The organism is Allosphingosinicella deserti, from assembly GCF_003012735.1.
In the GTDB taxonomy this organism is placed as follows: domain Bacteria; phylum Pseudomonadota; class Alphaproteobacteria; order Sphingomonadales; family Sphingomonadaceae; genus Allosphingosinicella; species Allosphingosinicella deserti.
Map to the genome: position 1 here is coordinate 285,969 of NZ_PXYI01000006.1, position 57,671 is coordinate 343,639.

Consider the following 57,671-nt stretch of genomic DNA (forward strand, 5'->3'; position numbering starts at 1 on the left):
GGCTGCGATGCGCATCGTAGGCGAATCGCCTGCAACGACGAGCTCGGTCGCACGCGGCAGGAGGCGCGTCTGTACGGCCGACGCGAGAGGACGGTAGCGCAGCCAGAGGTCGTATCCGTCTTCCACAGGCTGCGCGGCGAGCTGGCCTGCACAAAGGAGCGCGAGCAAGGCGCCAAGGGCCAGGCGAAGTCCATGCGTGAGGCGCATCTGCGAAACTCTCCTCTCCTGAGCCGCGGTTACGGCCTAAGCCGCTCCGCAATCTCGATTCTCTGGTGCCGTCGCTGGTGCCAGCGACGTTGACAAGGTCGTATTCTCTACTTCATGTTACCGGTAACACAAGCCGAGCCTCCAGCAAGAGGCCAAAAAGCCGCGACTGACGGGAGAGATGATTTGAGACGAAGATCGCGTCCGCTCGCCTTGGCGGCGGCGCTCGCCGGAGCGGTCGCCGGCACGATGCTGGTGCCATTCGCGGCCGGAATGCTGCATGCCAGGGCCGCCGACACTCCCACTCTGACGATCGAGAACTGACCGTGTCCAAGATCCGCTCCGCCCGTGTCATCGTCACCTGCCCGGGCCGTAATTTCGTGACCCTGAAGATCGAGACCGAGGACGGCGTCACCGGCCTTGGCGACGCGACGTTGAACGGCCGCGAGCTTGCCGTCGCCTCCTATCTCACCGATCATGTCATCCCGTGCCTGATCGGACGCGACGCGCACCGGATCGAGGATATCTGGCAATATCTCTATCGCGGCGCCTATTGGCGGCGCGGGCCGGTGACGATGTCGGCCATCGCGGCCGTCGACATGGCGCTGTGGGACATCAAGGGGAAGGTGGCGGGCCTGCCGCTCTACCAATTGCTGGGCGGCGCCAGCCGCGACGCGGTGATGGTTTACGGCCATGCCAACGGCGAAAGCATCGATGACACGATCGCGGCGGCGCTCGAGTACAAGCAGCAGGGCTACAAGGCGATCCGGCTGCAATCGGGCGTGCCTGGCCTGTCCTCCACCTACGGCGTTTCCAAGGACAAATTGTTTTACGAGCCGGCCGACTCCGATCTGCCCACCGAGAATCTGTGGTCGACCGAGCGCTACATGCGGGTGGTGCCGGACTTGTTCGCGGCGGCGCGCGAGGCGCTCGGCCCCGACGTGCACCTGCTGCACGATGTCCATCACCGCCTGACCCCGATCGAGGCGGGGCGGCTCGGCAAGGATCTCGAGCCGTATCGTCCGTTCTGGATGGAGGATGCGGTCGTCGCCGACAATCAGGACAGCTTCCGCCTGATCCGCCAGCACACGACGACACGGCTTGCCGTGGGCGAGATCTTCAACTCGGTGTGGGACGCCAAGCAGCTGATCCAGGAGCAATTGATCGACTATATTCGCGCCACCGTGGTCCATGCCGGCGGCATAACCCACCTGCGCCGGATCGCGTCGTTCGCCGACATGTACAACGTCCGCACCGGCTGTCACGGCGCCACCGATCTGTCGCCGGTGACGATGGCGGCGGCGCTCCATTTCGATCTGTCGGTGCCCAATTTCGGCATCCAGGAATATATGCGCCATACCGACGAGACCGACGCGGTGTTTCCGCATGCCTACAGCTTCAAGGATGGAAGCCTCCATCCCGGCGAGGCGCCGGGCCTGGGCGTCGACATCGACGAGGAGCGGGCCGCGCGTCATCCCTATAGCCGCGCCTATCTGCCGGTGAACCGTCTCGAAGACGGCTCGATGTTCAATTGGTAAGGAAGGCATCCAGCATGCAGCTCACCCGCCGCGAGGGTATCGCCTCCGCTCTGGCGCTCGCCGCCACTGCCTGTGCTCCCGCAGGCCTTGCCAGCGCCGGAGCCGAACCGGCGGGCGCGTCCTCGCTCAAGGCGCTGGCCGCCAGGAGCGGCCGGCGCTTCGGATCGGCCTTGGCGTGGGGCAATCCCGGGGAGGATCGCGGCAGCTTCGCCAACCCGGCATACGCCGCTCTGCTCGAGCGCGAATGCGCGGTCCTCGTGCCGGAAAACGAGCTGAAATGGGCGTGGACGCGCCCTTCGGCGCGCGAATACGATTTCCGGCAGTTCGATGCGATCGTCGATTATGCGACATCGAAGGGCTTCGCCTTGCGCGGGCATACTCTGTTCTGGGCACCCGAAAAGTGGTTTCCGAAATGGCTGGTCGGTCATGATTTCGGCGCCCGGCCGGCCATGACGGCGGAGGCGATGCTGGTCGAGCACGTCCGTACGGTCTGTCGCCGCTACGGGACCAAGATCGGATCCTACGACGTCGTCAACGAAGCCGTCGAGCCCGAGACGGGTGCGATCCGCGACACCGTGATGACCCGCGCGATGGGCGGCGAGGCGATGCTGGACGTGATGTTCCGCACCGCCCGAGCCGAGGCGCCCCACGCACAGCTCATCTACAACGATTATATGAGTTGGGAGCGGGGCACCGAGGACGAAACCCATATCACCGGTGTGCTGAAGCTGCTCGAAGGCTTCCGCAAGCGCGGCACCCCCGTCGATGCGCTGGGGATCCAGTCGCACATCCGGCTGCTCAAGAAGGCGCCGGTGGCCGAGATCGTCCGCGAGTCCGAGGGCCCGTGGCGCCGCTTCCTCGATGCGGTGGTCGGCATGGGGTTCGATCTCGTCATCACCGAGCTCGACGTCAACGACCAGCAGGCGCCGGACGACATCGCCGTGCGCGATCGCATGGTCGCGGATTATGCCCGAGCCTATCTCGATGTCATGCTGAGCTATCGGCAAATGGGCGACGTCCTCGCCTGGGGCATGGTCGACAAATATAACTGGCTGACCGGCTTCGATCCGCGCGCCGACAAGTCGATCAAGCGCGGCACGCCCTATGACAGTGCGTTCCGGGCGAAGCCACTCCGCGAGGCCATCGCGGCGGCGTTTGAAAACGCTTCCAGCCGCCACGGCTGATCGCTTGTGGCGCCCGGCAGGCCCATGTAGGTTACGGAAATCGGGGGATAAAGGGAGATCAGAATGCGCCTTCCCCTGCTGTTCTCGACATCATTTGCTCCGCTTGGCTGCACTGCCGCGCAGCCGGAGAGCGCGTCCGCCGACGGCGCCTCGGCCGCAAGCCTGCAGCCCGGGCAGTTGCGCTGCATCGACGCGAGCCGGGTCGCGGGGCGGCGGGCGGAGAGCAACATCGCGCTCATCTTCGAGCTGGACGACGGCCGCATCGTTCGCAACGACCTTCCGCAGGCGTGCCCGGGCGTCGCCCGCGCGTCCAGCTTCGGAACGCTTGCGATCGAGCCGCGCGAGAACCGCATATGCCAGGGCGATTTCGTGCGGATCTACGATCCTGCCGATCTGCCGAGGGGTGGAATCCAGTCACTGCCGCGCTGCCGGCTCGGCGCCTACACGCCCGCTCCGCGATAGGCTTGCGAGGTTGGGGGCTTTCCTGCAGGAAACGATGACAGCGCTGTCCAAAACGAGACGGCGCCCGTGAACGAGAACAAGAATTCGGGGAGATCGAGGGATGAAGCTGAAGGTAGTGCTCGCCTTGTTGTGTTCGGCGGCGATGTGGGATGGCGCCGCCTCGGCGCAGGCGCTGAAGCTCAACGACAAGGGCTATTTCGCAACCCAGGGCCTTAACGTGATGGTCTTCTCGGATTATTATCCGGATGGCCATCAGACCGGCGTGACCATCGTCCAGCACGGCACACGGGTTGCCGCCAACGGCGATCTCCGGCTCGAAGCGTCTCCGGGTCAATGGTCGCCGATCCCGGCCGTGGGCGAGCGGGTGGTCGATCCCGAGACGCAGACCGTGACCCAGAGCTTGTCCTACCCGGATCCGTCGAAGGACCGGAAGGGCTTCAACCCGATTTTCTATCCGGACATTCAACTCGGCTACAAGGTTCGGGTCACGCCACTCGAAGGCAATAGCTTCCGAATCCAGGTCGACCTCGACCGGCCGGTTCCACCCGAATGGGTCGGCAAGGTCGGCTTCAATCTGGAGCTCTTCCCCACCGATCTGTTCGGCAAGAGCTTCCTGATGGACGGGCAGAGCGGCATCTTCCCGCGCCAGGCCAACGGCCCGGTGGTGCGCAGCGGCGGCGGGATCGTGCCGGTGCCCATTCCGATTCAGGCGAACGGCCCCGTCCCCTCGTTGAACGGCGAGCCGCTGGCCGCGCCGCTTGCGACCGGCCGCAAGCTCGTCGTCGCGCCGGAGCAGGATCTGCAGCGCCTGACGATCGAGAGCCGGAGCGGCACGCTCGAACTGCTCGACGGCCGTCTCAATCATAACAATGCCTGGTTCATCGTCCGCGGGACCATTCCGGCCGGCGCCACCACCAACGCACTCGAATGGGTGGTAACGCCCCATGTCGAGCAGGGCTGGCGGTATCAGCCGGTGATCCAGGTCAGCCAGGTCGGCTATGCGCCCGATCAGCCCAAACGGGCGGTGATCGAGCTCGATCCCGGAGATCGCGACATTAAGCGCGTCCGTCTGTTCCGGCTCACCGACGACGGCCGCAAGGAGATCGCAGCGGGAAGCCCGGAGCGGTGGGGCGAGTTCCTCCGCTATGATTACCGCGTGTTCGATTTCTCGAAGGTCCGCGATCCCGGCATGTACGTGGTCGCCTATGGCGATCAGGTCTCGAGCCCGTTCAAGATCGGGAGCGACGTCTATTCGCGCCATGTCTGGCAGCCGACGCTCGAATATTTCCTGCCGATCCAGATGTGCCACATGCGGGTCAACGAGAAATACCGGGTGTGGCACGGCCTCGATCACCAGGACGACGCGCTGATGGCGCCGACCGCGCTCAACCATTTCGACGGCTATGTGCAGGGTCCGGCGACGATGACCCGGTACAAGCCCGGCGACGTCGTTCCCGGTCTCAATGCCGGCGGCTGGCACGATGCCGGTGATTTCGATCTTCGCGTCGAAAGCCAGATCGGGACGGTGTGGCTGCTCGCGAAGATGGTCGAGGAATTCGGGCTCGATTACGATGCCACGACGGTCGACCAAAGCAAGAAGATGGTCGAGATCCACGCACCCGACGGGCGCAACGACGCCGTTCAGCAGATCGAGCACGGGCTGTTGAGCGTGCTTGGCGGCTATCGCGCGCTGGGCCGGCTGTATCGCGGCATCATCGCCCCGAGCCTTCGCCAATATGCGATGCTCGGCGACGCCGCGAACCACACCGACGGCGTGTTCAGGAAGCCGGTCGAAGGGCTTGGCCGCAACAACAACGGCGATCCGATCAAGGCCGACGATCGCTGGGTGTTCACCGAGGACAATCCCGATCGCGAACTCTACGTTGCCGCCGGCCTCGCGGCCGCGGCGCGGGTGATGAAGGCCACCAATCCGAAGCTCGCTGCCGAGGCACTCGCGGCATCTCAGGCGGTTGCGAAAGCGGCTCTGCCCAAGGCGAAGAGCGTCGCCAACAAGGCGTTCGTGCTGTCGGAGCTGATCCAATCGACCGGCAACCAGGCCTATGTCGTGCAATTGCTCGGCATGGAAAAGGACATTCTCGCCCATGTCGAGGACGCCGCCTGGCGGCTCGCGCCCGCGCTGCCGCTGATCAACGATGCCGGCTTCAAGCTCCGCCTCGCCGATGCCGTCTCCGCCTATCAGGCGACGGTGAAGGAGAGCGCCCGCACCGATTCGCCCTATGGCGTTCCCTACAAGCCCGATATCTGGGGCGCCGGCTGGACGATCCAGGAACGCGGCGTCCGCCAATATTTCTTTGCCAAGGGCTGGCCGCAGGCGACCGATCCGGAGAGTTGGCTGAACGCGCTCAACTTCGTCCTCGGCGTCCACCCGGGCGAGAATACATCCTCGTTCGCGTCGGGGGTCGGCGCCAAGTCGGCGACGGTCGCATACGGCACCAACCGCGCCGAATGGTCGTACATCCCGGGCGGCGTCATTTCCGGCACCGCGCTCATCCGCCCCGATCTGCCCGAGCTGAAGATCTGGCCCTATTTCTGGCAGCAGACCGAATATGTGATGGGCGGCGGCGAGACCAATTACATGTTTCTCGCACTGGCCGCCGACCGGCGCTTCGGCCGGGAGCAGGCGCGATGAAGAATGCCTTCCTGGCTTTCGCCGTACTTGGGGCAACGCCTGGCGCTGCAGCGGCGGACGTCACGATCAAGCCTTACGGCACGACGCGGGACGGACGTGATGTTGTCCAGGTGATCTTGCGCAACGATCGCGGCATGGAAGTGCGGCTGATCAATTACGGCGCGATCGTCACCGACGTGATCGTGCCCGATTCCCGCGGCCGCAAGGCCAATGTCGCGCTCGGCTTCGGCAGTCTCGCCGACTATGAAGCCAAGAACGGCAATTACGGGTTCGGCGCAATCATGGGCCGCTATGCCGGCCGCATCGCCAACGCCCGCTTCTCGATAGACGGCAAGCCGGTTACGCTCGCCGCCAATGACGGCCCGAACACGCTGCACGGCGGGCCGGATGGGTTCGACACGAAAGTGTGGGAGGTGCGCCCGACCGGCAGCGGCGGCGATGCCGGCGCCGTGCTCCATTATGTCAGCCCGGCCGGGGAACAGAATTTCCCCGGACGGCTGGACGTCACGGTGACCTACACGCTGACCAGGAACAACGAACTGCGGCTGGATTATCAGGCGACGACGGACGCGCCGACGGCTCTCAACCTCACCAATCACAGCTATTTCAACCTCGCCGGCGCCGGCTCCGGTACCGTGCGCAGCCATGTGCTCACCATTCCCGCCGACCGGATCCTCGAGACGAGCCCGGCGGGCATTCCGACGGGCGCCACCGTCGATGTTGCCGGCACCCCGTTCGACTTCCGCCGCGGCGCCGCGATCGGAGCGATGATGGACCGTCCGCATCCGCAACTGGAAGGACGGCGCGGGATCAATCATAGCTGGGTGCTCGGCAATCGCGGTCGCCTCGCGCTTGCGGCAAGCCTCCGAGATCCGGCGTCCGGGCGCCGAATGGAGGTCCTCACCACCGAGCCGTCGCTGCTCGCCTACACCGCCGATTACTTCCCCGGCACGGACGAGGGTGCCCAAGGAAAGATCTATCGCCAGCACGATGCGCTGGCGCTGGAGGCGCAGCATTTCCCCGATGCGCCCAACCAGCCTGCTTTCCCGTCGACGATCCTGCGGGCGGGCGAAACCTATCGCGCGACGACCGTCTTCCGCTTCTCCGCCGACAAACGCTAGGGGCGCCGCCATGTTGAAGCGCCTCCTTCTCGGGCTTTGCCTCGCTTGGCTCGCGGCACCCGTTGCCGCGGAAACAGCGGTCGAGCGCCATGGCGCACTGCGAGCCGAGGGCAATCGCATCGTCGATGCCAAAGGAGAGCCTGTCGTGCTCCGCGGCATGTCGTTGTTCTGGAGCCAATGGGCGCCGCAATTCTACAATCGCGACGCGCTTCGCTGGCTCCGCGACGATTGGAACGTCAACATCGTCCGCGCCGCCATTGCCGTCCATCAGGGCGGATATATGGAGCATCCGGCATGCGAGACGAAGAAGGCTGAAGCTGCCATCGAGGCCGCGGTCGCGCTGGGCCTGTACGTGATTGTCGATTGGCACGCGCACCAGCCGGAGCCCGAGGCAGCGTCGCGCTTCTTCGAGCACATCGCCCAAAAATACGGCCATTTGCCGAACATCATCTACGAGACCTGGAACGAGCCCCTGCGCGAGCATGATTGGTCGCGTGTGATCAAGCCCTACCATTCCGCCGTGATCCCGCGCATCCGGGCGATCGATCCCGACAATCTCATCGTCGCCGGTACCCAGACCTGGTCGCAGGACGTCGACAAGGCGGCGGCCGATCCCTTGCGCTTCGCCAACCTCGCCTACACGCTCCATTTCTATGCCGGCAGCCACCGTCAGGACCTGCGCGACAAGGCCGCCGCGGCACTCGCCAGCGGCGCGGCCTTGTTCGTCACCGAATGGGGCTCGACCGATGCGAACGGCGACGGCCCCGTCTACGCCGACGAGACCCGGCGCTGGTGGGCGTTCCTGGAAGAGAACCGGCTCAGCTATCTCAACTGGTCGATATCGACGAAGAAGGAGAGCTCGGCTGCCCTTCTGCAAGGCGCGAGCCCGAGGGGCGGCTGGCGAGACGGTCAGATCTCGCCGTCCGGCAGGCTGGTGCGCGAGCAGCTTCGCAAGATGAATCCAGCCCGAGGCGTCGCATCTGCGGCGCCGTGCGCGGCAGGGACTTGCTAGAGCGCTCTCCCATGTTCATGACGCCGTCCAAATCGCCGGGGAGGGTCCGGCCCCGCGCCTTCGCAGAGGATAGATGACATGCCCTATGTTGCCGACGACAGCCGCTATTCCGGTGCGATGACCTATCGCCGCTGCGGGCGCAGCGGCCTCGATCTGCCGGCGATCTCGCTCGGCCTCTGGCAGAATTTCGGTGGCGCCGACGTCTTCGAGACCGGCCGCGCCGTGCTTCGCCGCGCCTTCGATCTCGGCGTCACCCATTTCGATCTCGCCAACAATTACGGCCCGCCCTACGGCTCGGCGGAAGAGAATTTCGGCCGCGTCATGGCGGCCGATTTTCGACCCTATCGCGACGAGATGATCCTCTCGACCAAGGCCGGCTACGATATGTGGAATGGTCCGTACGGCAATGGCGGCAGCCGCAAATATCTGCTCGCCAGTCTCGATCAGAGCCTCAAGCGGATGGCAGTCGATTATGTCGACATCTTCTATTCGCACAGGGTCGATCCGACCACGCCGCTCGAGGAGACGATGGGCGCGCTGGTTACTGCGTACCGGCAGGGCAAGGCGCTCTATGTCGGCATCTCCTCTTACTCGCCGGAACTGACCCGCGAGGCGCACGCCATCCTCAAGGCGGAAGGGGTGCCGCTGCTCATCCATCAGCCTTCTTATTCGATGCTCAACCGCTGGGTGGAAAACGGCCTTCTCGGCGCACTCGAGGAATTGGGCACCGGCTGCATCGCCTTCTCCCCGCTGGCCCAAGGCATGCTGACCAACAAATATCTCGGCGGCGTGCCCGAGGATGCGCGGGCCGCGAAGGGCGGATCGCTGTCTTCCAACTGGCTGACCGAAGAGAATCTGCAGCGCATTCGCGCGCTCAACGACATTGCCGACCGCCGCGGGCAGAGCCTGGCGCAGATGGCGATCGCCTGGGTGCTGCGCGATCCGCGCATCACCTCGGCGCTGATCGGCGCGCGCAACGTCGCCCAGCTCGAAGATTCGTTGGCGGCACTCAACACGCTCGATTTCACGAGCGAACAAATCGCTGAAATCGACCGCTATGCGGAAGAAGGCGGGATCGATATCTGGAAGCGTTCCTCTACGGTAAGCCCGGAAGAGGTCGCCTGACCCAAAGGGGGCAAAGGCGATAAGCAGTGACGAACAAGGGGGCAGGGACTTTGAGGCGTTTCGCCGGCATCGAAATGGGCGGCACCAAGATCGTGTGCACGCTGGCTACTTCTCCCGACGAGGTGCTCGACAGGCGGACCGTGCCGACCGCTGCGCCCGAGGAGACGCTCACGGCGATCGAGGCGATCCTCGCCGGCTGGTGGGCCGAGGCGCCATTCGCGGCGCTCGGCATCGCCAGCTTCGGGCCGGTCGATCTCGATCCCGCGTCGCCGACTTGGGGCTATATCACCTCGACGCCGAAGCCCGGCTGGCAGATGATCGACGTCGCACCGCGGCTCGCCCGTCCATTCGGCGTTCCAACCGCCTTTGATACCGATGTCAACGGCGCCGCGCTCGCCGAGCTGGCCTGGGGCGCGGGGCAGGGCATGGAGGATTTCGCCTACATCACCGTCGGCACCGGCGTCGGCGTCGGTCTCGTCGTCAACGGCAAGCCGACCCGCGGCTTCCAGCATTGCGAACTCGGCCATGTCCGCGTCACCCGCTTGCCCGGCGACGATTGGGGCGGAGCCTGCCCCTATCACGGTCCGTGCGTCGAAGGGCTCGTCGCCGGCGGATCGATCAAGAAGCGGCTCGGCCTCGAGGACGCCTCGGGTCTCCCCGCCGATCACTATGTCTGGAACACGGTGGCACATACGCTCGCGCAACTCTGCCACACCATCGTGTGCGCGGCAGCGCCCAAGCGGATCGTGATCGGCGGCGGCGTCGTCTCCGGCCAGCCACATCTCCTGCCGCGGATCGAGCCGCTGCTCCGCGAGAGCATCGCCGGCTATATGAGCATCCCCAACGGCGTGCCCTACGTCACCGCCCCCGGCCTTGGCGACCATGCCGGCCCGCTCGGCCCGATCGCCATGGCGATGGGCGCGGCCGAGGAAAAATGACCTTGAATCCCTCTCCCTTGACGGGAGAAGGATTACGCCAGCTTGGCAGCTTTGCTGCCTAGCGGAGGTTCGGAGAGGGTGAAGGCGCTCCAAGAGCGCCGCGAACGGGCTCTTGAAATCAAACGCCCGCCGCGGCCACCAGCAGCTTCGCACCGTCGCGCGCGGCAAGCGCCTCACCCGCGGGCACCAGCAAGCAGTCGCCTGGGCGGCCGGTCTCGCCGCCAACACTCACCTCGCCCTCGAGCGGCAGCACCCAGCGCTCCGCGTCGCTCAAGGCTTCGACGGTGCCGGACGCTTCGACATAGTCGAGCCGAAAATGCGGTCCGGGCACCAGGGTGCGCGAATCTCCCGTGGTAACATGGGTCATCAGCCCGGCGGCGTAGGGGACGCCCTGCGCGACTGCGAGGCCGTCTTCGAGATGCAGCTCGCGCGGGCGGCCGTAGTCGTAGAGGCGATAGGTGATGTCGCTCTGTTGCTGGACCTCGATCAGCGCAATGCCGGCGCCGATCGCGTGCACCGTCCCGGCGGGCACGTAGAAGAAGTCACCGGCCTTGACCGGCTTCCAGTCCATCAATTGCTCGATCGATCCGTCGAGCGCCGCCGCCCGCAGCGTGTCGGCGTTCGCCGGCGCGCGCAGGCCGAGCGCAATCGTCGAATCGGGCTCGGCAGCCAGAACGTACCAGCATTCGGTCTTGCCGTTGGCTTCGCCCTTGGCCTGCGCCTGCTCGTCATTGGGATGCACCTGGACCGACAGCCGCTCGCTGGTGAAGATATATTTGACCAGCAGCGGCAGCCGGCGGCCGCTCGCTTCCTCGAACCAGATCTCACCGATCTGGCGTCCGTCGGCCGGCGCGGCGAATTGCGGCGGCAGGTCGCTCTTTCCCCAGGGTTTCTCGACGGCGTGGGCACTGAGCTTCATCTTCTGTCCTTCTGACGCTTGCGGGATGACAGCCCTGTCATCTACCAACGGCGCCTCATAGAGCGGGGCCGCGTTCGCGGCCAGTAGAGGGGATCCGAATGGAAGACAGGCAAAAAGGCGGAATGCTGGCGGCGTTCATCACGGTGACGACGCTGTTCTTCGCCTGGGGTTTCATCACGTCGATGATCGACCCGTTGGTCGCCTCGGTGAAGGGCATTTTCGATCTCACCGATGTTCAGGCGCAGCTGAGCGCCTTCGCCTTCTTCATCGCCTACGGGATCGTTTCGCTGCCCGCCGCCGCCTTGCTCTCGCGGCTGCAATCCGCGAAGACGATCATCCTCGCTCTGATCCTGATGGTCGCGGGCTGCCTCACCATGCTGGTCGCGGCCAATCTCGCCATCTACACGCTCGTGCTGGTCGGCCTGTTCATTCTCGCCAGCGGCATCACCATTCTCCAGGTCGCCGCCAATCCGCTCGCAGCGGCGCTCGGTGATCCGAAATACAGTCACCTTCGCCTGACGCTCAGCCAGGCGTTCAACTCGTTCGGTACCTTCCTCGGCCCGGTTCTTGGCGCGCATCTCTTCCTTGAAGGTATCGAGGTGAAGGAAGGGTCCGCCGTCACCGAAGCGGCACGGGCGAATGCACTCGCCGGCATCGACGCCGCCTATTTCTGGATCTCCGGCCTGATCGCCGCGCTTGCTCTGTTCTTCTTCTTCGCACGCAAGATCGTTACCGCGGCCGCACCAGTGCCGTCGGACGAAGTTGCCCGTCGCGGAATCCTGGCGATGCTCAAGGATGCGCTCTCGTCGCGTTGGGCGATGCTCGGCGCCGGAGCGATCTTCCTCTATGTCGGCGCCGAAGTGGCGATCGGTACTCAAATGGCGTGGTTCCTCAACTCCGATGCCATCTGGGGCAATTCCGACAGTCCGTTCGGCGTCCCGTTTGTCGGCGCCCTCATGGGCAGTGACGGCGTTCCCGGCGTTTCGCTCCAGGAGGCCGGCAAGGCGGTCGCTCTCTATTGGGGTGGCGCCATGGTCGGTCGCTTGGTCGGCTCGATCCTGCTCGCGAAGGTCCGTGCCGGCCGTCTGCTCGCCGTCTTCACCGCGATCGCCGCGGCGATGTGCCTCTATATCGCGTTCGTCGGCGGCGTCGAAGCGGGCTACGTCGCGCTCTGCATCGGCCTGTTCAACTCGATCATGTTCCCGGTCATCTTCACGCTCACCTTGGAGCGTTCGACCGCCAGCGAAGAGGCGACGTCCGGCTTCCTGTGCATGGCGATCGTCGGCGGCGCATTGCTCCCGCTGCTCGTCGGCGCGGTATCGGGCGCGGTCGGCTATGGGCTGGCGCTCGTGGTCCCGGCCGCCTGTTATCTGCTGCTGTGCCTGTTCGCGCTTTCCGCGGATCGTGTGAAGGTCGCCGCAACCGCCGGCGCCCCGAAAAAGGCGATGCACTGAAGACCGCGAGCCAGCCCCTCCTCAAGCCCTCCCCCTCGACGGAGGAGCGTTGGGTGGGGGTGGACTCGGAGACGGAACCACGGCTCATTCATCTCCCACGCCTCCCCCACCAAGGGGGAGGAGGAAGTGGGAAGGGGTTCGAACCCCCTTTGAATTTCCCCTCCGCCCGCACACATGGGCGTCTCCTCCTTTCGGGCTCCCCGATGACCGCCGATCTCGCCATCCTTTACGAACACCCGCTCTGGTTCGAGCCGCTCTTCGCCGCGCTGGAGCGGCGGGGGATCGGCTTCATCAAGATTCCGCTCGGCGATCACCATTTCGATCCCGCCGGCAGCCCGCCGCCGGCGCCGGTGATCCTCAGCCGCGTCGCCATGTCCGGCTTCCTGCGCGAGCCCGAGCACGGAATCTTTTACGCGGAAGCGCTGCTCGATCATTGGCGGCGGCAGGGCGCGACCGTGCTCAACGGACCGGAGGTGCTTGCCATCGACAGCTCGAAGGCGCGGCAGCTCTCGCTGATCACCGGGCTCGGCTACGCCATTCCGGAGACCCGCGCCGTCCACCGCGGCCGCGATCTGCTCGCCGCCGCCGAAGGCATGGCCTATCCGTTGCTGGTCAAGGCGAATATCGGCGGGGCAGGGGCGGGCATCCTCCGCTATGCCAGTCGCGACGAGCTGGCGCGATCCGTCGCCGACGGCACGCTGCCCGACAGCATCGACAAGGTGCTGCTGCTCCAGGACTATGTCCCACCGCGGGGCGGCACGATCACCCGCATCGAGACGCTCGGCGGCAAGTTCCTCTACGCGCTCGAAGTCGAGAGCAAAGGCGACGCCTTCGATCTCTGCCCGGCCGATGCCTGCCTCGCCCAGCCTGGCCGCGCCGCCATCGGCATGCGCGCCGTCACCCCGCCGCCTGCCTTGATCGAAGCGTCGGAGAAGATCGCGCAGGCGGTCGGCATGGACGTTGGTGGCGTCGAGGTCGTGGTCGACGATCGCGATGGCGTCGCCCGCTTCTACGACATCAACGGCCTCTCCAATTTCGTGGCGAAGCCGCTGGACGTGCTCGGCTGGGATCCGCACGAGCGCCTGATCGATATGCTCGCGGCCGCGATCGCGGCACGCTCCGACACGAGGACATCAGCATGAGGTTCGGTTACTGGATGCCGGTATTCGGCGGCTGGCTGCGCAACATCGAGGACGAGGGGATGGAGGCGAGCTGGGACTATGTCCGCCGCCTCACCCAGCGCAGCGAGGCGACGGGGTGGGATCTGTCGCTGATCGCCGAGCTCAATCTCAACGACATCAAGGGCGTCGAGGAGCCGGCGCTCGATGCCTGGTCGACGGCGGCCGCGCTGGCTGCGGTGACCAGCGAGATCGAGCTGATGGTTGCGGTGCGCCCGAACTTCCACCAGCCCGCTCTGTTCGCCAAGCAGGCGGCGAACATCGACAACATCTCCGGCGGACGGCTGGCGCTCAACGTCGTCTCCTCCTGGTGGGCGGACGAGGCGACCCAGTACGGTCTTCAGTTCGATCAGCATGACGATCGCTACGCCCGCACCCGCGAGTGGCTCGAAGTACTCGATGGCCTGTGGACGCAGAAGCGCTTCAGCTACGAAGGCGAACGCTATCGGCTGAAGGATGCGATCTGTGAGCCGAAGCCGGTCAAGAAGCCGCGGCCGACCATCTACGCGGGCGGCGAGAGCGAAACCGCGAAGACGATGATCGCCACCCAGTGCGATGCCTATGTGATGCACGGCGATCCGGTCGAGGCGATCCGCCCCAAGGTCCGCGACATGGCGGAACGCCGCGCCCGCGTCGGCGGACCCGACATGCAGTTCGGCATGGCGGCCTATGCCATCGTCCGCGACAGCGAGGCCGAGGCGAAGCGCGAGCTCGCGCGGATCACCGCTCTGCCGCCGCAGCCGCCCAAGGGCTTCGACAATTTCGACCAATGGCTGTCCGGCACCGAGCTGGAGCGCGAATTGAAGCTTCAGGAATATTCGGTGTCGAACCGCGGCTTGCGCCCGAACCTGGTCGGCACGCCCGAGCAGGTGCAGGAGCGGATCGCCGAATATGAGGACGCCGGGCTCGATCTCCTGCTGCTGCAGATGAGCCCGCAGGCGGAGGAGATGGACCGCTTCGCCGCTCAGGTCATCCAGCCGATGAAGGCGGCGGCTTGAGCCTCTGCTTGCGACGAGCGGTGCGACTGCCTAATCGGCCGGTGTTTGTGGACATGCGGACGGGAGACGGACGGTTTCTGAGCAGGCAAAAGGCAGCAACGTGATGTGGGGCGGCCGCTTCGGCGGGGGCCCGTCGGCACTGATGCGCGAGATCAACGCATCGATCGGCTTCGACAAGCGCTTCTGGCGCGAGGACATCCAGGCCTCGAAGGCGCATGTCGCGATGCTCGGCGCCCGCGGCATCGTCGCCGCCGAAGATGCGGAGACGATCGCGCGCGGTCTCGACACCATCGCCGGCGAATATGCGCAAAGCGGCGTTCCCGAGGATATTGCGCTCGAAGACATCCACATGCATGTCGAGGCGCGGCTCGCCGAGCTGATCGGTCCGGTCGCCGGGCGTCTCCACACCGCTCGATCCCGCAACGACCAGGTGGCGACCGACTTTCGCCTCTGGGTGCGCGCCGCGATCGACGAGGTCGATGCCTCGCTCGCCGCCTTCCAGCGGGTGCTCGTCGCCCGCGCCGAGGAGCATGCCGAAAGCGTCATGCCCGGCTTCACCCATCTCCAGGCGGCGCAGCCGGTGACGCTCGGCCACCATCTGCTCGCTTATTACGAAATGATCCGGCGCGATCGCTCGCGCTTCCGTGATTCCCGCGCCCGCCTCAACGAGCTGCCGCTCGGCTCCGCGGCCCTGGCCGGGACGTCGTTTCCGCTCGACCGCGAGGCGACGGCGCAAGCGCTCGGCTTCGATCGGCCGACCGCCAACAGCCTCGATGCCGTGTCTGACCGCGATTTCGCGCTCGATTACCTGATGTCGGCGACTCAATGTTCGCTGCACCTGTCGCGCCTCGCGGAGGAGCTGATCATCTGGGCAAGCCAGCCGTTCGGCTTCGTCAGCCTGCCCGATGCCTTTTCGACCGGCTCGTCGATCATGCCGCAAAAGCGCAATCCGGATGCCGCCGAACTCGTCCGCGGCCATGCCGGTCGCATCGCTGGCGCGATGACGTCGCTGGTGATCACGATGAAGGGCCTCCCGCTTGCCTATTCGAAGGACATGCAGGACGACAAGCCGCCGGTCTTCGAGGCGCACGACCTGCTGATGCTGTCGATCCAGGCGCTGGCCGGCATGGTCGAGCAGACCCGTTTCCGCACCGATCGGATGCGTGCCGCCGCCGAGGTCGGGTTCTCCACCGCCACCGATCTTGCCGACTGGCTGGTCCGCGTTGGGGGAATCCCGTTCCGCGAGGCGCACCACATCACCGGACGCGCGGTGAAGCTTGCCGAGGAGCAGGGGATCGGCCTGTCCGATCTGGAGCTTGGGGCGCTGCAGGCGATCGACGCCCGCATCGACGCGAGCATCTACGACGTGCTCACCGTCGATGCTTCGGTGCGCAGCCGGACCTCTTATGGCGGCACCGCGCCGGATCGCGTGCGCGAGCAGGTCGAGCGCGCCAAGCGCGACATCTGAGCCGCCGGGGTGAACACGCCGGCGCGAGCAGGACGCAACGCGCTCGCGCCGGGGTCCGCCTCCGGGACCGGCTCAAGCGAGCCCGCCGCCGAGGGTGAGCAAGGTGGTGTTGAACAGGCTGATCGTGCAGCCGAACGCCATGACGGCGACGATGCACGATCGAAGACGACCTGAAAACTGAACTGCCATAACGTATCTCCCGATGGGTGTGGCCGATCGGCCGGATGGCGCCCTTCTGGAGATCTCCTGTGACAGTGCTATGCCGCGCTGCCGCGAGAAAGGTGTCGATTGTGGCAACCACTGTAGGTCGGCAGAGCAGATCGGCCGGGCGGCGGGTGCCTGATTTTCCACAGCTTTCTCGGGTGTTGGGATTCACGCGGGACTCGCGATGCGCTACGCTGTGGAGATGCTGATGGCCTCCACTCTCGTCTGCGGCGTGTCGCGATCCATTCTCGGCCAGCCCTGGCACTGGCGCGGAGCGGCGGCGGACGGCTTCGATGCCGGCTTCCAGGCCGATGGCCTCGTCGATCAATTGCTGATGGCGCGCGGCGTCGTGCGCGCCGAGCTGGATCGTCATCGCACTCCGACGATCCGCGGCTTCATGCCGGATCCGTCGATCTTCCGCGACATGGATGCGGCCGCCGAGCGGCTCGCCGACGCGATCGAGGCGAAGCAGAAGGTGGTCGTGTTCGGCGATTATGACGTCGACGGCGCGACTTCGGCGGCCCTGCTGATCCGCCTGCTGCGCGATCTCGGCGGCAATCCGGGTGCCTATATCCCCGACCGGCTGATGGAGGGTTACGGCCCATCGGGCGAAGCGCTCGTCCGGCTCGGCCGCGACGGGGCCGATCTGGTCGTCACCGTCGATTGCGGCGCGCAGGCCTTCGAGGCGCTCGACATGGCCAAGGCCGCCGGAGTCGAGGTGATCGTCGTCGATCATCATAAATGCGCGAGCCGGCTCCCGGTCGCGAGCGCGCTGGTCAATCCCAACCGGCTCGACGAAGCCGACGAAGCGGCCGCCCACGGTCATCTCGCCGCGGTCGGAGTCTGCTTCCTGCTCGGCGCGGCGCTGATCCGGGTGCTGCGCGCACGGGGCTTCTTCGCCGACCGGCCCGAACCGAAGCTGATCGATCTGCTCGATCTGGTCGCGCTCGGCACCGTCGCCGACGTCGCCCAATTGCGGGGCCTCAACCGCGCCTTCGTCACTCAGGGCCTCAAGGTGATGGCGCAGCGGCGTAATGTCGGCCTGACAGCCCTGATCGAGGCCTCCCGGCTCACCAAGGCGCCGACCTGCACAGATCTCGGCTTCGCGCTCGGGCCCCGCATCAATGCCGGCGGCCGGGTCGGCAAATCCGATCTCGGCGTGCGGCTGCTGACCACGCAGGATCCGGAGGAAGCCCGCGGCATTGCCGCCGAGCTCGACCGGCTCAACGAGGAGCGCAGGGCGATCGAGCTGATGGTGTGCGAGGCGGCCGAGCAGATCTGCCAGACCAAGGCCAACCGCGCGGTCGCGGTGGTTGCAGGGGAGGGCTGGCATCCCGGCGTGATCGGGATCGTCGCCGGCCGGCTCAAGGAGAAGATCGGCCGTCCCGCGATCGTCATCGCGATCGGCGAGGACGGCATCGGCAAGGGATCCGGCCGCTCCATTTCGGGCGTCGATCTCGGCGCGGCCGTGCTCGCCGCCAAGGACAGTGATCTGCTCGTCGCCGGCGGCGGCCACGCAATGGCCTGCGGAGTCACCATCGCCGCCGACCGCATCGATGCCCTCGCCGATTTCCTCGAGGAACGGCTCGCCGCCGACGTGACCCGCGCTGTCGACGGCCGCGCGCTGAAGCTGGATGCGGTGCTCGCGCCGGGCGGGGTTTGCCCGAACTTGTGCGACGCGCTCGATCAGGGCGGCCCCTACGGCGCCGGTTGGCCCGCGCCGCGGGTGGTCGCCGGACCGGTGCGGATCGTCAAGGCGGATATCGTCGGCAACAACCATCTCCGCCTGGTCGTCTCCGGCGACGATGGCCGCCGAATCAAGGCGATCGCCTTCCGCATGGCCGACAGCGAACTCGGGCAGGCGATGCTCGCCGCGCCGTCGCACCGCAAGCTGTGGATCGCCGGCCGGATCAAGCGCGACGAGTGGGGCGACCGGGTCGCCGCCGAAATGCACCTCGAAGATGCCGCCTGGGCCGACTGATCCGGATCAGGAAAGTCACCTAAGCCGCGCGCCGGTGGTTGACCGAAGCGATTTCCCCGCCTAATGCCCGCCCCGCCGATGCGCGGACGGAGTTCCTCCGTTCTTCAATTTGGCCCCATCGTCTAGCGGTCTAGGACGTCGCCCTTTCACGGCGAAAACACGGGTTCGAGTCCCGTTGGGGTCACCATCGCGGAAGAGCTTCTGCCTTTCTGCTGTCTCGGTCGTAATCTCCCTCAGCGAAGATGTCCTCCGGCGCTGCACCCCCCGGTGATCTCGGGTTGCCACAACCGACCTGCGGCCGCGACGGCATGCCCGGTGATCCAACATGAATAGCGATCGCCGCAAGTCAAGGTTTACGCCGCGGCACAGCGTAGTGCTGCACCGCGGCGGGTGATCTCGGTCGGCTGGCCGGTACGGATCAGACGTAGACGATGAGGTCGATCTGGCAGGTGTTTGCGGACCCGTTCGATCTCTTGTGCAGGCTCGCCGGAACGTCGGTGATGAGCTTCTTCACGTGGATTCGTGTGCGGCTTTCCATCGTGAAGACGGGTTTGCCGACACCGATAGCGGTCACCTCGTCGAGCTCGACGACGGCGTCATCGCCGACCCAGATATGGGTTCCGGTCGGGTTCTCGCTGGTGATGTTGGTGCCGGTGATGTTGTGCCAGAAGCCGAAGTTGCGCTTCGATCGTCGAGACGTCACGTTCTCGAGATGCACGGTCCCCTTGAGGTCGAGGTTGCGATCGGTGGAGTCCTCGACCACCAGATTGCGGATGGTGCCCTGCGAGCCGCCCTCGGTGCCGAAGCCGTCGCCCTGGCGATAGATGGACGTGCCGTCGGGCCTGTACTCCTGGGCCATTCGGAAGCCGCGAATGGTGCCGTTCTCGACCAGGAAGTTGGTCACCCCGGTGAAGGTGATGCCGACGGGTGTTTCCGGCTGGAGGTTCTCGACGGCACTCTTGGTGATCTCGAAATCACGAAACGTGACGTTGGAACCGTTACGGAGCCTTGCGCCGTCGCGGCCCACATTGGTGAACTTGACCCGCTCGACCCGCATGTTGGTCACATCGCAACCGGCGTCGAACTCGATCGCCCGTTTGGGTCCATCGATCCAGCGGTCGGTGATGACGATGTCGGCGACGTCGGTGGTGTAGCGATAGACGCCGTTCAAGGTTGGCGGAAAGGACTCCATCGGCGGAGCCGGAGGCGGAGGAAGCACTGCCGTGGCGTCGCTATGCTTGGCGTAGCAATGGAATCCTTCTGCCGCTCCGACGTAACGCAAGAGCGTCAGCGGCACGCCTGAGGGTTCCTTGAGCTTCACGATGCCGCCATCGCACGGAAATGCGTCGGAGCTGTTCGCACGGAACAAACCGTCTGTGCGCGCAGTCACGAGTGCAACCGATACGACGAACAGGTCTCCCGGGGAGATGATGGCGCTACCAGCTGGAGTGGCTGTCAACGAAATAGGAAATTCCTTTCTTGTGATCTTGTCGCGAGATCATCGGATTCGCGTCTGGTGTGACTCTGCGGGGCTGTGCACGCGTTGAGAGGGGCGCCTTCCTCTCCGCATGACTTGGTGGAGACTTTTATCAGCGATCATCCTGATGTTGCCCAAATCGCATTATCTGGATAGGCTGTCAAGCGAAAATCGCAACATCGCTTTGGCGCAGGGGAGGATCGGCAAAGGCGCGCGCTGCGCCGATCACATTCCGATACCCTGTCCCATAGGTGCTCGGTGGCCCCGAGCAGGATCGTCGCCGCCAGGTTCCTGATCCGTCTGGAACCGAGCAGATCGGTAAAGACATCTCGCAAGGGCACCGGCAGCCTTCTGGAAGGCACGCTCTCGACCTGCTCTGGCCCACTCAACCCCGGATGCCGGTCGGGTCGCCTCGTTTCCGGAACGGTGATCACCAGACCGAGTTGGTGTGATGCTTGCAGCGTTCCTGCCCTTTCCGGGGGGTGAGGGCGTTGGAGTGCTCGCGACGCCCTGTCGAACCTGTGTTCGGCAGGGCGTTTTCGTACACGGAAGCGTGGAACCTTGTTCCGGTCGAGGTGTTCAACCCTCGACGGCGCACCTCCCCCCCCCCCCCGGAGCGTCGATCACTCTACAGCGCCCCGCCTCCCCCCGGCGGGGCGCTTTCACGTGGGGCGCACTTCAAGAGCACGCGCTACCCTCGCAAGATTGTCCGAGCCGATGGGTTGCCGCGAGGCACGCGCACGCGGCAATCAGCCATCGGGCGAGCGAACGCTCCGACGGCGCGCCTCCGACGACTTGTGGTCTCGGCTTCAAGCTCGCTAATGCGTGGAACGGGAGATCGGCGCTGCAGACGCTGCGCGATCGATGAGACAGGGGAGCATCGATGTCGAGCCGAGTGCGTGCAGGTTTCAGTCTCGTTCTGACGACCTTGATTCTTCCTGCGGCGGTGCTCGGGCTTGCGCTTTGGCAGCTGGACCGTGGCCCGGCACATTATGAGGAAGTCTTGGGCCAGCGCGATCAGGTGGTCCGCGTGCTGGCAGAACTCGGAGCGTCCGGTGCCGACGTGTCGTCCAGGGCACCAATGACCGTTCAATATGGCGATGGCGGGATGGTCTATGCCGGTCCGGCCGCCATGAGCGCCGCCACCGCCGAGCTGGACCGGCTCGACCGTGCTTTGTGGGTCTCGCGCCTCCGCAATCAACTGCCGCCGGTGGTCGTCGTCTGCGCTGCCCTCGTTCTGGTTCTGGGCCTGGTGATGCTGCTCGGCGCCAGCGCACTCGGCAAAGCCGGCCGCCGGTCCCGGGAAGCGCTCGAGCGCGGCTTCGATCTCGTTCGTCGGCTGCTCCCGTGGCTGCTAGGGACTCAGGTCGTGCTCACCGCGGCCGGTGTCGTCGCGGCGGTCGCCTTCGAGGCGGCACCGTTGCTCGAAGTCGACAGTCCCTCGGGCCGCGATCTCAAGGCGATCGCGATCGCAGTCCTGATCATGGGCCTGTCGCTGTGGACCGCGGGCAAGGCCGTGCTCAATCTGCGGACGACCCTGGCGCTGTTCCGGCCGGATCCGCTGGAGATCAGCGGCCGCAGCCTGTGGCGCGCCGAGGCGCCGGGTCTGTGGCAATGGGTGGAGGGCCTCGCCGAGCGCCTTGGCGCACTGCGTCCCGATCAGATCGTGGTCGGCCTGACCGGCGGATTCTTCGTGACGTCCGGGCCGAAGTGCCTGTGGCCGAGCGGCGAAACGTTCGAGGGCCGGACGCTCTACCTGCCGCTGCCCTATCTCCCCCTCCTTCGGCAGGACGAAGCCGAGGCGATCATCGGCCACGAGCTCGGCCACTTCACCGGCGGCGATACCGAATACAGCCTGCGCTTCCTGCCCATCTATGCGGGCGTCAACCGGTCGCTTGCCGCGATGATCCTGGCCGGCCGCGGGTCAGATGGGTCGGAAGGGTTGATCACCCGTCCTGCGGTCGAGCTCGGCCTGTTCGTCATGCACCGCTTTGATCGCGCGGTGATGCACTGGAGCCGCCTGCGCGAGTTCGCCGCAGACGAAGCCGGCGCACGGATCACCTCGCCGGAAGCGGCGGCGCGGGCGTTGCTGCGCTACGATGCGGTCATGGGGCGCGTCGACGCGGTCCTCGGCCACGCCTTTCGTACGCCCCACGACGCACCCGCCGATTTGGTCGCAGCGACCTTCGAGCATGCGCGGCAGCACGGGCTTGATGATCCCGCCGAAGAGCAGGAGGCGCAGGAACCGCACCCGACGGACACTCATCCGCCGCGGCACCAGCGCCTCGCCGCACTCGGCGTGGCGCCGAGCGCGGCGCTCATGGAGGACGTGATGGCGCCGCCCGCGGAGACTGCGCTGTCGCGTGTCGTGTCCCTGTTCACCGATGCGTCAACCCTGTTCCGCGATCTCAGCGCCGAACTGATCGGGGATGCCCGCGAGGCGCATCGTGCGTATCGCGAATCGCTCGAAGCGGCGGCATCGGCGGTCGGTGACGAGGCGGTCGTGATCCGCGACAGTGGCGCGGCCGGGGGCTGGATCCTGCTCCCGATCGGGATCGTCGTCGGGGCGATGGCCGTCGGCATGAAGCTGCAGGAGGCAGGTGGTTCCGGAAGCGCCGATGTGATCGCCGGCATCATCGGCCTGTTCGCCGTGCTGCTGTTTGCGCCCGGACTGTGGCTGGTGCGCCGCGGCGCGCGGCCGTTCGTAACCGTGTCGCCGACCGCGATCACCCTCGACGGCGTCGATCGTCCGCTGGCGTGGAGCGATATCGAGGAGGTCGGCTACCACGTCGTCGGGCCGCCGTCGAAGACTCGCGGGCTGCGCTTCAGCGTCTTTCTGAGACCAGGGATTAGGCTTCCCGGTCGCGCACGTGGGCGATGGGCGCGGTTCAAGGTGAAGCAGCGCAAGATCGAAATACGCTCGATGCGCCTGCGCGAGTTTACCGCGCAGGACTTCGCCGACTTGATTCACCGCTACCGCGCCGCGGCCGAGGCGCGGGCCGTCCTCGAACAGGAAGGCTCCGCATCACCGGCTGTACTGGGCGCGGCGTCCCCCGATGCTCTGATCTTTCCAGTGGCCACCGGCGGCAACGGAGGCGGCCCGGTGAATCATTCACCTACAATCGTGTAAGTACGTACTTGCCACCAAACGTGCTGCGCTGCACAAGGGGCAGGCCTTTCAGGCATCCTCTCCTATAAAACTTCAGGCCATCCTCCGGGGTGGCCTTTTTTTGTGCGCCGCACGCGCGGTTGACCCGATGGGCAGCGGACCCACTCTCGTCACGCCGTTACTCACCGCGTTATCTCGCCTGTGCGGTGCTCCTGCTGGTCGGCATCCGGACGTCTGCCATTCGCCGCTTCGCAGGCACAATGTCGGTTTCGCGGCTCAAACGAATTGACACTAATGATAATCAATATCAATAACCCCGCAGGCAGCGGGGGGTCCCGCTTTTCCGATAAGGTGGGAGACAGACGTGAGCAGCAGATCCGATCGTGGTGCAGTAGTGCCGGCAAGCCTTGCCCTCTCGTGCGTGGGCATGCTGATCTCGGCAATGCCCGCCGCGGCCCAATCCACGTCCGCGACTCCCCCGGAGAGTGAAAGCGGACCCCAGCTTGGCGGAGTCACCGTCACCGACACCGCAATCGACGAGGGCAGCTACAAGGCCGACACAGCCGACTCCCCGAAGTTCACCGCGCCGCTCATCGACACGCCGCGCAGCGTCACCGTGATTCCGGCCCAGGTGATCCGCGACACCGCCTCGGCGTCGCTGACCGAGGCTTTGCGCACCGTCCCCGGCATCACGCTCGGCGCCGGCGAGGGCGGCAATCCGCTCGGCGACCGTCCGTTCATCCGCGGCTTCGACGCGCAGGCGAGCACCTATCTCGACGGGGTCCGTGACATCGGCGCGCAGAGCCGCGAAATCTTCGCGATCGAGCAGATCGAGGTGGTCAAGGGATCGAACAGTGCGCTCGGCGGCCGCGGCAGTGCCGGCGGCAGCCTCAATCTGGTCAGCAAGATGCCGACGGCGGACCGGTTCGCGGCGGCGAGCGGCAGCCTCGGCAATGCCGACTACAAGCGCGCGACGATCGACATCAACCAGCCGGTCGGCGAGAACATCGGCGTTCGCCTCAACGCGATGTGGCACGATCAGGACGTCGCCGGGCGCGACGCGATCTACCAGAAGCGCTGGGGGATCGCCCCGTCGTTCAAGCTCGGCCTCGAAGGTCCGACCGGCCTCACCGTCAGCTATTACCATCTCGAGACGGACGAGCTTCCCGATTCCGGCATCCCCTATTTGTACACGATTGCCAATGCGCCCGCTGGCGTGACCGAGACCGGGCCCGCGGAGGAATTCAGCACGATCGGCGGTCGCAGCGTGAAGGTGCCGCGCGGCGCCTTTTACGGCCTCGAGGCGCGTGATTTCCGCGACACCCGGGTCGACAATTTCACGCTGCGCTTCGAGCATGATTTCGGCAACGGAATCAGCATCCGCAACACCTCGCGCTGGGGCCGCAGCGAGCAGAATTACATCTGGACCCAGCCGGACGATTCGCAGGGCAATGTCTACGGCACCAACGCCGCGAGCCCGGCCACTGCGGGCGGCCAGGTCTGGCGCCGGATCAACACGCGCAACGGCGAAGCCGAAGGGATGATCAACCAGACCGATCTGTTCGGCACCTTCGACACCGGCGGCATCGGCCACAGCTTCGCAGCCTCGCTCGAATTCAGCTGGGAGAAGGCGTCCAACGGCAACTACGTCTCGAACGCTGCGACCGGGGCGGCGATCGCGACCGGATCGGCGATCACGCCGCGCTGCACCTCCGCTGCGATCGCGCGCTACAATTGCACCAGCATCGACAATCCGAACCCGTCCGACCCTTGGGTGAGCTACGCGAGCGACACCTCCACGACGCTGGCCGATATCGTCAAGAGCGCGCCGAAGACTCGCACCGTAAGCGAGGCGAAGACCATCGCCGTCTCGCTGTTCGACACGATCACGATCACCGATAGCCTGTTGATCAATCTCGGTGGTCGCTTCGACCAGGTCGAGACAAATGTGAGCCCGGGACTCGCCGCCACCTCCACCGCGAACCGCGCCTACTTCGTCCGCAAGGACGATCTGTGGACCTATCAGGCCGGTATCATCTTCAAGCCGGCGGAGAATGGCAGCATCTACGTCTCGACCGCGACCGCCTCGACGCCGCCGGGCTCCTTCTTAGCCCAGGGCACCGAAGGCAATGCGCTCAACACGACCGCACAGGAGCTCACCGATCTGCTGAAGGTCGAGAAGACCCAGTCCTACGAGATCGGCACCAAGTGGAGCCTGTTCGACGATTCGCTCGCCCTGACCCTGGCCGCCTTCCGCACCGACACCAAGAATGCCCGCACCGCCGTCGAGAACGGGGTCGTCGCCTATATCGGCGATCGCCGCATCGACGGCATCGAGTTCGGCTTCAACGGCAACATCACGCCGGAATGGAATGTGTTCGGCGGCTACACCTACATGGATTCGGAAATCCGAGACGGCGGCATCACCACCACGACCGTCAACAATGTCGCCTTTTTCGCGCCGTCGGTGAACACCGGCAAGCGCTTCCCCAACACGCCCAAGCACAGCCTCACCGCCTTCACCAATTACAAGGTCACGCCCGAATTCACGATTGGCGGCGGCGCGATCTACATGAGCAAGGTCTATGGCGGCTATTCGGACCTTCGCACGGTGCAGAACGGCGCCGTGGTGATCACCAAGGAGCTGGCGCGCAAGGTGCCCGGCTACACCCGCTTCGACGCCAACGCCTCCTACGCGCTGACCGACGCGCTTCAGGTCCAGCTCAACCTGCAGAACCTCACCAACAAGCGCTATTACGACCGCGCCTATTCGTCGCATTACGCCAACCAGGCGGCGGGACGCACCGCGATCCTGACCCTCAACGTCAAATATTGAGAACACGTGCCCGCCCGGCAGGCGGGCACGCCGGGAGTCGCAGCCGAGAACACCCTCCCTGGAAACGGGAGGATGTTGTGCAACATGCAGAAAGCCTCTTCTTTTTGCGAATGCGTCGCATTATGCACCCTCCGATGAGGATCACGGAAGAGGCGGGTGCATCGGCGTGAACGTACAGTCCGCAATCCTCATGCCCGAACGCGCATCTCCGCCTGAGGAGCGCTCGCCGGCGGTTCGGGCGAAACCCGCCCGCAGCCTCGACATCCGCGCCTGGGAGCGGGGCACCCCCTACGGCGCGGCGCGACAGGTGAACGTGCCGGCGGTGATCGCTTCCGGAGCGATCGTCTCCGCTTTCGTCGCGGCGTTGCTGACATTGAACGTGCTGCCGCAAGAGAGGAAGGTGCGCCGCCCGACCATCGTCGAGATGGTCACGCTCGACGTCCCGCCGCCCGCCGTGCCGGAGCCGCAGCCGATGCCCGATATCCCGCCGCCCGCAGAGACGCAGCCGCTTGCCGCGGCGCCGGTCGCCGCGCCCGCGGCGGCACCGGCGCTCCCGATCGCTGCGCCGTCGCCGCTTCCGGTGGCCGCGCCGATCGTCGCCACGGCTGCCCCCGTCCGGGTGGCCGCGCCGGTCGCTGCGCCTGTCCCGGCGCCGGCCGCACCGGCGCCGCGCAAGCCGGTCGACGACGGCAATCTCGGGGCGCGGATGGTCTCGGCGCCGCCGCCCAAATATCCGCTCGAATCGCGCCGCAAGCGCGAGCAGGGCACGGTGGTGCTCTCGGTCCTGCTCGGCACCGACGGGCGCGTCGAGTCGCTGTCGGTTGCTTCGAGCAGCGGCTTCGAACGGCTCGACAAGGCCGCCCTGAAGGCGGTGCGCGAATGGCGCTGGGCACCCCTGGTCCGCAACGGCGAGCCGGTGCAGGTGCGCGGCACGGTGCCGATCCCCTTCATCCTTCGCGGCTGACCGGCCGATGATGATCGCGATTCCCGGCGTGCTCGACGCCGCCCAACTCGCGCAGGCGCGGGCAATGCTCGATGCCGCACCCTGGGAAGACGGCAACGCCACGTCGGGCAGCCAGTCGGCGCTCGCCAAGCGCAACCAGCAGCTGCCGGAAGGCTCGGCCGCGGCGCGCGAGCTCGGCCAGATGGTTCTGGATGGCCTCGGCCGCTCGGCCTTGTTCATCTCGGCAGCGCTGCCGCTCAAGGTCTTTCCGCCGCTGTTCAACCGCTACGCAGGGGGCGGGCGGTTCGACACCCATGTGGACAATGCGATCCGCTACCAGCGGGGCAGCGATTTCCGGATCCGCAGCGATCTTTCGGCAACGCTCTTCCTCAGCGATCCGGCCGACTATGATGGCGGCGCGCTGGTCGTCGAGGACACTTACGGGACTCATGAGGTCAAGCTGCCGGCCGGCGACATGATCCTCTATCCGGCGTCCAGCCTGCACCATGTCACTTCGGTGACACGCGGTGCGCGAACCGCCTCCTTCTTCTGGATCCAGTCGATGGTCCGCGACGACGGCCAGCGCCGCACCCTGTTCGATCTCGACACCGCGGTCCAGGCGCTCGCGGGCGAGCTCGGCCAGGAGCATAAGGAGGTGATCCGCCTCACGGGCATCTACCACAATCTGCTGAGGCGCTGGGCGGAGGCCTGACAAGTCACACCCGACGGTCCTCTACCCTCCGTTCGGGCTGAGCTTCTCGACGCCCTCTCCTTGATCTTGCGGGAAGGAAATGGAGGCTTCGGCAGGCTCCGCCCGAACGCTATCCCGGGGACCCCGAGCTGATCACTCCGCCATTGCGGCCGCGGCCTTGCTCAGCAGTTCGACGTGGATCGGGCCGGCGCGTGCGATCAGCAAGGCGGCGACGCCCATGCGGTCGGCGAACGCCAGGCCTTCCTCCGGCCCCAGCACGGTGATCGCCGTCGCCAGGGCATCGGCCATCATGCAGCGCTCGTGGAGCACAGTGACCGAGGCGAGCTTGTTGTCGCTCGGCCGGCCGCTGCGCGGATCGAGCGTGTGGGCGTAGCGCGCACCATCTTCCTCGAAATAGCGCCGGTAATCGCCCGAGGTAGCGATCGACAGCCCGTGCAGCGCGACCCGTGTCGGCATCAGCGCCGAGGCCGGTGGCGCCTCGATGTCGACCCACCAGGGCAGCCCATCCGGCCGCAAACCCTTGCCGAGCAATTCGCCGCCGATCTCGACCAGGAAGGCGCGATGACCGGAGCTGTCCAGCAAGGCCGCGACCTCGTCGACCGCGAGGCCCTTGGCGATGCCCGAGAGATCGAGGCGAAGTCCGCCGGGCTGGCGCAGGCGCGAACCCAGCGCGTCCATCTCCAGGCGCTGCCAGCCGCTCCTCGCTTGCGCGGCTTCGATCGCCGTCGGAGCAGGGGCGGTCGCCGGTGCAGGTCCCGGGCCGAAGCCCCAGAGGTCGACGAGCGCGCCGATGGTCGGATCGAATGCGCCGCCGGTCTCGCGGGCCAGCGCGATGGCCGCAGCGACGACGTGGTAGAAGCGGCTCGGCACGCTCAGCCAGCGTCCCGCCGGCGCGTCGTTGAACGCCGACAATTGCGAAGCTGGATCCCAATGGCTGAGCTCGGCGGCGAAGCCGTCGAGCAGTCCCTGCACCTGCCGCGCGAGACCGGCAGGCGGCTCCGGAGCGGCGAGCAGGATCGACCAGCTCGTCCCCATCGTCTCGCCCGACATCGCGTGGATGCGGGCGCCGGGCTGCCGCATCAACGCGAGCAGGTCGACGCGTTCAGGGACGAGAACACGCGGCGCGCCGGCCGCAATCGAAAAGTCGCTTATGGCGTCATAACCTCGAGTGTCGTGACGTAATTGAAGCGCCGTCCGCTGGCATTTGCAATGCTGGACGTGCCGTCCTGATAGGTTGCGTTCAGCCAGTAGAGGCCGGCGGAGGGCCAGGGCACCGACACTTCGCCGGCGGCGTTGGTCTTGGCGACGATCTCGCCCTGGTCGTTGCGGTAGCGCTTTCCGTCCGGGATCAGCCGAACCTCCAGATTCGCGGCTGGCTTGCCCTCGACGAGGAAGCGGAAGCGGCCCGGCGCGTCGGCGACGAGGTCGGCGGGATGGGTGAGCGGGACCATTTCGAGGCCCTTGCCGGTCGGCTTGATCTCGGTCGGCTCACCCAGGGTGACGAACACTTCGTTGCGGCTCGCGCTTTGCGTCAGCTTGACGTCGGTGGCACCGGCGGGAAGCACGAAATCGGGACCTCCGGGAACGAACTTCCCGGTCATCCCGGGCCGTTGCGGCGGCGCTGCGCCGGTCGGTCCACCGGCTGGTCCACGCGCATTGGCCGCCGCAGCACCGGGTGCCCCGGCCGGCCGCATTCCGCCGGGGCCGCCCGGCGGACGTCCGCCGACGCGATAATCCTCGCCGCCCAGCTTGTAGCTGCCCTGGAGACCGGCATTCTCGACCGCGACGCGCCAGGTGCCGGGTTTTGTCAGGTGAAGATCGAAGGTCGAGCGGTAGCGGCCGGTGATACCGTTCTCGATCCTGGCCTCGCTGCCGTCGGGCGTGAACGCCTTGATCTGCTCGACGCGCAGCGGCTGATGATCGGCGACGAACACGTCGGTCGACGCTGCGGCATCGAACGACACCCAGCCGTCCTCGCCCGACACGGTCGCCGCGGAAGGCTTGATCCACAGATTGTGGGCGCCGGCCGGGGCGGCGGCGAGGAGCAAAGCGGCAACGAAGAGTCTCTTCACGGGCATGCCTTTCTTACGGGCGAATGGCGGCGGCGACGGCGCCGAGTTCGGACGATCCGGAGGCTGCGGCGCGGGCGCCCTTGCCGTTCCAGGTGAAGGGCAGGGTGACGACTTCGCGCCCGCCTTCTTCACGCGCCGCTTCGACGACGATCCGATAGGCGCCGGGCTGGAGCGCGCCGAGGTTGAAGCGGGCGCGCTGCGGGCCTGGCGCGCGGGTGGCGCCGCTGATCCCGTTGGCCGGCATCTTGAGGGTGCGGCCGCCCTTGCGCCACCAGGCGCGCAGGTCTCGCAGCCATTTCTGGCCGGCATCCTCGCGATTGTCGGCATCGTACCACACGGCCAGCGTCCGCGCCGAAACGCCGGTCGCCGGCTCGAGCCAGATCGCGACATAGGGCTTGTGATATTCCGCCACCTTCAACTGCGGAATGGCGATCGAGATTTCGGCGGTCGCGGCGGCGGCAGGCGCGGCCGCGCCGGTGGCCGCGAGGCCGGTGATCAGCGTTCGATGGGAGATCTTCACGGTCGGTTGTACCTAGTGGATGAACAGGATGGCGAGCAGGACGGGAACCAGCAGCCCGAAGCCGACGATCGGCCAGGTCGAGGGACGATGCTTGCTGTGGAGCTGCAGCAGGAACAGGCCGGTGATCGAGAAGACCAGGCAGGCGACGGCGAAGATGTCGATGAACCACGACCAGACCGGCCCGGTATTCCGTCCCTTGTGGAGGTCGTTGAGGTAAGCGATCCAGCCGCGATCGGTGGTTTCGTAGACCGCCTCGCCGGTCGCGCGATCGATGGTCAGCGTCGCATCGCCGCCGGGCCGGGGCAGCTCGAGGAAGATCTCGTCCGCCGACCATTCGGCGGGCGCGGCCGGAATAGCGGTGGAGAGAAGCGGCTTCAGCGCGGCCCGCACCGTGTCCGGGATCGGCGTTTTCTCACCCTCGGCCACCCTGGCGGAGGCAAGCGTTGCGGCGGTGGCCTGGTCGAGCGCGACGGTCTTCGTCGCCGTCACCGGCTCCGCGGAAATGTCGCCGGCATGGTTGAGGGTGATTCCGGTGATTGCGAACAGCAGCATGCCCATCAGGCAGGTGGCCGAGCTGATCCAGTGCCAGCGATGCAGCTGGCGAAGCCAGAAGCCGCGGCGGGACTTGGAGGAAGGCTTGGGTCGGATCGGGGTCGCCGCAGTCATTACGTTGTCGGCTAACCTAGCTGCTTTTGATAATCAATCGCAATTGTTGCGGCACGGGTGTGCAGTGGTCCGCTGTGGCGCATCGATGTGGGCCACGCCGACAACCCCCGAACGGACCTCTGGCTCATGAACCAAGCTTGAGTGCGCATTTGAAGCGCCCCGCTCAATAGTCCACGTAATAATCCTTCGGGAACGGCGCACCCGCAAACGCCCTCCGCGACGTCCAGTCGAGCGGGGCCGCGGTCCAGTAGCTGTCGCGCGCGGGCAAGCCGAGGGCGAGCAGGCTTTCCGAGACGATATACATGCTGCCGGCATTCGAATACCAGTCGCCGAGATGCGGCTGGTGGCCGGTGAACCCGATGCTGAGATAGCCCTTGCCGTCGAAATTGGACGGAAAGCGGAACACCGCGCGCTGCGCCGCCACGGTTGCCGCGCGCGCCTGGCCTTCGGGAAGCGACTTGGGCAATTTTTTGCGCCAGGCGAGCAGGCCGAGCGGCTGGAAGGCGGCGGTGCGATAGGTGAGCGAGCGCCCGATCGGCGCGTAGCTGCCGTCCGGGGCGATCATCCGCTCGAGATGCTCGCCGTAACGCTGCATCCGCTTGGTCGCCTGTTCGAGCAGATCGGCGGCGGGGAGGCTGTTGAACTTCGCGCCGGTCGCGACCAGCACTTCCAGGATCTCGACCAGCATCGGGTGGATCACATAGGATCCGTAGAAATCATAGTGGAAGCGCGGACCGTCGGCATACCAGCCGTCGCCGACATACCATTCGTTGATCTTGCGGATGGCGAGATCGATCCGCACCGGGTCCCATTGCTCGCCGATCGACAGCAGGAAGGCCTCGTTCATCGCCGCGAACAGCAACCAATTGGTATAAGGCGGCGAGAAGCGGCGCAGCCCCTTGATCTCGGCGATCACGCGCTGCTTGGTCGCGGCGTCGAGCGGCTCCCACAAAGCCTTCGGCGCCCGCAGGAAGGCGTTGGTGAAGTAGGCCGAGTCGACCAGCGCCTGCGGCTCGACCTTCCACAAGAGGTAGTCCGGGCTTGCCGGATCGACCGAATGCGCATAGCTCGCCACCGCCTGCTGCCGAAGCCGCGCGCGCACGCCGTCTTCGGGCCCGCCGTCGTCGGGCAGCGCGAGCCACGGCGCAATGCCCGAGATCAGCCGCCCGAAACATTCCAGATAGGCGACCTTGGCGTTGCGCCCGTCCCAGCTTGGGCTGAGCTCGGGCATGAACGCCGCGTGGAGCCGGCCCTCCGACATAGGCCCGAGCACCGGTGCCGACATCTTCGAGAGAAGGTCCACCATGTAGCGCCGGTCGGCAGCGCCGTCCGGCAGCCTGTCCCCGTTTTTGCAAGGAGTGGACCGCGCCGCGACGGCAGGCGTCGAGACGAGCGCGCCGGCACCAAGGGCGCCGGCACCGAGCGCAGAAGCGAGGAAATTGCGTCGTTCCATGCGGTCGCTCCTGGAGGTTGGGGTCAGCGTGTCGGGGCTGGGGGCGGCGTGAAGGTCACCGGCTCCGCCGCGACATAGGCGTCCCACGCCGCCCGGGTGCGGAAGCCGCCTTGGCCGAGGTCCCAGGCGGAGCCGGAATAATAGACGAACGGCTTGCCCGGCGTGACCTTGAGCAGGACCATGTAATTGTCGGCGTCGTTGCGGATTTCGGCGATCATGGCAGGATCGACCCGCACGGCGATCGCCATCCGGCCGTGGCGCGGGTCGGCAGGTCCCCAGAAGGAGAGGAGGCCGCGCGCGCGATCGACGGTGAGGTCGCCACCGTCGCCGGTCGCGCGCTTGCCGATGCCGATGCCGACGACCAGCGGTCCTGGTTTGTCGGAGCGCAGCGTCGAGACCATGCGGGTGAAATGGGTGCCGAGCGGCAACGTGAAGCGGCGCGTCTCCCAGACGCGGCGATCGACGTCGACCGGCCAGGGCGCGTAATCGACTTCGAAGTCGGCGGCGCCGGGACCGTTGCTGAGGATCCGGTGGGCGCGATAATTGCGCGAGGTCCACAATTTGTTGTCGTGCCAGATGCCGAGGCCGCCGGCCCCCCGGCCTGCGCCGACATTGTAGAAATCCAGTCCCTCGCCGTGATAGGCATGCTGGTCGCCGCTGCGCAGCTGGCGGTCCATGAACGGCCAGGCGACGTTCTTGCCCCAGCTGTCGACGCCCGATCCCGACGGCGGCTCGGCGGCTTCCAGCGCGTGGCCGTAGATGCGATGGGCGGTGCGATCATTCTCCCACATCAGATCGTCGTAGCGATAATCGGCGATCATCACGCTTGCGCGCGGCGTCCGGCTCGGCGGCGGCGGCAGCGGCTTTTCCACCGCAGGAAGCCGGGCAGACGAACCCTCCTGCGCGAGTGCCATTCCGGCCACGAGCAACGGCAGCGCGGCCAGCGCGAAGCGGCGGGCGGCCATCATTGCATGTCCGCCTGCACGACGCGAACCACGCGATCGGCGTTGGTTCCGGGGCCGGCGAATGGCGACAGCGTGAATCCGAAGCTGCGCGGCGCCACCGGAATGCGATAGGAAGGCAGCGGCCGCCCGCCCGCGTCCCAGCTATTGTCGCCGCCTAGTCCGGCCTGCACCGCATCGATCATCAGCGAAACCTCCTCGCGGGGCACGATGTCGGAGCTGCGCCGCGTGCCCGGCGGACGGCGCGAAAGATCGTCATAGGGAAAGGCGAGCGCGTTCATCGACAGCGGTGCATCGCCGACGATGCGCAGCCCGCCGGCGTCCGCCTCGGACACTTCCATCCAGCGCACGTCGACCTTGTTGCCGGTTTCCTGCGGCCGCATGTAATCGTGGTGCTGGTCGGCGATCCGCCCGCCCCACAGCCCGATAGGGGCACCGCTCTTACGGTCCTGATAGCTTTCGTGCGGCCCCCGCCCGTACCAGGCAATCGTGTCGATGCGCTGCGGCATCGTGTAGGCGAATCCGATGCGCAGCGGATCGGGCAGATCGGCCTTGAGCGGCGTGAAATCGCCGGTCACCGCCACCGATCCGTCTCCGGCCATGCGATAGCGCGCGACCATGGTCGCGGCCCCGTTTCCGACCGAATAGCGGATCGTCACCGCGGCATCGCCGTTGGCCAGGCGTTCCGGGGCGACGGATTCGACCTTGCGCCCGGCGCTGGCGCTCCTCCAGACGCCGTGGGTCTTTTCGACACCCGTGCCGATGTCGTTGTCGATCAGCGCGCGGTAGAAATTGGGCGCGCCGCCCTGGAGCAGCGTCTGTCCGTTGGCGGAATAGGATTTCACCAGGCCGCTCCTGCGATCGATCACCAGTTCGGCGGCACCGGCGGCGAGGCGGATCTCGGCTGTCTTCGTGTCCATCGCGATCGTGCCCAGGGGACGGGTTGCGGCGACCGGCTCGGTGCCCAGCGCGAACTGTTCCCACCCGACGATCGCGCCCGCATCGACGGCAGGGATCGTTCCCGCCTTGGCGCGGGCGGTGACGGTCAGCACATATTCGCGGCCGGGCCGACGTTGATAAGCTGGGAGGGCGAGCGCGACGCTCTCGCGCGTGCGCGCGGCCGTGGCGAGCGCGGGCAGTTTGCCGTCGGCGACTCCGACGCCGTTTTCGAGCAGGGTGTAGCTGAAGTCGAAACCTGACAGATCCAGGAAGTCGTGGCGATTGATCACGGTCAGCCGTCCCGCTGCCGGGTCGAAGCCCTCGAACTGGATCGGCGCATAGACTTTGCGCACCTCGAACAGCTGCGGATTGGGGGTGCGATCGGGCTGCATCAGCCCGTCGCCGAACTCGATGTCGCCGCCCGGATTGGGTCCATATTCGCCGCCAGTGCCCCAGTAGCGGCGGCCATCCGCGGTCGTGCGGTACATCGACTGATCGACCCAGTCCCAGATGAAGCCGCCCTGCAGCTTGTCCGGATGGGCGTAGATCGCGTCCCAATACTCCTTGAGGTTGCCGCCCGAATTGCCCTGCATATGGGCATATTCGCACTGGATCATCGGCTGGGCGAACGACCAATTCTCGGCATAATCCGCCATCCGCGCCGCGCTGTCGTACATCGGCGCGTAGATGTCGGCATAATCGTTGGGGCGATGATCGGGGATACCGGGCCAGGTCCCCCAGCCGAGATAGGAGAGCAGGCGTCCCGGGTCGCGCGCCTTGACCGCCGCGGCCGCCTTGTTGAACGCGGGGCCGATCCCGGCCTCGTTGCCGAGCGACCAGAACAGGATCGACGGGTGGTTCTTGTCGCGCTCCACCATGTTGACGACCCGCGAGAGGTGCGCGGCGTCCCAGGCCGGATCGAAGCCCAGTTGATAGACCGCGCGCTGCTCCGGATGCTTGTTCGCGAAATCCATGTAGCCGTGCGATTCGATGTTCGCCTCGTCCATCACGTACAGGCCGTAGCGGTCGGCGAGTTCGTAGAGCCGCGGATCGTTCGGATAATGCGAGGTGCGGAGCGCGTTGATGTTGGCGCGCTTCATCAACTGGATGTCGCGCTCCATCGATTCCAGCGAGATGACGTGGAAGGTCTCGGGATCATGCTCGTGGCGATTGACGCCGCGGATGGTGATCGGGCGGCCGTTCACCGTCACCAGCCCGTTCTTCATGGCGACGGTGCGGAAGCCGATGCGGCTGTAGGTCGATTGGACGATCTTCCCGCCCGCATCGCTGAGCTCGATCAGCAGCATGTAGAGATTGGGGGTCTCCGCGGACCACGGCCGCACGTCGGCGATGGTGCCCGCGAGCGTGATCGTGCGCTCGACGGTTCCCGCGGGCACCGTCTTGTTCACCGTCAGGATCTGCCGATCGCCGTCGAGCAGGATGGCGCGTGCCGTCGTCGCCTCGCGCGCCGGCGTGACCGCAAGATCGACGCTGAGCCGTCCGTTCTTGTAGGCCTCGTCGAGCCCGGCATGAACGAAGAAGTCGCGGATCCGGGTCCTGGGCGCCGCCATCAGGAAGACTTCGCGCTCGATGCCGGAGACGCGCCAGAAATCCTGGTCCTCCAGGTAGGATCCGTCCGACCAGCGATAGACCTGGATGGCGATGGTGTTGCGGCCGGGACGGACGAGACGGGTGACGTCGAATTCCGACGGCAGCTTGGAATCCTCGGAATAGCCGACGCGGGTCCCGTTGACCCAGACGTAATAAGCCGATCCGGCGGCACCGATGTGAAGGATGATGTCCTCGCCGGACCAGCTTTGGGGGATGTCGACATCGCGGCGATAGGAGCCGACCGGATTGGCATCGTGCGGGATCAGCGGCCGGTTGGCCGGGAACGGGTAGGTGATATTGTTGTAGCGCGGCTGGTCATAGCCTTCCGCCTGCCAGTTCGCCGGCACCTTGATCTGCTTCCAGCCGGACACGTCGTAGCCCGGCGTCTCGAAACCGGCGGGCAGCCGATCGGCGTCCATCGACAGCGAGAAATGCCAAAGGCCGCTCAGCGGCAGGAAGCGATCGGACCGGGTGCGGTGACCGGCGATCGCCTTTTCGCGGCTTTCGAACGGAAAACCGGTCGCCCGCGCCGGCGCCTTGCCGATCGCGAACACCGCCGGATTCTCCCAATCGGGGCGATCCGGCGAGACCTGCGGCTGGATGGGGAGGGCAGGGGGCGCGGCCCCGGCTGTGCCGGACAGCGCGGCTGCCGAGGCGAGAAAGGCGGTCGCCAACCGGGCAGACATAGGCTTCGACCCCCCCCTCTTCCCGGCCGCGCGGTGAATCGACGTGCCCGGCCTTTGGTGATATGCCACGCTATCTTGGGGAGATTCATATGACAAGTCGGCTTGCGGCACGGAAGGCATCCGGCGAAAGCGGCGAGGGCGAAATCGGCCCCCGGACCTCGTCGATGACCGACGATCTGTTCGCGAAGTTCGAGGCCCAGGTCCGGTCCGGCGCGCTGGCCCCCGGATCGCGCCTGCCGACGCAGAAGGAGATTGCACTCGCCGAGAATGTCAGCCGCACGGTGGTGCGCGAGGCCTTCGCCCGGCTGGCGGCGCAAGGTCTCACCGTCTCTCGCCAGGGATCGGGCGTGTTCGTCGCCGACACGGCCGAGTATCGCGCCTTCCAGATCACCCGCGACGAGCTCAACGAACTCGCCGACGTGATCAAGCTCCTGGAGATGCGGCTTGCGGTGGAGACCGAAATGGCGGGCCTTGCCGCCTCCCGTCGGACGACCGCGGATATCGGCGCGATCCAGGAGGCACTGCAGGACATGGTCGACGCGATCGACGATCCCGTCGCCGCCGCCAAGGCGGACGCCGCCTTCCACCTCGCCATCGCCCGCGCGACCCAGAATGATTATTATGTCCGCCTCGTCGATTTCCTCGGCCTCCGGCTGGTGCCGCCGCGCAATCTCTATCTGCGCGATCAGCCGCGCGAGGCCCATGATGCCTATGTCGCCCGCGTGCTCGGCGAGCACGAGGCGATCGTCGACGCGATCGTGCGCATGGATCCGGCGCGCGCCCGGGAAGCGGCGCGGCACCATATGCAGGAGAGCCTGAGCCGCCACTCGATGCTGAGCGCGAGCGCCCGTGTTCGGGATCGCACGGCGGAGAGTTGACCGCACGCAGCGCTTGTATGATAACTCCGGGCGACGTCATAAAGGCGCGTAGGAGGAGAGGGTATGGTGAAGCGCAACATCGGTCGATCAAAAGCACTCGGCGCTCTCACCGCCTTGCTGGTGCTTGCCGGAGCGGCCGGCGTAGCAGCGGAGCCCGTTTCGGCCCAGCTCCCCACAGCGCCTGCACAAACGAGCCCGCGTGCGGCGATCGAGGTCGCTACCCGCCTCGCAGATTGGCAGCTTCAGCGCATGCGCGACACCGATCATGTCGCCCGCGCCACCACCGAGACGCGTAACCCGCGCGCCTGGGAACAGGCCGCTTTCTGGATCGGCATGACCGCGCTCGCCGACGCTGGCGCGCCGCCGCGGATCCGTGATGCGATCGTCGCGATGGGCCGCGACAACCAGTGGCTGCCGGCCGCGCGGCCCTATCATGCCGACGATCTGGCGATCACCGATTCCTATCTTTGGGCCTCCCGGCATGGCGCGGGCGCCGCCGCGGTGGCCCCGACCCGCAAGGCGTTCGACTACATCCTCGCCAACCCGCCCCGCGTCAGCCTCGCCTGGTATCTGCCACCGTCCGGTTACAACGACACCGAATGCCTGAAGCGCTGGTGCTGGTGCGACGCCTTGTTCATGGCGCCTCCGCCGATGATCGCGCTCTCGAAGCTGACCGGAGACCGGCGCTACCGCGATTTCGCGATGAAGGAATATTGGGCGACCACCGACTTCCTGTTCGATCCGGCCGAGCATCTTTATTATCGCGACAGCCGCTTCTTCGACCGGCGCGGCGACGACGGCCGCAAATTGTTCTGGAGCCGCGGCAATGGCTGGGTGTTCGCAAGCATGCCGCGGATCATTCCCTTGCTCGAGAAGGGCAGCGCCGACCGCAAGCGCATGGAGGCGCTGTTCGTCGAAATGGCAGGCCGGCTGAAGCAGCTTCAGAAAGCCGACGGCTATTGGGCGCCGTCGCTGCTCTCCCCCGAAGGCTCGCCGCCGGAATCCTCGGGCACCGGCTTCTTCACCTACGGCGTCGCCTGGGGCATCAAGGCGGGCCTGCTCGATCGCCGCGACTATGGGCCCGTCGCTCGCCGGGGCTGGGAGGCGCTGGTGCGGTCGATCCAGCCCGACGGGCGCCTCGGCTGGGTCCAGCAGGTCAGCGACCGGCCGGAGAAGGTCGAGCCGAGCGACACCCAATATTATGGCGTCGGTGCCTTCCTGCTCGCCGCCACCGCGATCGCCGCGCTCTGATCCTTTCGCGCCGCCCCGCTTCCGGGGCGGCGGCTACGGAGGCCTGCTTGTTCCAGAAGACCTATTACGCCGCGCACCCCGACATGATGGACGGCGCGAGCAACGACGAGCTGCGCGATCGGCATGTCGTCTCGGGCATGTTCCGCGTCGGCGAGATCGTGCTGAGCTATTCGCACGGCGAGCGCTTCATCATCGGCGGTGCGGTCCCCGCGACGAGCCCTCTGCTGCTGCCTCGCCTCAGCGAGCCGGAGAGCCTTGCCGGCCAGCCCTTGCTGGCGCGCCGCGAGCTCAGCGCCGTCAATATCGGCGCAGCGGCCGGGGCGGTGACGGTCGACGGGACCCGTTTCGAGATCGCGCCGCGCGAGACGATGTACGTGCCGATGGGCTCGGCCGATGTCGCGTTCGAAGGCGAGGGCGCGCGTTTCTATCTGTTGAGCGTGCCCGCGCATCGGCCGTTTCCGCTGCGCAAGCTTGCGCTCGGCGACGCCAGGGTGATGGAGCGCGGCAGCCTCGAAACCTCGAACGCACGCCGGATCCACCAGTTGATCCTCCCACATACCTGCGAGAGCGCCTCTTTGTGCCTCGGGCTCACCACGCTCGAGCCCGGGAGCGTCTGGAACACGATGCCGCCGCACGTCCATGAGCGCAGATCGGAAGTGTATCTCTATTTCGATCTCGCGGAAGACGACCGCATCTTCCACTATATGGGGCGGCCCGATGCGCTGCGGCACATCGTCATGGAGAATGAGGAAGCGGTCATTTCCCCGCCCTGGTCCGTGCACATGGGATCGGGCACTCGGGCCTATTCCTTCATCTGGGCAATGGCCGGCGAGAATCTCGATTACGAGGATATGAACGTCTTCGACGTCTGCCAGCTATGTTGATGCCGGTCAATGATCTTGTCGTATAAGTTGCTGTTCCTGCGGATGAACCGCAATCCGGAACGCGCTTCGCATTTGCGCGGCCCACCTCGCAAATAGCGGGAAAGTGAAGCCTGGAGCCAGCGCTGAAAAGTCATCATACAAATTATTGCCACATCCCGGAATGACTGATACAAGCGGGTCCAAGAAGTCTTAAGACTCGCATTCCAGGGAGAGATTGGCATGATGTTTTCGAACATGACGGCTGTCGTGCGCGTGCTCGCCGCCGCCGGACTTTCGCTCAGCGCCGCCGGCCAGGCCTTGGCGCAGACGTCACCGCCCGAGGCGAGCGATGCCTCGCCGTCCCTGCAGGGCGATCAGCTCGCCGAAGAGGGGAGCAGCAGCGACGAAGGCGAGATCATCGTCACCGCCCAGAAGCGCGAGGAGCGGGTGCAGGACATTCCGCTCGCCGTGCAGGTGGTCAGCGGCGAAGCGCTCGAGGCGCAGGGCATTCGCGAATTCTCCGAGCTGACCCGGGCCGCTCCGTCCTTGCTGATCCGGCCCGCCGAACACCCGGTCAATGCCTCGGTGTCGATCCGCGGCATCGGCACCTTCGCCTTTTCACCGAGCGTCGAGCCGAGCGTCGCCGTGCAGATCGACGACGTCCCGGTCCAGTTCCTCGCCCGCGCCTTCGCCGATCTTTCGGACATCGAGCGGATCGAAGTTCTGCGCGGGCCGCAGAGCACGCTCTACGGGCGTTCGGCCTCGGCCGGCCTGCTCAACATCGTCACCCAGGGACCGAGCGCCGATTTCGAAGCGCGGATCGGCGGTCTCGTCACCACCGACGACGAATATGGCGTCAACCTTGCCGTGTCCGGCCCAATCACCCCGCGGCTCGGCCTTCGGGTGAGTGCCAATTACGACACGTTCCAAGGCAATGTCCGCAATCTTTTCAACGGCGACACGATCAACGGCCGCGAAATCCTCTCGACCCGCGCCAAGCTGGTCTGGGATCCGACCGACACGCTCAATTTTGTCGCGCAGATCGGCTATATCGATGGCCATACGACGATCGGCCGCCCGTTCATCCGGGTGTCGCCCGCAGCCCGGCTGCGCGGGGTCGCCGCCTACACGCCGGCGGTGTTCGCGCCCGGCGTCACCTTCACCGAGGACAATCGGGAGGTCGTCAACAACGTCACCTCCGGCACGGATTACAGCGATTTCAGCCAGTCGCTGCGCGCCTCGCTCGATCTCGGCTTCGCGTCGATCGTCTCGATCACCGCCTGGGATCAGTTCAAGCAGTTCGACATTCTCGATCAGGATGAATCGGCGATCGCCGCGCTCGACAACCGCCAGTTCGGCACGTTCGACACCCATGCATTCTCGCAGGAATTTAGGCTGGTGTCGCCCGGGGCGCAGCGGCTGCGCTACACGCTCGGGCTCTTCTATTCGAACCTCAACCTCACCCGCGATTTCACCCGCGGCCCGTTCTTCTCGCTCGCGCGCTGGTATGCGACCAACGGCACCAAGCAATATGCCGGCTTTGGGCAGGCCGAGTTCGACGTGCTCGACGGCACTACGCTGATCGGCGGCGTCCGGGTCGGCAAGGGCAAGATCGATTACACCTTCCTCGACATCGCCAATGCCAATGCCTTCTTCTCCGGCCAGGACTCGGAGCGCTACGAAACCTACAAGGCCGGCATCCAGCAGCGTCTCGCCCCCGACGTGATGGCCTTCTTCACCTATGCCACCGGCCACAAGGGCCAGGCCTATGACATCGGCACCGGCTTCAACCTCGTCCGCCAGAATACCGGGCCGGTGCAGCCGGAAACGTCCGAGGATTGGCAGCTCGGCCTCAAGACGCAATTCCTCGATCGGCGGGTGACGCTCAACGTCACCCTGTTCAACACCGATTTCGACAATTTCCAGGCCCAGGGCATCGAGACGCTGGCGGACGGAACGATCAACTTTCGTCTCGCCAATGTCGGCGCGCTGCGGACCCGCGGCGTAGAGGTCGAAGGCGGCATCCGGCTCGGCAACGACTTCGATCTGTCGGGCGGCGTCAGCTACACCGATGCGAAGATCAGATCCTTCCCGCTCGCCCAATGCTATCCAGGCCAGACCGCGGCCCAGGGCTGCACCGGCAGCCCGGCCCGACAGGATCTCGCCGGCTTCCGTCCTGCCCAGGCGCCGGAATGGAAGCTGTCGTTCAACGCCAGCTACACGCCGCCGATCACCGACACGCTCGATGCCCTGGTGCAGGCCGCCTACAATTATCAGAGCACGTTCAATTTCGGCATCAACAACGATCCCGAGACCGTCCAGAAAGGCTACGGCATCCTCAATCTCTCGGCCGGCGTGGGCGGCAACGATCGCCGCTGGGAACTGGTCGCCTTCGTCAACAACGTCTTCGACAAGCAATATTTCTTCAACGTCAACAACAGCCGCGGCAACCAGGGCAACGCCCAGGCCATCCAGAGCAACCTGCCGCGCGACTTCCGCCGCTATGGCGGGCTGAGGGCGACGTTCAACTTCTGAGCGGACGTTCGAAGGTCGCGCACGGGATCGCGCCGCCTGACATTCTTTCGCTCCCCTGCGGGTTCGTTCACACATTTCCCCCGGTTCGAGGCTAGTCCTGGCGGCTAGGGTGGCGAATCAGGGCAGGGGTGGCGAATGCAGCTTGAAGACGGACGAACACAGGGAACGCCCGACGACGGGATCGCGCATGCAATCAGCCGGATCAATGCGCAGCTGGATCTGCTGAGCGCCCGCTTTGTCGGGCGACGCGCGCTTCTCGAACTGATCATGCTCGGCCTCATCGCGCGCGAGCATGTGCTGCTCGTCGGGCCGCCGGGAACCGGCAAATCCGCTGCGGTCCAGTCGATCGCGACCGCCATCGATGCGAGCTTCTTCGAATATCTGATCGGCCGGTTCACCGAACCGTCCGAACTCTTCGGAGCGCTGGACCTCGATGCTCTGAAAGACGGGCAGATCAGGCCCGTGACCAGCAACATGCTTCCAGAGGCTGAAATTGCTTTCCTGGACGAGATCTTCCTCGGGTCGACGGCAATCTTGAATTCCCTGCTGAAGATCTTGAACGAGCGAACCTATCGGCGCGGTCAGTACAGCGTGAAAACCCCTTTGCTTTCGTGCGTCGCCGCATCGAATGCGATGCCGGAGGATCCGCTGCTCGCCGCCTTCGCCGACCGCTTCCTCGTCACGATGTTCGTCGATCCGGTGGGGGAGAACGAGCTCCCCGATCTCCTGAAGACCGGCTGGCGCGAGACCGGTGCCGGTGCTGTTCCGATCGCGCCGCTTCCCAAATCGCTGTTCGCCAGCCTTCATGCAGCGGCGGTTGCGATCGACATGGACGAGGTCACCGAAGCCTATGCGCATATCGTGCGGAAGGTCAGGCTGATCGGCGTCGTCCTGTCGGACCGCAAATTGGTGAAGGGGCAAACCTTGATCGCCGCCGCGGCGCTGCTGCGCGGCAGCCGGGTCGCTGGACCGGAAGATCTGTGGCCGGTAACCTACCTGGTCCAGTCCAGGTCTCAGCAGGAGGAGGTGCGCGAATTGCTCCACGTCGAGCTTCAGCACAGCCGCAATCCAGTGCTTTCGAACAGCGTCGCTGACGCGACTTACGGCCCCACTGCGCATGCCGCGGCTTTGGCGGAACAGGCGGCCTTGCTGCTTGAATCCCGACCTGCGCTGCCAACCGATCCGTTGCACGAACGTTGGCTGGTGCGGCTGGAAACGATGCAGACCCGGATCGACGCCGCGTTCGATCGGACATCGCTTCCGCAGCAATTGCGGCCGGTCCACGCCAGCATTGAAAGCCTGCTTGCGCGCCATGGCCCCGCTGCGGCCGGTGCGGCCGCCGAAGACGGACCTCGCGAGCCGGCCTGATGCACTGGTGCCGCATCGATCCTGTCCAAGAGGTTGGGGCATTGCTCGCGACCGGCAGCGACGCACGCGCTCGCGTCGCCGCGTGCTTCGCCGAGAAGTCGGCCTTGTTTCACGCCCTTCCGGTCGGACATGGTGAAGATTGGGTAGCGATCTTTGCAGCGCCGCTTGAAGGTGAGCGCGACCCCGTGCTTCCGCGACTGGCCGGATCGATCCCGCTTTACCGGGTGGTCAGCGGCTGGTGGTTCCCCGTCGGAACCCGCTTGGACGTGCCGGACCACGCGCGCGCCGCCATACTCGCGGAGCTCCTCGACCGCCATGACTTCGGCCTTCCTGCTATCGTAATCCCGAGAATGGGATTGGATGGCCGCGGTCGCGAAGCAGACATCTATTGTTGCGGGAATCCGGTGCCGTTTTCTGATTCCGAGCTCGCGGCACCGGAGGATCGGGCATGAGCCGCCATCCGGATGCGGACGTCACGGCCGATCGGATACCTGCCGCTTACGCACCGTTTCAGCCCGTGCTGGAGCGGCTTTCGGAACCGCTCCGGCGCCTTCTCAACGGCCAGCTGGAGCAGTTCGAGCATCTCTTCCCGACGCTTACGGCTGCTCGGTCGGCTCCGCAGGGAAAGTTCGAAGGGCTTGGCGGCCTTACCCCTCGCGGCGAGGTGTCGCACATCCTGCAAAGCGAATTGCTGCTGCGGACCGAGGCACCCCTCGAGTTCCTGCGCCGGCTTGCCGAGTCGGAGACCCTCTTCCTCGAGAGGCAGTTTACCGATCGCGGTGCGCAATGGGTTTACCGTGTCGCCCTCTCGATCGGCCCGGCTATTCTCGGACACGGTCGCATCGTCGCCCTTGCGGCACTGTTCTTCGTCGCCCGGGTGGCGCGTGAGCGTGGCGCCGAATTCCACTGGTGCATCCTGCCACGGGCGGATGGGCCGTTGTGGTTCGACGAGCTGTCAGTCGGCACGGTCAAACGCTTTCTGCGCGCGGTAAGCTATCAGGAGGCCGACGCCGGGGCGCTGCAGCAAGCCCATGACGTCTGGTGCCAGCTGGAGCCGCACGCCCTTGAGAAGCGGCGGATCGAGACCGTCGATTGGGTGATAGGTGCCGAACAGCGCCACCGCACTGGGCGCAGCAGGTCCGCTTCGGCGGTTGGCGCCACAGCCAACGCATTTTCCTTTCTGCTGCTGCCACCAATCCCTGGAGCGCCCCGATCCGTGCAGATCGCCGTTCGTCGCGGCGCTCGGGAACAGGCACGAGCGGTGATCCTCTTTCCAGACGACCGAATGTGCGTCTCGGCGCTCGAAAACCCGTTTGCCTCGCATGTCCCCGGACATGCGGCAGGCCGGGAGGTCACGCCTGTCCCGCCGCTTGACGGCTGGGAACCGCGATATCTTGTGGTTTCGGGTAAGTTGCGGCTGGTCCGGCTGCAGGACGGACTTCTGATCCTGGAGTGGGAACGCAAGGCGGGGATCGTCCGAAGCTACTTCATGCCCGTGGAGCCGGCCTGCGACCTTGTCGGCGTGCGGGTGAATGAGGGCCTGCTCTCGACCGTGGTTCGTACCGGGCGAGCAGAATCCGACCGGCTGAGCCTTCGCAGATATCAGATGTTCGCACAGCAAGATCCTGCATGTATCAGCGCGCGTTCGAAGGAGGTGCCGACCGCGCAGCTCTTCCGCAACCGAAATTCGTTCACGATCCCCCCGCTGAGCATCGACCAGGCCGCCGAATTCTACGCAGTGTCGGGACAGGCTTACCGGCTCGGCTTCTCGGCGGGCACCAAGGAGCTCGATTTCTCGCCGCTCTACAATGCCCCGAAGACATTGCTTGCTACCATGCTCTATCGTGTGATCGCGGATCGGGCAGGTGGGAGAACGGTCCTGCGCGTGATCAAGAACTGGCAGTCGGTAGTCGACGAATTCCCGCTGCCCGAGGATCATGATCTGCCCGATCAGCTTCATGGACTTGTCTACACGCGGGGCGATCGAAGCCTCGCCTACAGCGTCAAGGGCGGCACATGGAACGTCCCGAGCGGAGGCGCGACGGGTGCGGGACCTGTGAGAACGCTCACGGTCGGCCCGCATGAGGTCGTGCTTTCCGCAAAGCAGAAGGATGAGGGGATCTGGGCCCGCTTGTGGTCGGATGCGCGCCACGGCGGTGATGGCACAGTTCGCTCGATCCGGCAGGTCGATGGAACGACCAGCTTGCGCAACGGATCGCTGAAACTCGGCAGCGACGCCCCGTCGGTCGTCAAGATCGAGGCGGCCGACGACGGCCTCTGGGCGCTCACGGTCGACGATGACGGCGTGCCTGCCGAGTTGCTACGCTATCATCAGAACAAGCGCGAGGCGAAATACCAGTGCACCCGCTTCGCGCTCGCGGACCTGCGCGCAACCGCAATTCTGATCGACCCGGAGGCGAGTGATGCCTGATCAGAGCTACGCGGCACGCCGCGCGGAACAGCTTGTCAACCGCGCGTTCCCCGATCATCCGACCCTTCCACCGACACTTGCGTGCGACGGAGTCGCGTTCGTGATCGACGCGGGCGAGCCCGCTCCAGACCTTCGTCCGCTACGCGATCGCGTCTTCCAGATCCGCAGAGGGCCGCTTACGACGCTCGGGAAGGGCCCTGATCTCGTCCTGGTGACGTTTACCTGCCCGACACATCTCGACCCAGGGTGTCTAGCGCGCGCCCTGCCGCTCGCCGGGTCTTCAGCGGGAACCCTGCGCAGCTTCGCCGAAGCCGGTACGTGGGCCGACGATCGCGATCGTGCCCGGCCGGGCCATGTCCATCGGCGGGTCGAGCTGTGGTGGGGCGGATCGCGGCATCTTATCGCGGTCGAGGCGCTGCCTGCCATCTCGATTGCGACTCTCTGGGACATGCCGAGCGTGACGGTGCACCGCCCGGTCACCCGCATCGTCGGGGTGTCACCGGGCCGGCGAACCAGCCGATCGGGGATGCCGATCGGCGAACATCGCACGGGTCCGTCTCGAGTCTCGCACGCACGAATACCACTCGCGCATGGCGGGAAGGACGTCGTCGCCGAGATGGACGCCTACCTCGAGGATCTGCAGACCCGTACCAGATTATCGTCGATCCTCCGCCAGGTTGGCGCGCGGCTGCGTGGTGCCATGCCTTCGGAGCAGGCCCGGCAAGAGCCGGGTATCCTGCAGAATCTCGCCGGCTGGCTTCGTTGGCACAGTCCGTTCGGCAATTCGATTCAGCGGCAGTTCGGCGAGCGCGTGTCTCACGTCGACCGACTGATTGCGAGCGGCAATATCGACGCGGCGCTAAAGCTCGCGCTCAGGCTCGGCGCGCAAAAGGCCGGAGCGAAACCGCCGTCCCGGTTTCCGGCCCAGCTGCCCCGGGCACGCGCGACGCTCGACTTCGATGTCGCACCGACACTGCATTCCGCGCCCATTCTCGGCGACGGCACATTCTACCATGTGCGGCAGCGTTATCTCGAGCTCGCCCGGCGTCTCGAGAAAGAAGGGGATTGGCGGCGCGCCGCCTACATCCACTCCCAGTTGCTGGCCGACAATCGGGAGGCGGTACTCGTGCTCGAGCGCGGCGAGCAATATGCGGAGGCCGCGAAACTGGCGCTGGGCGCGCGGCTCCAACCGGCACTGACCATCCGGATGCTGTTCAAGGATGGGCAGCGCGATGCGGCCCTGGCGCTTGCCAGGCGAACCGGGTGCTTCGAACAACTGGCCGAAGACAGCCGCGGCAAGGATGCGACGTACCACGCTTATGTGGTGAAGGCCTGGACCGACATGCTGGTGTCGACGGGACAGATACTGCGCGCTTTGCAGGTGACCGACGCGCTCGCCAGGGAAGCCGGTACGGGTGAGGCGCTGTTGCCCGTCCGACAGCGCTGGCTCGCGGCGGCGGTTGCCGCTGAGGAGCCCACCGAGCTAGGCGGGGAACTGCTCGCGCGGGCCTTGTTCGCGGCATCATGGCGAGACGAGGGCATCGACATACGGATGCTCGACACCTTTCCTTTCATCCCGGTCTCTTCGGATGGAGGCCCGTTTGCGAAAGCCTTGGCGTCCCTGCAACACCTCGCACGCGGCGAGGCCGAGGATGCTGCCGAGCGGCTGATCGCGCTTATCGCCGACTTCATGCGGATCGGCGCGCCGGATGCAATCGAGCAGAAATCCTTCTGGCGCGGCGCGGCCCCACGGCTGATCGAACCTCTCGCCAGGTCGATCTTTGAACATGCCTCCGCACGCCTGAAGCCTGCCGATCTCAAATCTCTCCAGGCTCTGCTGCGCATCGCGGGATTGCCGGTGCTCGCGGCCGACGTCATGAAGCTGACGAAACTGCATCAGGCGATCTCCGCGCCCGCCTTGAGCTGGCGGGTTCCACCGCCGTCCGTCATACGTCCGGCGATCCGCAGCGCCTGCCTGCTTGCCACCGGGACGATGCTGATCTGGCGCGAAAGCGATGTTCTCGAGTTGCTTGACCGTTATGGCGCAAGCTTGTGGCGGCAAAGCGTGAGCGGAATCGTGGGTCTGGTGCCGATCGGTGCCAGTCCCAACGTCATCCTGATCCAGCGGCAGCCCGATGGTTCGGCCTTGTTGACCCGGCTCGCTTCCCACCGACGAACGCTTCATCCCATCGGCTCGGTCGCGCTGGCGGCACATCACGACGTTACCTCCGAAAGCCAATGGCTCGTACAGATCGGCGGCGAGATCGGTGCCATCGACCTCGTCAAGATGTGTGCACCCGCGCCGCAGATCGAGTTCCTGTGGTCGTGTGCGCTCACCGATCGACTTCAGGCGCGTGGCTTCGCCCATCAGGCCGGTGGTTGCAGCTGGATAACCCAAGACATGTCCGCGGAGCGTTTCGGGATCACCGAGATTTGGACGTTCCGCCCCTCGGGAGAGCTGGTGGCGAGTCTCTGTCTGCCAGGATCTTCATCCGGAGATGAGTCTGGGCCTCATGCCACCGAGTGGTTCTGGGACTCGAACGCGGAAAGGGGGCGGCTGGGGAGTGTCGACTCAGGCCGTTGGATGAGGGTCGTGCCGTGGAGCGAAGACGGGGAGGACCAAGCGCGTGCCCTGGCCTCAGCCCGGCGCAAAGCCGGGCTCGAGGTTCGTTATGACGTCCAACCCTGCGACTTTGCCCGGTCGTTCGTTCGCATCGCGAAGGCGCAGCCCGGCGAAGCCGATGGACCGTCCCAAATCGACATTCTGGCTCCATGTTCGGGGAAGCCGCTGATCACACTCGTGCAGGATGACGGCGCCCCGTTGACCTGTCTCTTCCGCGCCGCCGATAGCGATTCCGGCAGCGCCCGCGCAAACAGCACGCAGCGGGCGTCAACCTTGCTTTTCGGCGACGAGGCGGGCCGTCTCTTTATCGTGCGTCCGCATGAACGGCGGGTAAGCGTAATCTAGCTCTGCTCTCGACCATGCTTCAGGGGCGCGCTTCCATATGGATCTCCGCGCGTCGCCGGGCCATAGGAACAGGCCCGAGCGCCCCCCGATCGGGATTGGTGATGGAGCGCACGTGGCGAATCTTCGGATAAAATTGTTGTTCGGCCTGGCGCTGGTCGCCTGGTTCGCGATGCTGTGGCTGATGTTCGGCGACGTGCTCTGAAACGGACCTCCGCCCCATCGCGGCGCCGCACGATCGCCATTTCACCCGATAGGCGCATCCCGGCGCTCCAGACGCCTCTGCCGCACAGCCGCGGCTGGCGGACGGGGAAGGTTGCATGAACCTTAGGTCGATGGTTCCGATGCGGGTGCAGGTCCGCCCTGGCGCTGATCCCCGGCTCGTTCGGGCTGCGCGCGCTGGCGCGATCTGATCGACGTGCTTGCGGCCGCCTCCCCTCTCTTGTGCGGCCCCTTGCCGGTCCCCAGGCCACGGCGCTAAGGGGAACAGCTTGCCGTACCGCGGGTTTTTTTCGAAAGCAGGGAAGGCGGGACGATGAGCATGCTTGCCGATACGATCGAGCATCGCCCGATCGAACAGTGCGCGCCCGATGAGTTGCTGGGCGCCTTGTTCGCCCAAGCTCCGGGCTTCATGGCGGTAACGCGCGGAGCCGAGCATCGCTACATCCTCGTTAACGAGGAATATAGGCGGTTGGCCGGCCGCGATCCCTCCGGCTCGACGATGGCGGAGGCGCTCCCCGAGCTCGTCGGCCAGGGCATCGTCGCGATGCTCGATCGCGTGCTCGACACCGGCAAGGCGTTCGTCAGTCGCGATTTCCGCGTCCGGCTCAACGTCGCAGGTGCGTGGGAGGAACGGGTGCTCGATTTCGCCGCCCAGCCGATTCGCCGGGCGGACGGCAGCTTCGAGGATATTCTCTGCTTCGGCTACGATGTCACCGAGCGGGTCAATCAGCATCTTCGCGCGACCCGGCTGCAGCAGGAGTTGAAGCGCGCGGCGCAGGCGGCGGCGATGGGCACGATGGCATCGACCCTCGCCCACGAGCTCAACCAGCCGCTCGCGGCCGCCGCGGCCTATCTCGCGGCGGCGCGCCGCGCCAGCGAACGCAAGCTCTGCGAGGCCGCGTCCGAGACGATCGCGCTTGCCGAGGCTCAGGTGCAGCGTGCCGGCGATATCATCCGCCGTACCCGGATGCTGCTCACCGAGGCACGACCGCGGCGCGAGCGTGCGGAATTGCGGTCGATGATCGACGATGCACTCGAAGTGATGAGAGCGTCGGGGAATCTGGAGGACATCGCCGTGTCCGTCGCGCTCGAGGATCCCGATGTCGCGCTTGACGTCGATCGCGTGCAGATCGAGCAGGTGCTGCTCAATGCGCTTCGCAACGCCAGCGAAGCAATGGCGCGGTCTCCGGAGAAGAAACTGGCAATCGAGGCGTGCCGCGCGGGCTCGAGCGTGCGTCTGACCATCACCGACAGCGGCGGCGGCCTTGCCAGCAACATCGATCCGTTCGAAGCCTTTCAGAGCGCCAGCGGCGGGCTCGGCATCGGCCTGTCGATTTCGCGGACGATCATCGAGGCGCATGGCGGGACCATCAGCCTCGATGATGAGGGAGGCCGCGGGGCGGCTCTGACGCTGACGCTGCCACTCTGATCGGCGCGCACGCATTTCAGGGTGTCAGGCGGGCGGCTGGCTCTGTTTGAGACACTGCTGCAAGGTTTCGAGCATGCGCTCGCCCATGAACGGCTTCTCGATGATCTCGGCCAGCGGAAAGGGGAGCGTCGGTGGGATGTCGTCGATACGCGCCGACATGATGATGATCGGCCAGTCATAGCCGGCCGCGCTGAACCGGGTGGCGGCTTCGACGCCGCCCATCACGGGCATCTGAAGATCGAACATCACGCACCCGGGCTCGAGCGTCGCCAGCGAGTCCAGGAAATCCGTTGCCTGGTCGAAGCAGCGCACCTGGTACCCCGCCATCTCCAGATAGGCCTTGATCGAATCGGCCACCAGATCGTCGTCGTCGATCACATATATCCTGGACGTCATTGGCAATCGGCGCTCCGTGATCGGGTGGCGCATACCGCCACGGAAAAGGGATGCGCGCAAGCCTGCCGCATCCGTCCGTCCCCGGAAGCTGATCCGCGGGCGATCAGAAATCGGTCGCCCGGCCGACGAATGCATCGACGGGAAGCAGCCGCCGCGCCGCCGAAAGGCTCGCGCGAAGCTCTGCAAAGCGCTCATCCCGGCAGCCGAGATCGAATGCGAGCGAGACGGGCTCGCGATTGCTGCCCATCCAGGTGACGGTTACGACTTGCTGGTCGGTCGCGTAGAGGGTGCATTGCGGGTGCGAGATCGTCTCGCTGTGCGCTGGGCGCACGCGCGCCAGCCTGTCGCGAACCGCCGCGAACAAGGAAGGGGTGCCGTCGGCCGGAACGCGGCCGGACCGGGCGGTATGTTGAAGCCCCTCGAAATAGGTGATCCCGTCGGCGACGATCGACACGCTGTAGACGGGACATGTGCCGCGGCACGGGCCGATCTCATAAACGATCCGGTCGACATCGGCCGGCGCTGCCTTGGCGCTCGGACGCGGCGTCGCCGTGGAGCAGCCGGCGACGAGCGCGCAGGCGGCGAGAAGGGCGGAACGAGGCAGGAAAAGACGCAACACGAACTCCTTGTTCGAAAGCAGGTGGCTCTTAGACGCCGCCGACCTCCGGCAACCGCATCTGCGGCAACCCTCGTAGCCGCCGCTTATCGCCCGACGATCGATGTCCGGACGACGGGAAGAAGCGCGTCGATTTGACGCCGTGCGGTTTCCCCATCGGCGGCGACCGATCGTATCGTCAGAAGATCACCGTCACGGATCAGGATGGCGGTCGCGGCGGCGCTGGAGCCGATCGTCCAGCGGCTTACCCAACCGACCGCCGGCGCAACCTCGAGAGCCGAAATCCGGCATTCCTCGCTCCGCAGCCGGCAAAGCTTCTCGAGATCGGCGACCGTCGTCGTGCCTGCACGTACCCTTTGCTCCGTGCCGTCGGTCTGCCGGCCGAACTCGATGCTGACGATCGGTTCGCCGGAGCAGGCGGAGCAGGTGAGTATCAGACGGCCGTCGCGAGCCTGGCCGCTGAAGCCTTCGCCCAGCGCCCGGCTCGCCGCGGTCTCGAGCCGGGCGAGATCCTTGTCCGCGAAGCCTTTTGCGCCGCCAGGCGACGCCGCGACCGAAGCGAGAACAAGCGCGACCGCAACTTGGAGAAGAGTCCGCATAGACTGGGCATCCAAAGCGGTAACCGCCGGATCAGCGATCGACCAGGGCGGTCAGCCGGTGCAGGAACGGCCGGTGCTCGACCAGTCCGCGCTGCGCGTCGGAGAAGATGCCGCCGCACATTCCCGGCAGCAGGATCTCGACCTTGGCCAGATCCTCGAGCTTGCGGAGATCGACGTGGATCCGCAGCTTGCCGTCATATTCGAAGCTGATTTCCGCATCTTCGGGGCACAGAGCGGCGACCGCCTGGGTGATCCGCTTGAGCTCGTCCGAAACGATGGCGGTCTTGGCCGGGGCGGAAATCTGCCCCACGACCGGATTTGCGGCAGCCTCGGCTCCCCCCATGTGACGCTCCTTCAACACCTGTGACGCTTGAGGGCGGCAGGTTCCCCGGTTCCGGGGCGAAGCGCAATCCCCCTTATCGGGTGTTTCGCCGCATTTGCGACACGCCGCTGCAGGTTCGTCGTCTCAAAGCGCATGTCCGTCGACCGATGGTGGCGCGCCCCGGCACGTTCGGCGAGGGGGCGCGCGAAAGGATCGGCGAGGGTGATGACGAAGGGGTACGATGCGGCGTGCGCAGGCGCGGAGCCAGGCTTGAGTCCGGACCGGAAGTCCGCTGCCCCGGGAGCGAAGCTGCGAGACGAGAATGCCAGGCGCGTGCAGGTGCGGGCGCAGCTCCGGAGCGACATCGACACCTGGCTGAAGCGGAGCACGGCCGATTGCGTGCCGTGCGGCATCCGGCCGCGGGTGCGCCACAGCAAATCCGACTGAACTCTCGGCCGAATACCGTTTGCGCGGGCACCGGCGCCTGCGAGGACGCTTTCCCGCTGGAAGATCGCGCTCTACCATCATGGCATGCGCTGCAGATTCCACTTCGCTGCTTTGTGCTTCGTTTTGCTGTGCATCGGCGCGCGACCGGTGGCGGCCGGGCCGATCCGGGACCGTATCTACCCGGCGCCGACCGCGCCGTTGAGCCTCTCCGGGCTCCCCGCGGGCGCTACGCTGATCGAGGTCCGCACCGCCGACGGCCTGGTGCTGAAGGGCATCGCGAGGCCTGCCCGGCCGGGCAGGCCGACCTTGCTCGTCTTCCACGGCAACGGTTCGAGCGCCGCAGACGCGATGACTTGGCTCCACGCCGTCGCCGAGCAGGGCTGGGGCATCGTCGCGGCCGAATATCGCGGCTACAGCGCCAATCCGGGAACCCCAAGCGAGACCGGGCTCGCCGCCGATGCGGATGCGTTCCACGCCTTTGCGCGGGCACAAGGCGGGCCCCTGTGGGTGGTCGGCCACAGCCTGGGCGGCGGCGTTGCTCTCGCCCTGTCGAGGCGACAGCGCCTGGATGCGGTGATCACCGTCGGCACATTCACCCGGCTGCGCGCGATGGCGCCGAAGCTCGCCCGCAGCTTCGTGCCCGATGCCTATGACAACAAGGCTGCGATTGCGGTGCTCGACGAGCCCTATTTCCTCGTCCACGGCACGCACGATGCGACCGTGCCGGTGGCGCAAGGCGAAGCGCTGCACGGTGCCGCAGGCGCCGCGAAAGCGCGCGGGGCGTCTTTCGTCGTCATCGGCGCCGATCACAAGCCGGCCGGCGCGCAGATGCTTGCGATCCTGAGCGCGGCCACCCGGATCCTTGCGGACGGGCAATATGGCGCCGATCTGGTGCCGACGGAAATCAAGCTGGTGCCGTTCGGACAGAAGCAGCCGGTGAATCCCTGATCCTGCCCTTCGCGTCTCGGCGGCTTTTCGTGCGCCGGTACCTTTCTGTCTTCCGGATCTGAGAAGCAGCACGCGATGACGCTTTACCGCGTGCAACCCGCCGCAATCAGGTTACACCATCGCGGAGCCGGCGATGACCGGCCAAGCGGCCGTGATCGGCGGGCGGCGCCGCGGCGGCTCGGGAGAGGGCGATGGAGATTGTCTGCTACGTGAAGCCCGGTTGGGCGCCGCGGATCCGGCCGGCGTCGCAAAAGCGCGACTGGATGGACGCGACGACCGACTCCTATGCCTATCGCTGCCTGCCGCTCACGATCGCCAATGCCCATGGCTGGGAAATCGTCAGCCCGTGCGGATTCGCCGCGCGGTGGGACGGCGGCGCGAGCGCGGACTCGATCGAGATCAGGCTCGATCCCGAGTGCGTCCCGCGCGAGGCACCCGTCTCGCTGTTCGGCCACGGCACGCTCACCTTTCACGTCGACGGTATCTTCCGGACGCCGGAGGGCTGGAATCTCTGGATCGGCGGCTCGCCCAACGCAGCCAAGGACGGGATCGCCGCCCTGTCCGGAGTCGTCGAGACCGATTGGTCGCCCTACACGTTCACCATGAACTGGCGCTTCACACGCGCGGGCCACTGGATCCGTTTCGAGGAGAACGAGCCTTTCTGCTTCCTCTTTCCGGTGCCGCGCGCTGGGATTGAGGCGACGATGCCGCGTGTGGCTCCGATCGCCGAGGCGCCCGAGCTCGCCGCCGAGTTCGAAGCCTGGAGCGCCGCGCGCGATGCCTTTCAGGCGCGCATCGACTCGGATCCAACCGTCCATGGCGGCGAGAGCTGGCAGAAGCTTTATTATCGCGGGGTCCGTCCGGATGGGAGCCGCGGGCCCGACGATCACAAGACGAAGCTGCGCCTGAAGCCGTTCGACGGGGCGGCCGTGTCCTTACCGGGCAGCGCGGCGATGTGTCCGTTCACCGACGTGCCACGGGACGATGTCTCGGCTCCGACGGCGGAAGAGCAGTCTCGGGAAAAGGCGTCGAGGGGGCCGGGCCTTGCGGCGGTGGGCGCCTGGCTTCGGGCGCTGGCGAAGCGCCGACGCCACGTGCCCGGACGATTGCCACTGCCGTGAACGGACGGGCGGAGCACGACGCCGCCCTCCATGGCTCCCAACTGCTTCCGCTGCTCGGCTTACTCCACCCGGAAGCTGGTGACGACCAGCCGCGCCGGACCGTCGGCATAAACGCCGTGGCCGTAGCCGGAGCCGCCGCCGAGGACGAAGCCGACCTGGTCGGCCTCGGCCAGCGCGGCGCGGAAGGCAACCGGATCGGAGCGCGCGCTGGACGTCTGGATCGCGGTCCAGGCGCCGTTCAGCGGTGCCACCATCTCGTGGTCGCCCGCCTCGATCGGCATGTGCGAGGCGAAGGTGGCGAACCAGCGATATGTCTCGAACTTGCCCCGGCCGCCCCAATTGTCGCCGGCACGCTGGAAATACAGGGTGAGGATCGCCGGACCCTTGGGCTCGGTCGACGGGATGATCTTCACCCCGGGGGCGAGCTCGACCCGGTAGCGCATCACGATTCGTGTCTTGCCGGCAAGCGAGCCGTGGCGGAACGTCACATAATGCACGCTGCCGGGATCGCGCGGCAGATCGATCTGGAACTCGCCTCCGCGGCGGGGGGTGGGGTGGAGCGGCATGTCCACCGAATAATTGCGGCCCTTGATGATCGGCCCGATCGTCCAGGCACGCGCATCGCGGCCGCTGCTGGGCGGCTCGGCGGTCGCCTCGGCTGGGCCGCCGCAGGATGCGAGCAGGGCAAAGGCGGCGAATGCGAGGGAGCGGGGAAGGGGCATGATCAGATCCTCGAACGTCATTGCGCCATCCTTAAGGTGCGCCCCTCTACCGCTGCATGAACGGACGCAGGAATCCGAGAGGCAGACCTGTGCCGGAGCAAAGTTCGACGGTTCCGTCACACTCCGAAGACGCGCGACGACGCCGGCGCGAACATCTGTCGCATCGTTGGGCGGTAGGCGGGCCCGGGCGGCGCTACTTTCCCGGCCTGCGGAGAGCATCGACGATCGCGCGCTCGACGGGCGAATGATCATGGTCGTCCCGATCGAGGCGGATCGGGTCGCGCGGCAGTAATGGCGGCTGCGCCAGGAAGCGCGGCGCAGTGCCGCGATGCGGCTGCGCGGAATGGACCAGGAAGGGATGGCAGAGATAGACCGTTCCTGCCGGGCCGGTGGCCAAAGCTTCCGGCCGGGGTGCCGACGCTGCGAAGCCGTCGGCGGCGAGCGCGCGGAGGCTCATCCCCTCCTCTCCGGCCGGCGCGAGCTGGCGTGCGATGTCGCGGTGCGATCCGGCTCGGATGCGCGTCGGGGCATCGTCGATCCCGACGTCGGAAAACAGGAACAGCATGAGGAGCGCGCGCCCGCGGCTGGTCACGTTCGCCCGCCAGTCCAGGAAATCAGGGCTTTCGGTTCCGAAGCTGACGTCGATATGCCAGCCCGTATCGCCCGGATCCTCGGGCGAGGGGAAGCGGATCGGGAAGGTGCCGAGAGCGCCCGGCGGACACCAGCGGCCGGCGCCGACCAGCCGATCGAAGGCGCGATGCAGCACCGGCGAGTTCAAGGCTGCGCGGAACGGCGCCTGACTATAGTGGCCGAGCCGGATGACGGGCCGGGTCCAGGTGGCGGGGTCGTCGGGATCGCAGCCGGTGTCGCGCCACAGAATGGCGCGAGCCTGTGCGGCGATGTCTTTCGAAAAGACGCCGTCCACGCGAACGTATCCGTCGCGGATGAACGACTCGATATCGGCCGCGCCAGGCGTGGCCTCTGGTTCCAGAACCATGTTTCTTTCCAGTCGTGCAGGGGCTGAGGGCGGCGCCGGAGGCACCGCGGGCAGATCGATCGCGATCCGCTCAGACGAGCGGGAACGCCGCCGCGCGCTGGAAGATGATGAACGTCATGGTCGGATCAGCATAAACGCCATGAGCGATGATGCAAGCGTGCGGCCGAGGCTTCCGAAGGTGTCGGCGGCGATGGCCGGAGCACCGGGGGCTGCGTGCTTTCAGCTCTGTCTGCAGGTTCGCAGTCTATGCTAGGGAGGGCCGATGCATGACGCAGCAAGAGCCGCCGCCCGGCACCGCCCCATCCATCCAGTTCGAAACGTCCTGCGGGTCGGATCCCCTCCGCGCTCGGGCTTCGTGAGGCGCAGCCTGGCCGCGGCCGCCCTGCTCGCGACGCTCGCGCCGATGCCGGCCCAGGCGGGGGACGCCGAGCCGATCGGGGACAGCGGCAATGCCTTCCTGGCGCGCTGCGGAGACGAGAAGCGCGAACCCTGCCGGGCCTATGTCAGCGGCATCGTCGATGGCCTGATCGTCGCCGGGATCGCCATGAAGACCAACCTGATCTGTCCTCCGGCGGGCGTCACGACGTCCCAGGTGCACGATCTCGTCGTCGACTTCACCCGCGGCAGCCCGGCGCTGCGACACCTGCGGACCGATGAGCTGACGTATCGCGCGCTGAAAAATGCCTTTCCGTGTCCGACGAAAAAGGCGCCGTCGAAGCGGCGGTGAACGACATCGTCGCGTCGAGGCGCAATTGACAACGGGGCTCTCCAGCGCAGAGCCGCGCGCGCTCAACAAACGATGCTGGCTCGAAGGCTGCTTCCGCACCAGCCGGCTTGCGAAATCGGTTCGTTCGTGATATGTTCCTATTCCGGGAAATGGTCTAGAAGCTTGCGATAGCGGCGATGCCGGCCGCCTCTTTGACATTGTGGTCAGACGTCCCGGCCTCGGTCGAAATTCCCCGCCTGTGGCGCCGCCCACACCGGGGAATGCGGCAGCCGCGGCCAACCTGTAAATACAGGCCGAATACAGGCTTTCATGCCGCAGCCGGCAGGTCGCAGGGCGCACCGAGCGGCGGCGGCGACAAACATCCTCCGAGGAGATTTGGGAGCGAAGGTCAGCTCTGGCGGAACATGCGCAC

At 66.3% G+C, this 57,671-nt stretch carries 47 protein-coding genes and 1 tRNA gene (2 of these 48 cut by a window edge); 31 read left to right on the plus strand and 17 right to left on the minus strand.

All coding sequences use genetic code 11. The features are described 5' to 3' along the window. Positions 1-207 carry the 5' end (the start) of an alpha-glucuronidase family glycosyl hydrolase gene (locus tag C7I55_RS18790; RefSeq protein ID WP_106514546.1) on the minus strand. The gene continues 1,965 nt to the left of window position 1, outside the view, so 207 of the gene's 2,172 nt are visible here — the first part of the coding sequence; it begins with the start codon at positions 205-207; its stop codon lies beyond the left edge, outside the window. A gap of 183 nt (positions 208-390) precedes the next feature. On the opposite strand from C7I55_RS18790, the gene C7I55_RS28230 reads away from it, so the two are divergent. From C7I55_RS28230 to C7I55_RS18830, 9 genes are all read left to right on the plus strand, one after another. Further along, positions 391-528 (plus strand): hypothetical protein, encoded by a 138-nt coding sequence (locus C7I55_RS28230; RefSeq protein ID WP_158266496.1) that lies wholly within the window; start codon positions 391-393, stop codon positions 526-528. 2 nt (positions 529-530) lie between these two features. Next, positions 531-1,742, plus strand: a complete 1,212-nt coding sequence (manD, locus tag C7I55_RS18795) for a D-mannonate dehydratase ManD (RefSeq protein WP_106514547.1) — start codon at positions 531-533, stop codon at positions 1,740-1,742. Positions 1,743-1,756: 14 nt separating this feature from the next. Next, entirely contained in the window at positions 1,757-2,926 is a 1,170-nt protein-coding gene (locus C7I55_RS18800) for an endo-1,4-beta-xylanase (protein ID WP_106514548.1), read from the plus strand. 63 nt (positions 2,927-2,989) lie between these two features. Further along, positions 2,990-3,388 (plus strand): hypothetical protein, encoded by a 399-nt coding sequence (locus tag C7I55_RS28235; protein WP_106514549.1) that lies wholly within the window; start codon positions 2,990-2,992, stop codon positions 3,386-3,388. Between the two features lie 100 nt (positions 3,389-3,488). After that, positions 3,489-6,038 (plus strand): cellulase N-terminal Ig-like domain-containing protein, encoded by a 2,550-nt coding sequence (locus C7I55_RS18810; protein WP_106514550.1) that lies wholly within the window; start codon positions 3,489-3,491, stop codon positions 6,036-6,038. Next, positions 6,035-7,159, plus strand: a complete 1,125-nt coding sequence (locus C7I55_RS18815; RefSeq protein WP_106514551.1) for an aldose epimerase family protein — start codon at positions 6,035-6,037, stop codon at positions 7,157-7,159. The genes C7I55_RS18810 and C7I55_RS18815 overlap by 4 nt, the downstream gene beginning before the upstream one ends. 10 nt (positions 7,160-7,169) lie before the next feature. Further along, positions 7,170-8,171 (plus strand): glycoside hydrolase family 5 protein, encoded by a 1,002-nt coding sequence (locus C7I55_RS18820; RefSeq protein WP_106514552.1) that lies wholly within the window; start codon positions 7,170-7,172, stop codon positions 8,169-8,171. A 78-nt stretch (positions 8,172-8,249) separates the two neighbouring features. Beyond that, a complete protein-coding gene (mgrA, locus tag C7I55_RS18825) occupies positions 8,250-9,296 on the plus strand; it encodes an L-glyceraldehyde 3-phosphate reductase (RefSeq protein WP_106514553.1) in 1,047 nt (348 codons plus the stop codon). Positions 9,297-9,322: 26 nt separating this feature from the next. Continuing rightward, entirely contained in the window at positions 9,323-10,234 is a 912-nt protein-coding gene (locus C7I55_RS18830; RefSeq protein ID WP_233222297.1) for an ROK family protein, read from the plus strand. Between the two features lie 118 nt (positions 10,235-10,352). Here C7I55_RS18830 and C7I55_RS18835 read toward each other — a convergent pair whose 3' ends face one another. Beyond that, entirely contained in the window at positions 10,353-11,153 is an 801-nt protein-coding gene (locus tag C7I55_RS18835; protein ID WP_106514554.1) for a class I mannose-6-phosphate isomerase, read from the minus strand. 98 nt (positions 11,154-11,251) lie between these two features. Between C7I55_RS18835 and C7I55_RS18840 the strand changes: the two genes are divergently transcribed. The 6 genes from C7I55_RS18840 to C7I55_RS18865 all read left to right on the plus strand — a co-directional run bounded on the left by C7I55_RS18840 (position 11,252) and on the right by C7I55_RS18865 (position 18,623). Beyond that, a complete protein-coding gene (locus tag C7I55_RS18840; RefSeq protein WP_106514555.1) occupies positions 11,252-12,607 on the plus strand; it encodes an MFS transporter in 1,356 nt (451 codons plus the stop codon). Positions 12,608-12,810: 203 nt separating this feature from the next. Then, the gene (locus C7I55_RS18845) at positions 12,811-13,749 is read left to right on the plus strand and encodes an ATP-grasp domain-containing protein (protein WP_106514556.1); all 939 of its coding nucleotides are present in this window, start codon (positions 12,811-12,813) and stop codon (positions 13,747-13,749) included. Beyond that, complete coding sequence (locus tag C7I55_RS18850; protein ID WP_106514557.1) at positions 13,746-14,783, plus strand: LLM class flavin-dependent oxidoreductase; 1,038 nt, start codon at positions 13,746-13,748, stop codon at positions 14,781-14,783. The genes C7I55_RS18845 and C7I55_RS18850 overlap by 4 nt, the downstream gene beginning before the upstream one ends. 103 nt (positions 14,784-14,886) lie before the next feature. Then, the gene (gene argH / locus C7I55_RS18855) at positions 14,887-16,251 is read left to right on the plus strand and encodes an argininosuccinate lyase (RefSeq protein WP_106514558.1); all 1,365 of its coding nucleotides are present in this window, start codon (positions 14,887-14,889) and stop codon (positions 16,249-16,251) included. A gap of 388 nt (positions 16,252-16,639) precedes the next feature. Beyond that, on the plus strand, positions 16,640-18,436 hold the full coding sequence (gene recJ, locus C7I55_RS18860) for a single-stranded-DNA-specific exonuclease RecJ (RefSeq protein WP_408640616.1): 1,797 nt from the start codon (positions 16,640-16,642) through the stop codon (positions 18,434-18,436). Between the two features lie 111 nt (positions 18,437-18,547). Next, a tRNA-Glu gene (locus C7I55_RS18865) sits at positions 18,548-18,623 on the plus strand. Between the two features lie 231 nt (positions 18,624-18,854). On the opposite strand, the gene C7I55_RS18870 is transcribed toward C7I55_RS18865, so the two are convergent. Next, positions 18,855-19,757: a right-handed parallel beta-helix repeat-containing protein gene (locus C7I55_RS18870; protein ID WP_146151076.1), complete on the minus strand. Its 903-nt coding sequence runs from the start codon at positions 19,755-19,757 to the stop codon at positions 18,855-18,857. 1,039 nt (positions 19,758-20,796) lie between these two features. Here C7I55_RS18870 and C7I55_RS18875 point away from each other — a divergent pair. The 4 genes from C7I55_RS18875 to C7I55_RS18890 all read left to right on the plus strand — a co-directional run bounded on the left by C7I55_RS18875 (position 20,797) and on the right by C7I55_RS18890 (position 27,513). Further along, on the plus strand, positions 20,797-23,043 hold the full coding sequence (locus C7I55_RS18875) for a M48 family metalloprotease (protein ID WP_106514560.1): 2,247 nt from the start codon (positions 20,797-20,799) through the stop codon (positions 23,041-23,043). Between the two features lie 343 nt (positions 23,044-23,386). Continuing rightward, entirely contained in the window at positions 23,387-25,858 is a 2,472-nt protein-coding gene (locus tag C7I55_RS18880; RefSeq protein WP_332888431.1) for a TonB-dependent receptor, read from the plus strand. A gap of 166 nt (positions 25,859-26,024) precedes the next feature. Next, positions 26,025-26,822, plus strand: a complete 798-nt coding sequence (locus tag C7I55_RS18885) for an energy transducer TonB (RefSeq protein WP_106514562.1) — start codon at positions 26,025-26,027, stop codon at positions 26,820-26,822. A gap of 7 nt (positions 26,823-26,829) precedes the next feature. Next, positions 26,830-27,513 (plus strand): Fe2+-dependent dioxygenase, encoded by a 684-nt coding sequence (locus C7I55_RS18890; RefSeq protein ID WP_106514563.1) that lies wholly within the window; start codon positions 26,830-26,832, stop codon positions 27,511-27,513. 132 nt (positions 27,514-27,645) lie between these two features. Here C7I55_RS18890 and C7I55_RS18895 read toward each other — a convergent pair whose 3' ends face one another. The 7 genes from C7I55_RS18895 to C7I55_RS18925 all read right to left on the minus strand — a co-directional run bounded on the left by C7I55_RS18895 (position 27,646) and on the right by C7I55_RS18925 (position 36,422). Next, a complete protein-coding gene (locus C7I55_RS18895) occupies positions 27,646-28,593 on the minus strand; it encodes an FAD:protein FMN transferase (RefSeq protein ID WP_106514564.1) in 948 nt (315 codons plus the stop codon). Between the two features lie 68 nt (positions 28,594-28,661). Continuing rightward, on the minus strand, positions 28,662-29,585 hold the full coding sequence (locus C7I55_RS18900; protein ID WP_233222298.1) for a DUF4198 domain-containing protein: 924 nt from the start codon (positions 29,583-29,585) through the stop codon (positions 28,662-28,664). A 13-nt stretch (positions 29,586-29,598) separates the two neighbouring features. Then, positions 29,599-30,105, minus strand: coding sequence for a DUF2271 domain-containing protein (locus C7I55_RS18905; RefSeq protein WP_106514566.1), 507 nt, complete (start codon positions 30,103-30,105; stop codon positions 29,599-29,601). A gap of 12 nt (positions 30,106-30,117) precedes the next feature. Then, the gene (locus C7I55_RS18910) at positions 30,118-30,771 is read right to left on the minus strand and encodes a PepSY-associated TM helix domain-containing protein (RefSeq protein WP_106514567.1); all 654 of its coding nucleotides are present in this window, start codon (positions 30,769-30,771) and stop codon (positions 30,118-30,120) included. A 163-nt stretch (positions 30,772-30,934) separates the two neighbouring features. Beyond that, the gene (locus C7I55_RS18915; RefSeq protein WP_106514568.1) at positions 30,935-32,224 is read right to left on the minus strand and encodes a DUF2264 domain-containing protein; all 1,290 of its coding nucleotides are present in this window, start codon (positions 32,222-32,224) and stop codon (positions 30,935-30,937) included. Between the two features lie 23 nt (positions 32,225-32,247). Continuing rightward, the gene (locus C7I55_RS18920; protein ID WP_332888432.1) at positions 32,248-33,192 is read right to left on the minus strand and encodes a DUF4861 family protein; all 945 of its coding nucleotides are present in this window, start codon (positions 33,190-33,192) and stop codon (positions 32,248-32,250) included. Further along, positions 33,189-36,422: a glycoside hydrolase family 2 TIM barrel-domain containing protein gene (locus C7I55_RS18925; RefSeq protein WP_106514569.1), complete on the minus strand. Its 3,234-nt coding sequence runs from the start codon at positions 36,420-36,422 to the stop codon at positions 33,189-33,191. Before C7I55_RS18925 ends, C7I55_RS18920 begins: the two co-directional genes overlap by 4 nt. An 89-nt stretch (positions 36,423-36,511) precedes the next feature. Between C7I55_RS18925 and C7I55_RS18930 the strand changes: the two genes are divergently transcribed. From C7I55_RS18930 to C7I55_RS18970, 9 genes are all read left to right on the plus strand, one after another. After that, positions 36,512-37,300: a FadR/GntR family transcriptional regulator gene (locus tag C7I55_RS18930; protein WP_106514570.1), complete on the plus strand. Its 789-nt coding sequence runs from the start codon at positions 36,512-36,514 to the stop codon at positions 37,298-37,300. A 63-nt stretch (positions 37,301-37,363) separates the two neighbouring features. Further along, complete coding sequence (locus tag C7I55_RS18935) at positions 37,364-38,551, plus strand: glycoside hydrolase family 88/105 protein (protein ID WP_106514571.1); 1,188 nt, start codon at positions 37,364-37,366, stop codon at positions 38,549-38,551. A gap of 47 nt (positions 38,552-38,598) precedes the next feature. Next, positions 38,599-39,435, plus strand: a complete 837-nt coding sequence (gene kduI / locus C7I55_RS18940) for a 5-dehydro-4-deoxy-D-glucuronate isomerase (protein WP_106514572.1) — start codon at positions 38,599-38,601, stop codon at positions 39,433-39,435. A 219-nt stretch (positions 39,436-39,654) separates the two neighbouring features. Then, a complete protein-coding gene (locus C7I55_RS18945) occupies positions 39,655-41,949 on the plus strand; it encodes a TonB-dependent receptor (RefSeq protein ID WP_106514573.1) in 2,295 nt (764 codons plus the stop codon). A gap of 135 nt (positions 41,950-42,084) precedes the next feature. Then, the gene (locus tag C7I55_RS18950; protein WP_106514574.1) at positions 42,085-43,317 is read left to right on the plus strand and encodes an AAA family ATPase; all 1,233 of its coding nucleotides are present in this window, start codon (positions 42,085-42,087) and stop codon (positions 43,315-43,317) included. 41 nt (positions 43,318-43,358) lie between these two features. After that, complete coding sequence (locus tag C7I55_RS18955; protein ID WP_146151077.1) at positions 43,359-43,769, plus strand: hypothetical protein; 411 nt, start codon at positions 43,359-43,361, stop codon at positions 43,767-43,769. Continuing rightward, complete coding sequence (locus C7I55_RS18960; RefSeq protein WP_106514576.1) at positions 43,766-45,748, plus strand: hypothetical protein; 1,983 nt, start codon at positions 43,766-43,768, stop codon at positions 45,746-45,748. The genes C7I55_RS18955 and C7I55_RS18960 overlap by 4 nt, the downstream gene beginning before the upstream one ends. 616 nt (positions 45,749-46,364) lie before the next feature. Continuing rightward, positions 46,365-48,716: a hypothetical protein gene (locus C7I55_RS18965; RefSeq protein WP_146151078.1), complete on the plus strand. Its 2,352-nt coding sequence runs from the start codon at positions 46,365-46,367 to the stop codon at positions 48,714-48,716. Positions 48,717-49,248: 532 nt separating this feature from the next. After that, complete coding sequence (locus C7I55_RS18970) at positions 49,249-50,364, plus strand: sensor histidine kinase (RefSeq protein ID WP_106514578.1); 1,116 nt, start codon at positions 49,249-49,251, stop codon at positions 50,362-50,364. A 24-nt stretch (positions 50,365-50,388) separates the two neighbouring features. Here the strand turns inward: C7I55_RS18970 and C7I55_RS28245 are convergent, their stop codons facing one another. The 4 genes from C7I55_RS28245 to C7I55_RS18990 all read right to left on the minus strand — a co-directional run bounded on the left by C7I55_RS28245 (position 50,389) and on the right by C7I55_RS18990 (position 52,318). Then, a complete protein-coding gene (locus tag C7I55_RS28245) occupies positions 50,389-50,742 on the minus strand; it encodes a response regulator transcription factor (RefSeq protein WP_158266498.1) in 354 nt (117 codons plus the stop codon). A gap of 121 nt (positions 50,743-50,863) precedes the next feature. Further along, the gene (locus C7I55_RS18980) at positions 50,864-51,376 is read right to left on the minus strand and encodes a DUF6438 domain-containing protein (protein WP_106514580.1); all 513 of its coding nucleotides are present in this window, start codon (positions 51,374-51,376) and stop codon (positions 50,864-50,866) included. A gap of 86 nt (positions 51,377-51,462) precedes the next feature. Further along, positions 51,463-51,975 (minus strand): hypothetical protein, encoded by a 513-nt coding sequence (locus C7I55_RS18985; protein WP_199192916.1) that lies wholly within the window; start codon positions 51,973-51,975, stop codon positions 51,463-51,465. A gap of 31 nt (positions 51,976-52,006) precedes the next feature. Continuing rightward, positions 52,007-52,318, minus strand: coding sequence for a hypothetical protein (locus C7I55_RS18990; RefSeq protein WP_106514581.1), 312 nt, complete (start codon positions 52,316-52,318; stop codon positions 52,007-52,009). A 510-nt stretch (positions 52,319-52,828) separates the two neighbouring features. Between C7I55_RS18990 and C7I55_RS19000 the strand changes: the two genes are divergently transcribed. Both C7I55_RS19000 and C7I55_RS19005 read left to right on the plus strand, forming a co-directional pair. Next, positions 52,829-53,692 carry an alpha/beta hydrolase gene (locus C7I55_RS19000; protein WP_106514583.1) on the plus strand — a complete coding sequence of 288 codons (864 nt, stop codon included), beginning with the start codon at positions 52,829-52,831 and terminating at the stop codon, positions 53,690-53,692. Between the two features lie 191 nt (positions 53,693-53,883). Then, complete coding sequence (locus C7I55_RS19005) at positions 53,884-54,813, plus strand: DUF6065 family protein (protein ID WP_199192918.1); 930 nt, start codon at positions 53,884-53,886, stop codon at positions 54,811-54,813. Between the two features lie 59 nt (positions 54,814-54,872). Here C7I55_RS19005 and C7I55_RS19010 read toward each other — a convergent pair whose 3' ends face one another. Further along, positions 54,873-55,556, minus strand: coding sequence for a hypothetical protein (locus C7I55_RS19010; RefSeq protein ID WP_106514584.1), 684 nt, complete (start codon positions 55,554-55,556; stop codon positions 54,873-54,875). 172 nt (positions 55,557-55,728) lie between these two features. Continuing rightward, the gene (locus tag C7I55_RS19015; RefSeq protein WP_106514585.1) at positions 55,729-56,532 is read right to left on the minus strand and encodes a phytanoyl-CoA dioxygenase family protein; all 804 of its coding nucleotides are present in this window, start codon (positions 56,530-56,532) and stop codon (positions 55,729-55,731) included. Between the two features lie 355 nt (positions 56,533-56,887). On the opposite strand from C7I55_RS19015, the gene C7I55_RS19020 reads away from it, so the two are divergent. Then, entirely contained in the window at positions 56,888-57,259 is a 372-nt protein-coding gene (locus tag C7I55_RS19020) for a Rap1a/Tai family immunity protein (RefSeq protein WP_146151079.1), read from the plus strand. Positions 57,260-57,647: 388 nt separating this feature from the next. On the opposite strand, the gene C7I55_RS19025 is transcribed toward C7I55_RS19020, so the two are convergent. After that, on the minus strand, positions 57,648-57,671 hold the final stretch of the coding sequence (locus tag C7I55_RS19025; RefSeq protein WP_106514587.1) for a hypothetical protein. It continues 300 nt past the right edge of the window; only the last 24 of its 324 coding nucleotides appear in the window; its start codon lies off the right edge, out of view — the gene reads right to left on this strand; it ends in the stop codon at positions 57,648-57,650.

Bases quoted from the DNA above. Each gene is read 5' to 3' on its own strand.
- C7I55_RS18800 (WP_106514548.1), top strand. From the start codon at position 1,757: ATGCAGCTCACCCGCCGCGAGGGTATCGCCTCCGCTCTGGCGCTCGCC.
- C7I55_RS28235 (WP_106514549.1), top strand. From the start codon at position 2,990: ATGCGCCTTCCCCTGCTGTTCTCGACATCATTTGCTCCGCTTGGCTGC.
- C7I55_RS18810 (WP_106514550.1), top strand. From the start codon at position 3,489: ATGAAGCTGAAGGTAGTGCTCGCCTTGTTGTGTTCGGCGGCGATGTGG.
- C7I55_RS18815 (WP_106514551.1), top strand. From the start codon at position 6,035: ATGAAGAATGCCTTCCTGGCTTTCGCCGTACTTGGGGCAACGCCTGGC.
- C7I55_RS18820 (WP_106514552.1), top strand. From the start codon at position 7,170: ATGTTGAAGCGCCTCCTTCTCGGGCTTTGCCTCGCTTGGCTCGCGGCA.
- mgrA (WP_106514553.1), top strand. From the start codon at position 8,250: ATGCCCTATGTTGCCGACGACAGCCGCTATTCCGGTGCGATGACCTAT.
- C7I55_RS18835 (WP_106514554.1), bottom strand. From the start codon at position 11,153: ATGAAGCTCAGTGCCCACGCCGTCGAGAAACCCTGGGGAAAGAGCGAC.
- C7I55_RS18840 (WP_106514555.1), top strand. From the start codon at position 11,252: ATGGAAGACAGGCAAAAAGGCGGAATGCTGGCGGCGTTCATCACGGTG.
- C7I55_RS18845 (WP_106514556.1), top strand. From the start codon at position 12,811: ATGACCGCCGATCTCGCCATCCTTTACGAACACCCGCTCTGGTTCGAG.
- C7I55_RS18850 (WP_106514557.1), top strand. From the start codon at position 13,746: ATGAGGTTCGGTTACTGGATGCCGGTATTCGGCGGCTGGCTGCGCAAC.
- argH (WP_106514558.1), top strand. From the start codon at position 14,887: ATGTGGGGCGGCCGCTTCGGCGGGGGCCCGTCGGCACTGATGCGCGAG.
- recJ (WP_408640616.1), top strand. From the start codon at position 16,640: ATGCGCTACGCTGTGGAGATGCTGATGGCCTCCACTCTCGTCTGCGGC.
- C7I55_RS18875 (WP_106514560.1), top strand. From the start codon at position 20,797: ATGTCGAGCCGAGTGCGTGCAGGTTTCAGTCTCGTTCTGACGACCTTG.
- C7I55_RS18890 (WP_106514563.1), top strand. From the start codon at position 26,830: ATGATGATCGCGATTCCCGGCGTGCTCGACGCCGCCCAACTCGCGCAG.
- C7I55_RS18895 (WP_106514564.1), bottom strand. From the start codon at position 28,593: ATGCGGCAGCCCGGCGCCCGCATCCACGCGATGTCGGGCGAGACGATG.
- C7I55_RS18910 (WP_106514567.1), bottom strand. From the start codon at position 30,771: ATGACTGCGGCGACCCCGATCCGACCCAAGCCTTCCTCCAAGTCCCGC.
- C7I55_RS18915 (WP_106514568.1), bottom strand. From the start codon at position 32,224: ATGGAACGACGCAATTTCCTCGCTTCTGCGCTCGGTGCCGGCGCCCTT.
- C7I55_RS18920 (WP_332888432.1), bottom strand. From the start codon at position 33,192: ATGATGGCCGCCCGCCGCTTCGCGCTGGCCGCGCTGCCGTTGCTCGTG.
- C7I55_RS18925 (WP_106514569.1), bottom strand. From the start codon at position 36,422: ATGTCTGCCCGGTTGGCGACCGCCTTTCTCGCCTCGGCAGCCGCGCTG.
- C7I55_RS18930 (WP_106514570.1), top strand. From the start codon at position 36,512: ATGACAAGTCGGCTTGCGGCACGGAAGGCATCCGGCGAAAGCGGCGAG.
- C7I55_RS18935 (WP_106514571.1), top strand. From the start codon at position 37,364: ATGGTGAAGCGCAACATCGGTCGATCAAAAGCACTCGGCGCTCTCACC.
- C7I55_RS18945 (WP_106514573.1), top strand. From the start codon at position 39,655: ATGATGTTTTCGAACATGACGGCTGTCGTGCGCGTGCTCGCCGCCGCC.
- C7I55_RS18950 (WP_106514574.1), top strand. From the start codon at position 42,085: ATGCAGCTTGAAGACGGACGAACACAGGGAACGCCCGACGACGGGATC.
- C7I55_RS18960 (WP_106514576.1), top strand. From the start codon at position 43,766: ATGAGCCGCCATCCGGATGCGGACGTCACGGCCGATCGGATACCTGCC.
- C7I55_RS18965 (WP_146151078.1), top strand. From the start codon at position 46,365: ATGGACGCCTACCTCGAGGATCTGCAGACCCGTACCAGATTATCGTCG.
- C7I55_RS18970 (WP_106514578.1), top strand. From the start codon at position 49,249: ATGAGCATGCTTGCCGATACGATCGAGCATCGCCCGATCGAACAGTGC.
- C7I55_RS18985 (WP_199192916.1), bottom strand. From the start codon at position 51,975: ATGCGGACTCTTCTCCAAGTTGCGGTCGCGCTTGTTCTCGCTTCGGTC.
- C7I55_RS18990 (WP_106514581.1), bottom strand. From the start codon at position 52,318: ATGGGGGGAGCCGAGGCTGCCGCAAATCCGGTCGTGGGGCAGATTTCC.
- C7I55_RS19000 (WP_106514583.1), top strand. From the start codon at position 52,829: ATGCGCTGCAGATTCCACTTCGCTGCTTTGTGCTTCGTTTTGCTGTGC.
- C7I55_RS19005 (WP_199192918.1), top strand. From the start codon at position 53,884: ATGGAGATTGTCTGCTACGTGAAGCCCGGTTGGGCGCCGCGGATCCGG.
- C7I55_RS19010 (WP_106514584.1), bottom strand. From the start codon at position 55,556: ATGACGTTCGAGGATCTGATCATGCCCCTTCCCCGCTCCCTCGCATTC.
- C7I55_RS19015 (WP_106514585.1), bottom strand. From the start codon at position 56,532: ATGGTTCTGGAACCAGAGGCCACGCCTGGCGCGGCCGATATCGAGTCG.